The following is a 57,526-nucleotide window of genomic DNA, read 5'->3' as shown; positions in this document are numbered from 1 at the left end:
AGCCGTTGCGGCCCGAAGCGTAGAGGACGGGGAAGTCGAGCTGTTCGTCGGACGCATCGAGCGACACGAACAGGTCGAACACTTCGTCCAGCACCTCCTGAATGCGCTCGTCGGGACGGTCGACCTTGTTGACCACGACGATCGGACGCAGCCCGAGAGCCAGCGCCTTGCCGGTTACGAACTTGGTCTGCGGCATTGCGCCTTCCGACGAATCGACCAGCAGCACGACGCCATCGACCATCGATAGGATGCGCTCGACTTCGCCGCCGAAATCGGCGTGGCCGGGCGTATCGACGATATTGATCCGGGTGCCTTCCCAATCGATCGAGGTCGGCTTGGCGAGAATGGTAATCCCGCGTTCCTTTTCGAGGTCGTTCGAGTCCATCGCACGCTCTTCGACGCGCTGATTGTCGCGGAACGTGCCTGACTGGCGGAAAAGCTGATCGACGAGCGTGGTCTTGCCGTGGTCGACGTGGGCGATGATCGCCACGTTGCGAAGGTTCATAACTGTTCCTGGATGGCGCTGAAATGCGGTTCGGGCGCGCCCATAGCGGAAATTGTGCGGCGCGGGAAGGGCTTCAGTCCTTTGGACGCGCGCGCCGCTTCTCGACGATGTCGACGCGCACGTCCGTCAAGATCAGCTTCCGGTCCCTGATAGCGAAGTCCAGCAGCGCGTCGCCGCCGCTGGGGCAGCAGTTCGCGTCGCTCTCGCGCCACAGCTTGCTGGCCGCGCCCAGCCCCTCGAAATCATAGTCGACGCCTTTCCAGATGCCGAACCCCTTGGGCAGCTTCGAGCCCAGGCTGTCGCGCCAGCTTTCAAGTTCGATGTCCTGCCAGCTCTTGCTGGCCTCGTCCCATTCAAACAAGAGGTCGGCATTGCCGTTTCCCGTCCCCATCACCCGGCCGGGGACCCAGATCATGCCGTCCTGAGTGAGACGCGGCGGTTCGAAGAATACGCCGTCGAACGACCATCCGATCAGTTTTGCGGTGCCAAAGCCGCTGCCCGCCCAAAGGACGATCCCCGCGCCGACGCCGTCCTCCGACGAGGCGCCGTCCATCATTTGCCAATAGATCGACTGGCCGGTCTTGCTCCACAGGATGCCGGAGGAGGTGACGCGACACCTCTGATCGAGCCATGTCGCCATACAGGTCTCGCCGCGTGCTGAGGGCGTCTTCACCATTTCGCGGACGGACTGGGTCTGGGCGAGCGCCTTGTCGAGATCGGCGATCTGATCGCGGAACCGCTGTGCCAGTTCGACGTCCGACAGCGGCTTGCCCTCATAGTCGCGCGCCTGTGCAATCTCGCGCAGCGCCGCCTTTCGCCGTGCTTCCCAGGTTGCGGTGCGGTTACCCGCCATCAGCACGGCGGCGAATTTATGTGCCAGCTCGGCACGCAGCGGGGCGAGGGAAGCGGTATCGCACACCCGCGCGGAATAGGTGTCGAGGCACCGTGCGGGCCCTCGAATAGCTTGCGGCGCGGACTGGACGGCCGATGCCGGGGGAAGCGCAAGAGCGACCAGCATGGCAGTCGCGAAGAATTTAGCGCGCATGTACCTCCGTCGGGGAGGGCGCGTCGCCCGCAGGCTGGACCTTCAGGCGATAGACCTTGCCCATGTCGACCAGAATCGGGCTTGCCTCGGCAGCCGAAGCCACCGGCACCCAGACCGCGATCGAACCGGCAATCATCATCCTGAGCCTGCGTTCCATGACTCCTCCATAGCGCCGAAATACTAACAGGCTGCTAGCCCCCAACCACTGACATTCGCAGTCAGTTGCACGATAGTGGAAGTGTATTATATTTGCGACACACTTGAAGGCGACGCGGTTCCCGTTCATCTAGGGTGGAACCGCTGGAGGATGCGATGGCGACCGAGACTGCGACTGCCGAAAAGACCGACGATCTGGTGCTGACTGCGCCCGAGCCGCTGAAGGAGCGACCGGCCGAGAAAATGGCGGGACTTGTCCCCGTCGACGAGGGCAAAAAGGGTGAGCTCATCACCCGGGTCGAAACCTTCATCGACGATCTGGTGGCGCAGGACGTCAACTCTCCGGAGTTCGGCAAGCGAGTCGATGCGATCACCGCGATGGGATCGAAAGAGATTCGCGATGCGGCGGGCCAGTCCAACCGTTTCCTCGACCGTCCGGTGCGGGCGATGGACAAGGATGCGGGCGTCGGCAAGGATCTGGCCGAACTGCGCCGCGTGGTCGAGGATCTCGACCCCGGCAAGCGCGGCGACCTGACCCAGCGCAAGAAGCTGTTCGGGATCATCCCGTTCGGCAACAAGCTGCGCAACTATTTCGACAGCTACAAGTCGAGTCAGGGCCATATCGCCGCCATCCTGAAGAGCCTGCAGTCCGGCAAGGACGAGCTGCTGATGGACAATGCCGCGATCGATGTGGAGCGGCAGAATCTGTGGGCGGCGATGGGGCGGCTGGAACAGATGATCTATATCTCCAAGGAGATGGATCAGCGTCTGGAAGACAAGGCCAACGAACTGGATCACAGCGATCCGGCCAAGGCCAAGGCGATCCGCGAGACCGCGCTCTTTTACACCCGCCAGCGCACCCAGGACCTGCTGACCCAGATGGCGGTCACGGTGCAGGGCTATCTCGCCCTCGATCTGGTGAAGAAGAACAATGTCGAGCTGGTGAAGGGCGTCGATCGCGCCAGCACCACGACCGTCGGCGCGCTGCGCACAGCGGTGACCGTGGCGCAGGCATTGACCGCGCAGCGGCTGGTGCTCGACCAGATCACCGCGCTCAACACCACCACCGCGAACATCATCGATTCGACCGGTAAGCTGCTCAAGGACAATACCGCCCGCATTCACGAACAGGCGGCGTCTGCGACGATTCCGATCGAAACGCTGCAGCGCGCCTTCCAGAATATCTATGACACGATGGACGCGATCGACACGTTCAAGGTGAAGGCGCTCGACAATATGAAGACCACGGTCAACGTGCTGTCGAACGAGGTCGAAAAGTCCAAGGGCTATATCGCCCGGGCGGAGGGCGCGTCGCAGAACCAGATTTCCGGAAACAACGAGACGTTCAAGCTGGAGGCGCTGTAAGTACCCGTCATGCCGACCGAGATCGACCGTCAGATTGACCGCGCCAGCGAAGTGCTCAACCGTTCGCGGGAGCGCTATACGAACCTGACCGCGCGCGCCAAACGCCGCCGCGACGCCGAGATTCTGGGCCGGGTGGGCCGGATCGGGGCGGCGGCGGGGGCGATCGTCATCGGCGCGATGGTGCTGGGCTGGTTCATTCCGCTGGGCATGGGCGGGGCGTTGCTGGTGATGGCGGCACTGATCGCTACGACGTTGTTCTTCGGGTTGATGCCCACCAGCCGCGAGGTGACGCCGGAGAAGTTCGGCGCGGTGTCGCTGGCGACGCTGCCGCTGCAGACCGAGGAATGGCTCGACCGCCAGCGGCCGAGCCTGCCCGGAGCGGCGATGCCGCTGGTGGATACGATCGGGGTGAAGCTCGAGACGCTGGCAGGGCAATTGCGGACGCTGGATGAGAGCGAGCCTGCGGCAGCCGAAGTCCGCAAGCTGGTCGGCGAGCAATTGCCGGAGCTTATCAAGGGCTATCAGCGCGTGCCCGACAATCTGCGCGGGGTCGACCGGTTCGGCCAGTCGCCCGACAAGCAGCTGGTCGAGGGGCTGGCGCTGATCGACCAGGAGATCGCCCAGATGTCGGCCCAACTGGCGCAGGGCGATCTGGACGCGCTGGCGACGCGGGGTCGCTATCTCCAGATCCGCTATCGCGGCGACGACGCGATCGAATAGCCCGGCGTCAGGGCTTGCCGAGCGCTTCCACTGCCCTTGGCCGCAGGCGGTCGGCGGCGGCGGCGTGGATGCCGGGGGCAGTCGCCAGCAGGCCGAAGCTCTCGCCGCGCGGGGTGTTGAAGCGCAGTTTCTTTCCCAGTGCGTCGGTCACCGTGGCGCCAGCTTCCCGCGCGATCAGCACGGCGGCGGCGATGTCCCAGTCGGCACCCCAGCGGAAGGTGGCGAGCAGATCGGCCTCGCCCGCCGCGACCATCGCCATGCGCAGCGCGATTGAATTGGGTCTTGGGACCATGACCAGGTCCTGATCGACCGCTGGAAGATCGTCTGCGGGAACGCGAGCGCCGGGCAGGTCGGCGCGTCCGGATGCCGCGATCTGGTCGCCGCCGCGAGTGGCGCCCGCGTCGCGCACTCCGATCCAATGCTCGCCGCGCGCCGGGGCGTCGAGCACGCCGATCACCGGCTGCCCGTCCTCGACCAAGGCGATCGACACGGCCCAGCCCGGGCGACCGCGCAGATAGTCGCGCGTGCCGTCGATCGGATCGACCACCCAGACGCGGCGGTGGGAGAGGCGGGCGAGATCGTCGGCGGTCTCCTCCGAAAGCCAGCCAGCATCGGGGAGCAGTGCGGAAAGCCGCGCGCGGAGCAGCTCGTCGACCGCGAGATCGACCTCGCAGACGAAATTGTTGGGAGACTTCTCCCATTTGCGAACGTCGGTGCCGAACCGGGCGTGCGCCAGCCGTCCCGCCTCGGCGGCGACCGCGCTGACCGCCCGGGCGAGGCCGTCAGCCACTGGCCACCGTCATTCCGTCGATCCGCAGCGTCGGCACATTGATGCCGTAGCGCAGTTCGAGATCGTTGGCGGGAACGAGCGCGCGGAACATCGCCTGAAGCGTTCCGGCGATGGTGAACTCGCTGATCGGCCGGGTGATCTCGCCGCCCTCGATCAGGAAGCCGGCCGCGCCGCGGCTATAGTCGCCGGTGACGAGGTTGACGCCCTGACCCGATAGTTCGGTGACGTACACCCCATAGTCGATATCGGCGATCAGCGTTTCGACCGGCAGCTTGCCGTTCTGCATCGTGAGGTTGCTTGGGCCGACCGAGGGGGCGCCGCCGATGCCGCGCACCGCATGGCCGGTTGGTTCAAGGCCGAGCTGACGCGCCGATGCACTGTCGAGCAGCCAGGTTTGGAGCACCCCGTCCTCGACCAGTGCGACCGGCGACACGGGCAGGCCCTCTCCATCGAACGGGCGCGAGCGCAGGCCGTGGGGTCGATGCGGATCGTCCACGACTGATATGTCCGGGGCGAAGATCGGGCTTCCCATCGCGTCGAGCAGGAAGCTGGTCTTTCGGGTGATCGCGCTGCCGGAGATCGCGCTGCTCAGATGGCCGAGCAGGCCGTTGCCGACGCGCGGGTCGAACACGACCGGCATCGCGCCGCTGCGCACCCGGCCCGCGCCAAGCCGGGCGACCGCGCGTTCGCCCGCGCGGCGGCCGATCGCTTCTGCGGACTCCAGATGCCGGGCGTGGCGGGCGCTGTGATAGGCGTAATCGCGCTCCATCGCGCCGGTTTCGCCCGCGAGTACGCTCGCCGAGATGCTGTGGTTGGACGCGGCATAGGCGCCGGTAAAGCCATGGCTGGTGGCGAGCGCCCAGATGCTGCGGCTGGCGCTGGCGCTGCCGCCTTCGCTGTTGGTGACCCCGGGAACGGCGCGGGCGGCGTCCTCGGCGGCAAGCGCGGTGGCGCGAAGGGTCACGGGGTCGGCGAGCGCGCCATCGTCGAGGTCGAGTTGCGGCACGTCGCCCTGGAGCAGGCGTCCGGCGGGAGCGAGACCCGCCCATTCGTCCTCGGGTGCCTCGCGCGCCATCGCCACCGCGCGCTCGGCCAGCGTATCGAGCGCGGCGGGGCTGAAATCGGTGGTCGAAATGCTGGCGGACCGGGTGCCGCAAAACACGCGCAAGCCAAGTTCCGCGTGCTCCGCCCGGTCGACATCTTCCAGCGCCCCGAGCCGGACCGATACCGAGAGCGATTCTCCCGCGGACAGCATGGCATCGGCGGCGTCGGCGCCTGCACGGGTGGCGCGGGCAATGGCGTCGTGGACGCGGGTCTGGGCTTCGTCGGGGGTCAGCATCGCGGCGATCTAGGTATTCGGGGGGCGAAGGTCAAAAGGCTGTCGTCCCCACGACGAAGCAGGCGGCGAACATCAGCAACCCGGCATTGCGATTCGAGCGGAAGCGCTGGAGCGCATTGGCGCCATCCGCAGGAGCAAGCGTCGCGACCTGCCAGGCGAGATGCAGCGCCATCGGCGCGAGTGCGGCGAGGACGAGCGGGTCGGGGCGAACCTGCCACAGCGCCGTCGCCCAAAGTGCAACGGCGAGTGTGTAGAACAGGGCCACGCCCGCTTTTACCCGGCTGCCGAGGCGCCGGGCGGACGAACGGACGCCGACCAACGCGTCGTCCTCGACATCCTGAAGCGCGTAAATTGTGTCGTATCCGATCACCCAGGCGATGCACCCCGCATAGAGCAGCAGGGCAGGGGCGGGCAGCTCGCGCGTGATCGCCGCCCAGCCGACGAGCGCGGCCCAGGAGAAAACGAGACCCAGCCACGCCTGTGGCCACCAAGTGATCCGCTTCATGAAGGGGTAGGCGGCGACCAGGATGAGGCTGGCGAGCGCGATCGCGGCGGCGAAAGGGTTGAGCTGGACCAGGACGATCAACCCGATCAGGCAGAGCGACATCAGCCAGATCCACGCGGCCTTGAGGCTCACTGCGCCGCTCGCCAGCGGGCGGCTGCGGGTGCGGGCGACCTGACGGTCGAGATCGCGGTCGACGATATCGTTATAGACGCAGCCCGCGCCGCGCATCGCGATGGCGCCAAGCAGGAACCACGCGATCATGTCCCAGCGCTCCACCGCGCCGCCGGACAGGGCGATCGCCCAGGCGCCGGGCCAGAAGAGCAGCCACCAGCCGATCGGCCGGTCGAACCGGGCGAGCAGCGCATAGGGGCGGGCGGCGGCCGGGAGCAGTCTCATCAGACCGCGATGCTGGGTGTCGGGAACGGTCTGTGCCGGATCAGTCATGGACGAAGCTGACACAGGCCAGACGAAACTGACAAAAAACGCGCTGTTGTACGCGAGGGTGTAAGGTCGGAGAGAAGGCCGGGATCATCGTGGCGTGCTGCCACAGGCCGGGGTGTGTAGGACAGTCTTTTCTCGGGAGTTTGCATGGTTCGCGTCGGGATTGTCGGGTTCGGGTTCGCGGCGCGGACCTTTCATGCGCCGCTGATCGGTGTGGTGGAGGGGATGGAGGTCGTTGCAGTCGCGTCAAGCGACGCAGCGAAGGTTCATGCCGATCTGCCGGGCGTTGCGGTTGAGTGCGGTCCCGCGGCGCTGATCGCACGGGACGATCTCGACCTGATCGTGATCGCTTCGCCCAATGATACCCATGCGCCGATTGCGGCGGCGGCGCTGGCGGCGGGCAAGCATGTGGTGGTGGACAAGCCCTTCACCGTCACGCTGGACGAAGCGCGCGGGTTGATCGCGCAAGCGGAGACCGCCGGGCGGGTGCTGAGCGTGTTCCACAATCGGCGCTGGGACAGCGATTTCCTGTCGGTGGCGAAGGCGATCCGCGCGGGACAAGTGGGCGAGGTTGCGCAGTTCGAATCGCATTTCGACCGGTTCCGGCCCGAAGTCCGCGACCGCTGGCGAGAGCGGGCGGTACCGGGCGGGGGCATCTGGTTCGACCTTGGGCCGCATCTGGTGGATCAGGCGCTGTGCCTGTTCGGCCTGCCCGACTGGGTGCAGGGCGATATTGCGATTCAGCGGGTGGGCGGACAGGCGGACGATTGGGCGCATGTCGTGCTGGGCTATGGCGCGATGCGGGTGGTGCTGCACGCGTCGGTGCTGGTTGCAGGCGGAACGGCACGATTCACGGTGCATGGGCAACGCGGGTCGCTGGTCAAGGCGCGGATCGACCAGCAGGAGGCGCAGTTGCTGGCCGGTGTCGTGCCGGGCAGCGAAGGTTGGGGCGTGGACGACGATGCGCTGACGGTGTTCGATGGGGCGGGCGAGCGGCGGGTTGCAGCCGAGCGCGGGGACCAGCGGCGCTATTACGCGGCGATCCGTGACGCCATTCGCGGCGATGCGGCCAATCCCGTGCCGGGGATCGAGGCGCTGGCGGTGATGGCGGTGATCGACGCGGCGCAGCGTTCGTCGGAGCGCGGCGCGCGGGCCGAACTAGCGCTGAGCGACGCCGAGCGGCTTGCCTATGGGGTTTCGCGCAGCTCTGTATACCCCACACGGTAGATCATCCGGCACACCACGGGTCCAGGAATGGCGTCGCAGCGTTCAGCCGGAAACGCGGTATGTCGCCAGTCTGCGATTCGCCCGGATTAGTGTTTATTATGCCACGAAAATGCGTGATCGGCCCTCCGTTTAGCGCAAACAGGTTCGTATCGTCGACGGCACCGGATTCGACATCGCGGAGGAATTTTCGCGCGTTGCGGTCACAGCTGCGCAGGATTTGCTGGGTGATCGAGCTCCCGCTGTCGCTCGTCGCGTAGCCGAGCGTCAGCCGCTCTGCGAGCATAGCATCCTCGAACAGCGGTTCGTCGCGTGCATTGATCGCTGCATGGCAATTTTGAGCGTGATCGGTGACGATGAGATAGCGCGCGGCGCCGTCGAAATCGGGACTGCCGACGATCGCGTCCTGGAGTAACAGCCAGGCGAGCCGCTCCTGTTCGCTGGCCAGACCGCGAAACTCGTAGCCGATCGGATGCACGATGCTTAGCAGGGTCTCACCATTCGCCTCGATCCCGGTGCGGATCGAGCAAACCGCGACGCTGGCGAACGAAACGGGGGTCCCCGCAATCAATCGGGTGTTGGTATCAACGACGAAGATGAAACGATATTGGGCAAGGGCCTGGGCTTCACGCATCATTGCCGGGGGACCGGTCAGCGGGATGCTGAAGAGGCTCTTCTCGCGCTTTTCGCCTCGTGGCCGGTGCTGGCCGGCCCGGACATGGCGCGGCGACAAGGCCCTGCCGCCGCTCATCATCTCGACGATGCCGTTCGGACCGATGCGCACTTGGTCCACCGCCACAGGCACGTCGAATTCGAAGGTCAGTGTATCCGAGACAGGGTGACGGCTCATTTTGCCGATCTAGTTGTTTTGGATAGCATTGCCATGGCGAGCGTGACGAGGCGCGACGCGCTGACTAGGAAGGGCGCATGATCGCCACCCCCGCCTGGCCCCCGCAATCGACCCCGCGCCTGTTCGTCGAGCAGGAATTGACTGAGGGCGAGCATCGCCGGATCGATGGACAACAAGGTCACTATCTGGCCAGCGTGATGCGGCTGAAGGCGGGTGATCCGGTCAAGCTGTTCGACGACAAGACCGGCGAATGGCTGGGCGTGGCGACCGAAGTGCGCAAGCGCGACGTGACGCTGGAGGTGCGCGAGCGGCTTCGCGAGCGCGAGCCGGTGCCCGACCTGTGGCTGTGCGCCGCGCCAATCAAGAAGGGGCGCATCGACTGGGTAGTCGAAAAGGCATGTGAGCTGGGCGTGGCGCGCGTGGCCCCGGTACTGACGCGGCGGGCGGTGGTCGACAAGCTCAACCTCGACCGGCTGCGCGCGCATATGGTCGAGGCGGCGGAGCAATGCGGACGCACCGCGCTGCCGCAACTCGTGGAGCCGGTGAAGCTGGCGGCGCTGCTGCGCGACTGGCCGACGGGGCGGGCGCTATTCTTTGCCGATGAGACCGGCGGGGCACCTGCGCTGGAGGCGATGCAGGCGCATCCCGGCCCGGCGGCGATCCTGGTCGGTCCCGAAGGCGGCTTCGACGCCGAGGAGCGCGAGGCGATCCGGGTGGTTTCGCAGGGGGTGGGGATTTCGCTGGGGCCACGGATTTTGCGCGCGGAGACTGCGGCTGCGGCGGCGGTGAGCCTTTGGATGGCGGCGGCGGGGGATTGGTAGTCATAAAATCCTCCCCGTGCCGGGGAGGACTTGATATTTCCCATCCCGATTTGGGTATTTCATTCCCTCTTTCGCTGACGCGCGCGCATCCCTAAATGGCCGCAATGAGCACAAAGACGGTTTCAAACAGCAACGCGCCTGTCATCGAGAGCCGTCAGATGCTCCTCGATTATTTTGCCGGGGGCGAGAAGCCCGCCGCGCGGTGGCGGATCGGCACCGAGCATGAGAAGTTCGTCTATGCCGTCGGCGACAATCACGCGCCCTCCTATGACGAGCCGGGCGGGATCCGCGACCTGCTTGCTGAGCTGACCCAGTTCGGCTGGTCGCCGGTCGAGGAGGGGGGCAAGGTGATCGCGCTGGCCGGGCCCGACGGCAATGTCAGCCTCGAGCCTGCGGGGCAGCTGGAACTGTCGGGCGCGCCGCTCGACAATCTGCATCAGACCTGCGCGGAGACCGGTCGCCATCTCGAACAGGTCAAGGCGGTGGGCGAGAAGCTGGGCCTTGGTTTCCTGGGCCTTGGCATGTGGCCGGACAAGAGCCGCGCCGAGCTGCCGATCATGCCGAAGGGCCGGTATGGCATCATGCTCAACCATATGCCGCGTGTCGGGTCGCTCGGCCTCGACATGATGCTGCGTACCTGCACCATCCAGGTGAACCTCGATTATGCTAGCGAGGCCGACATGGCGCAGAAGTTCCGCGTCGGCCTTGCGCTCCAGCCGCTGGCGACCGCGCTGTTCGCCAATTCGCCCTTTACCGATGGCAAGCCCAACGGGTTTCTGTCCTATCGCTCGCATATCTGGTCGGACACCGATCCCGCGCGCACCGGAATGCTGCCCTTCGTGTTCGAGGATGGGTTCGGCTATGAACGCTATGCCGACTATGCGCTCGATGTGCCGATGTACTTCGTCTATCGCGACGGGCGCTATATCGATGCGGCGGGGCTGAGCTTCCGCGACTTTCTGAAGGGCGAATTGTCGGTGCTTCCCGGCGAGAAGCCGACGATGGACGATTGGGCGGATCATCTCTCTACCGCGTTCCCTGAAGTGCGGCTCAAGACCTTCCTCGAAATGCGCGGCGCCGACGGCGGACCGTGGGGCCGGATCTGCGCGCTGCCGGCTTTGTGGGTCGGGCTGCTCTACGACAACCAGGCGCTCGACGCGGTATGGGACCTGGTCAGGGACTGGGACATGGCCGGACGGCAGGCGTTGCGCGATTCGGTGCCCAGGCTGGGCCTCGATGCGCCGTTGCCGGGTGGCGGCAAGCTGCGCGACATTGCCGGGCTGGTGATCGAGATCGCCGGGGCGGGGCTGACCGCGCGCGCGCGCTTCAATTCGGCGGGCGACAGCGAAAACGGCTTTCTCGACCCGCTGCGCGAGATCGTACGGAGCGGCAAGGTGCCCGCGCAGGCGTTGCTGGATCGCTATCACGGCGAATGGCAGGGCGACGTCACGCGCATCTATGACGAGACGCGGTTCTAGGGTTTCTGCTGCGCCGCCGTTTCCCACGCGGCGCGGACCTGAAGCGCGAAGATGCCGCTGAAGTCGCGCATCTCCCGCTGAGCCTTTGTCCCGAAGTCGCGATAGGCCGCGGCACGTTCGAGACCGGCGCGGGTGACGATGCGCACCTGAGCGAGCGCGGCAGCGGCGTCGCGGCGCCCGTAAAGCAGCATCGCGGCATAGGCGAGTTCGGCCTGGACGCGTTCATAATGCGTTGCGGCGCGCGTCTCACGGACGATCTCGACCGCCTCCCGCATCATGCCGAACGGGTCCCCCTTGCCCTCGCGCGTCAGTACCATCGCTTCGAACATCATCGCGCGGCCGACGAGCGGATGCCGCTTTCCGAACGCCTCCTGCAACGCCTTGCGCGCGGTGCCGAACGCCGCTTGGGCAGCGGGGATATCGCGCACGCCGAGCAGCGTGGAACCCCAGTCGAGATAGGCGGTTGCGGTTTCCGGGTGGGTCAGCCGCAGATGACGCTCCAGAACGGGGATCGCTTCGCGCCACAGCGTATCGGCTTCCCCGAAGCGCTGATAGCCGTCGAGCAGGCGGGCATAGGCGACCTTGGCGCGCGCGGTCTGCACATGCTGGTCGCCGAATTGCTTGCGCCGCAGGTCGAGCGCGGCGCTGGTCAGCGCAAGCCCTTCGCCGGGATCGACAAGCGGCGTGAGATCGAGATAGGCGCGGACAAGACGGTCCGGGTCGCCCCCGCCGTCGAGCAGATCGGTGATGACCGCGCGGTGCAGTTTCTCTGCGGCTTCGGTCCGGTCCATTGCGGCGAGGAAGCGGGCCTTGCGCGCTCGGGCATCGAGCAGGACGTCGGGCGGCTGCGTTGCGAGCCCTTTGAGCGCGCGGTCGTACAGCGGTTCGGCCTCGGCTGTCTGCCCCATACCGGTGAGCACGTCGGCGAGCGAGAGCACGATCCGCGCTGTCGCCGGATCGTCGGGGCCATAGGCGCGGGTGACGTCGATCAGCGCCTGTCGCGCCAGGGGAAGCCCCTCGGCGATGCCGGGCGAGTCGATATAGGAATCGATCAGCTTGGCGGCGGCGCGGAACTGGGCGCGCATATGGGCAGGCGTTGTGCCGTCGTTGCGCCAGATCGAGACCGCGGTGCCATAGCGCGCAGCCGACATGCGATAAAAAGCGGTGCCGCCGCGGACTCCGGCATCGCCTTCGATCTCGGCGATATCGGCCATTTCGAGCCAGAGCGGCGCGTTCAACGCACCAACCCGGTCGATCTCCGCCTGTTCGGCGGGGGTGATGGTTCCGGCTTCCGCCTTTTCGTGCAGCGGCCGCAGCGGTGCGGTACGGGCTTCCATCGCCGCGTTCACATCGCGACGCGCCTGATCGGCGATCCTTGCCGCGCGATCGGGGTCGGTCGGGATCAGCGCGCGGGCTAGCGCGAGCTGAAGGTCGAGGCAGCGGTCTCCCTTGGGCGCCGTCGCCTTGCAGCGATCATGCGCCACCTCAAGCTGCGTCAGCGTCGCACGGGGTGGCACGGGCGCGCGCTGGGCGGCAACCGCCGGCGTGGCGAGGACGAGCAAGGGCAGCAGCGCGCGCATCCCCGTCAGACTAGCAGCAGGACTGTCGTCTACCAGTGACAATCACTGATGGCCCGGAGGTGCCCGGGAATGGCTTCAGCCGACGCGCAGACCCATCGCCCGCTGTACGTCGCGCAGCAACGGCGCGGCGAGACTGGCGGCACGTTCGGCGCCCTTGCGCAGCTCCGCGTCGACGGACCCCTTGTCGGCGATCAGGCGGACCATCTCGTCGCGGATCGGGCCGAGCTTGGCGACCGCGAGGTCGGCGAGCGCGGGCTTGAAGCTGCCGAAACCCTGTCCGGCATATTCCGCTACCACATCGTCGGGCGTGCGGTCGGCGAGCGCGGCGAAGATGGTGACGAGGTTCTTTGCCTCGGGCCGGTCCTTGAGCGACTCCCAGCTCGCACCCATCGGTTCAGGATCGGTCTTGGCCTTGCGGAATTTCTGGGCGATCGCGTCGTCGTCGTCGACCAGGTTGATCCGCGCCGCGTCGGAGGGGTTCGATTTCGACATCTTCTGCGTCGCATCGCGCAGCGACATGATCCGCGGCGCGGCCTTGCTGATCAGCGGTTCGGGTTCGAGCAGCAGGTCGGTCTTGTAGTCGAGGTTGAACTTGGTCGCGATGTCGCGCGCCAGCTCCAAATGCTGTTTCTGATCCTCGCCGACGGGCACGTGCGTCGCGCGATAGAGCAGTACGTCGGCGGCCATCAGCACCGGATAGTCGTACAGCCCGACGCTTGCGCCCTCGCGGTTCTTGCCCGCCTTGTCCTTGAACTGGGTCATGCGGTTGAGCCAGCCGACGCGCGCGACATTGTTGAGCAGCCAGGCGAGTTCGCTATGCGCGGGGACGCGCGCCTGGTTGAACAGGATCGAGCGGGTGGGGTCGATGCCGCTGGCAATCATCGCCGCGCTCACCTCGAACGTGCTGTCGGTGATTGCGGCCGGCTCGCTCCACTCGGTCAGCGCGTGGAGGTCGGCGATGAAATACATCGATTCGCCGCCCGCCGCCTCGACATCGGCCTGCATCCCGACCCATTGTTTGATCGCGCCGAGATAGTTGCCGAGGTGAAGGTTGCCCGTGGGCTTGATGCCGGAAACGACGCGCATGGTTGCTCTCTAACGATGGTTCAGGCGGAGCGGCGGCGCAGGAACCGGAGATCCTCGCGCCGGAACGCGCCGGTTGCGAAACAGGCGACCGCGTAAACGATCCCGCCCACCGCGACCAGTAGCATCATCGACAGCGCGCGCGCGGTCCAGCTTCCCTGAAGGTCCGGCGTGAACAGATCGGTGAGGAAATACATTACCCCCCCCATCGCCAGCGCCGCCGCGACCAGCCGCCAGATGCGGCGTGACAATTGCGCATCGACCGTGAAATGCCCGCGCTTGGCGAGGCCGTGAAACAACAGCCCGGCATTCACCCAGGCGGCGATCGCGGTGGCGAGCGGCGGGCCGATATGCTGAAGCGGCACGATCAGCGCGAGATTCCCAATCAGGTTGATACCGATCGCGATCGTTGCGAAGCGCACCGGAGTTCGGGTGTCCGACCGCGCATAGAAGCCCGGCGTCAACACCTTGACCAGGATATAGGCGGGCAGACCCAGCGAGAAGGCGGCGAGCGCCTGCGCGGTCCTGCGCGTATCCTCCGCATCGAACGCGCCATGCTGGAACAGCGTCGAGACGATGGGTGCGCCGCAAATCACCAGCGCGACGGCGGCGGGCAGGGTGAGGAACAGCGCCAGTTCGGTGCCGCGATTCTGGGTGTGCATCGCCGCGCCGTCATTGCCTGCGCCCAGCTGGCGGGCGATGGTGGGGAGCAGCACGGTGCCAAGCCCGATGCCGATCAGGCCCAGCGGAAGCTGGTTCAGCCGATCGGCATAATAGATGTACGAGACCGATCCTTCGGCGAGTAGCGACGCGGCGAGCGCGGTGGAGATGACGAGGTTGATCTGCGTCGCGCCCGCACCTGCGGCGGCAGGGCCGATCAGCCGGAGCAACCGTTTGACCTCAGGGCTGAGGCGGGGACGGCGCAGCTTCAGAACAATGCCGTTCAACCGGCAGGCGATGATGAGCCAGAGCAGTTGCGCCGCGCCCGACACCATCACCGCAATCGCCTGACGCCAGGCGGTGACCATCGGATCGGGATCGTTGAAGACCAACAAGGTGGAGATGACGAAGATGTTGAGCAGGATCGGCGCGGCGGCATTCGCCCAGAATTTGTGGAGCGAATTGAGGATACCGCCGAGCAGCGACATCAGGCTGATGAAGAAGAGATAGGGAAAGGTGATCCGCGACAGCGCGACCGCATAGGCGAACTGGTCGGGCGTCACGTCGTTGAACCCGCCCGACAGCATCCAGACGACCGGGAAGGCCGCGATCTCCATCGCGATGGTGAAGACCAGCAGGACCGGGAACAGCACGGACAGCGCCTCTTCGGCGAAGCGCAATGCGGGCTTCATATCGCCCTCCGCCTCGCCCAGCTTGCGGCTGAAGAGCGGGACGAAGGCGGCGCTGAACGCCCCCTCCGCCATCAGCGAGCGGAAGAGATTGGGCAGGCGGAAGGCGATCAGGAAGGCGTCGGAGGCGAAGCCCGCGCCGACATAGCGCGCGAACAGCGAATCGCGCACCAGCCCGAGCACCCGGCTGACCAGGGTCAGCCCGCCGATCGAGCCGAGCGCGCGGAACAGGTTCATGGATTGGGTCCCGCGCGCGCCGGGATCACGCCTGTCCGGCTTCCCCGCCTGCCTGAAGCTGGCTGTCGTGCTGCGCGCGCTGCTGTTCGTACAGACCGTTGAAATCGATCGGCTCCAGCATCAGCGGCGGGAAGCCGCCGTCGCGGACCGCGTCGGCCAGCACGCGGCGCGCGAACGGAAAGAGCAGGCGCGGCGCTTCGCCCAAAAGAAAGGGCTGAAGATGCTCTTCGGGAATGTTGCGGATCGCGAACAGGCCCGAATAGGAAAGATCGACGATGAACGCGACCTGGTCTTCCATCTGCGCGCGCACATCGATCTTCAGCGTTACTTCGTGCACGTCCTGAGCGACTTCGGCGGCGCCGATGTTGAACTGGACGTCGAAAGCGGGCTGGCCCTGAATCTGGTAGATGGCGGGCGAATTGGGATTCTCGAACGAGAAATCCTTCACATATTGCGAGATAACGCCCACCGAAGGCGCGGTGTCGGCGCCGTTCGCCAGCGGATCGCCATGGGGCGCTGCGTTTTCTGGCGTATCCATGATCTCAAAGGTCCTTTACAGTCTGGGAATTAGGTCGCGGTGATCCGCGCTCGAATGACCGCCGCGCCTAGCAGGGGCGGATAGCGGATTCAACGGGCGAGCGTCGTCCCTGCGACCGGATTTGAATACTGACGTTATCCTGCCTATGTGAGAGGCAGAAAGAGGTGCCAAACGTGTATCTAGTGATCCTGTTCGCGGCCATCGCGGCCTTCCTGGCGCTCCGCCTCTACTCCGTGCTGGGCAAACGCACGGGGCATGAACAGCCCCTGCCGCGTCCCGCGGAGGAGCGTGTCGGCGCGCCGCAGATGCCGCGTACCATCGATATGCCGGCCGAGGTCCGCGAAACCGGCCCGCGCGCTGTCGATACCGGCGCCGAGGGCGGCCTGCGCGCCCTGATCGCCGCCGACCCGGCGTTCGACGTCAACCAGTTCGTGGAGGGTGCGAAATCCGCCTATCGCATGATCCTGGAAGCATTTTGGAAGGGCGACCGCGAGACGCTGGACTGGCTGGTCGAGGCCGAGGTGCGCGAGAGCTTCGTCGCTGCGATCGACGCGCGCGAGGCAGCGGGCGAGACGCTGGACAATCGCCTGATTTCGATCGAGCGCGCCGCCATCTCCGAAATCTCGGTCGAGGGTCGCGTGGCGCGGATCACGGTGCGCTTCGACGCCGATATCGCCGCGATCACCCGCGACAAGGACGGCAACGTCATCGCCGGATCGCTGAGCGACGCGGTCGAGACGCACGACGTGTGGACATTCAGCCGCGATCTTGCCAGCGGCGATCCGAACTGGAAGCTGAGCGACACCGACGAAGCCTGAACCGCGATGCGGCAATAACGGAGTGACCATGCGCGTTTGGGGGGTAGCGGCGCTCGCCGCGCTGTTGGGGGCCTGCTCGTCCGGAGTCGTGCCCGCCTCGCGGCCAGCGACCGGCGCGCCGCCGCCGTCGCGTCCATCGACCTCGATTCCAGTGCGCCAGCCGGTCGCCGCGACGCCGCTGGCACCCGCACCGGCGCCTGCCGCTCCCGCCACTGCTACCACCGCCGCGATGGCGGGATTGACCGCCGGACCGCGGGTCGACGATCTGCCGATCACCATGGCGGCCGCCGCACGCGCGCTGGGCGCGTTCAAGATCAGCTGCGCGACGCTGATGCGCCGTACCGACGCCACCGGGCTGACCCGGGGCGAGGATTGGCGCCCCGCGTGCGACGCCGCGCGCACGATGCAGGACCGCGATGCCGCGACCTTTTTCGCGCGCTATTTCGAAACGGTGCAGATTGCCGACGGCAAGGCGTTCGCGACCGGCTATTACGAGCCTGAAATCGCGGGATCGCGGACCCGACGACCCGGCTATGAGGTTCCGGTCTATGGCCGTCCCGCCGATCTGATCGACGTCGATCTCGGCACCTTTTCCGACGCGCTGAAGGGCAAGTCGATCCGGGGCCGGGTGGATGGCACCCGGTTCGTCCCCTATCATGACCGCACCGCGATCGAGCAGGGTGCGCTGGCGAATCGCGGTCTCGAAATCGCCTGGGCCGCCGACCCTGTGGAGCTGTTTTTCCTCCAGATCCAGGGATCGGGCCGCCTGCGCCAGCCCGACGGATCGGTGATGCGGATCGGCTATGCCAGCCAGAACGGGCGCGACTATACCGGCATCGGCAAGCTGATGCTGGATCGCGGGCTGCTCGAACGCGGACAGGCGTCGATGCAGGGCATCATGGCGTATCTGCGCGCGAACCCCGAACAGGGGCGGGCGATCATGCGTGAGAACAAGAGCTATGTGTTCTTTCGCGAGCTGACCGGGCCGGGCCCGCTGGGCGCGCTGGGCGTGCCGGTCACGGGACTTGCCAGCGTCGCCGCCGATCCCAAATTCGTGCCGCTGGGCGCGCCGGTCTTCCTGTCGATGGATCGACAGGACGCCAACGGTCTGTGGGTGGCGCAGGATACGGGCGGCGCGATCAAGGGCGCCAACCGCTTCGACACCTTCTGGGGGGCAGGCGACGATGCGCGCGCGATCGCGGGCGGCATGTCCGCGCGCGGCACCGCCTGGCTGTTGCTGCCCAAGGGGACGCTGGCCCGCCTGACCGGCAATTGAGCCGTGACCCGGCCGCCGCGCACGATCACGCCGGAGGAGCGGGCGCTGTGGCAGCGGGTGGTCGCAAGCGTGAAGCCGATTGCGAAACGCCCTGCTGGCCCCGCCTCTTCAGGGGAGGGGCTTGGGGTGGCGCGTCCGCGTCTTACCGAGACCGAAGTCCGTGTGGAAAGGCCCCAACCCAACCCCTCCCCTAAAGGAGAGGGACTTAAGAAGGCGCCCTTGCCGCCGCCGCCGCGCGACACGCTGGACGGCGGGTGGGACAAGCGGCTGTCGCGCGGGCTGGTCGTGCCCGACGCCACGCTGGACCTGCATGGGCATACGCTCGCGAGCGCCCATGCGTTGCTCGACCGCGGCCTTGATCGCGCCATCGTGCGGGGCGATCGGCTGCTGCTGCTCATCACCGGCAAGCCGCCGCGTGAAGAGTCGGACCGGCCCCATGCGCGCGGGGCGATCCGGGCGGCAGTGCGCGACTGGCTCGCGGCATCGCGCCATGCCGATCGGATCGCCGCCGTGCGCGGCGCGCATCCCCGGCACGGGGGGCAGGGCGCGCTCTATATCGTGTTTCGACGCGACCGGTCGCCAGCGCGAAAATTTTAACTCTTTGCGTCCACTATCCGCCGATCGTCGGGATGGTCCGGCTTGGGTGGGGGTCGCAAAGCCGAGATGGAAGGATTCTCGCTCAAGAGTCGTGCGATCGCGTTCGCGATCTGCGCCGGAGCGTTCGTTTTCATCCTGGCGCTCGCCGCGACCTCGCGGGGGGCGTTTGATGTCGCCAGCACCAGCCGCGCGCTGATCGCCGCGATCATCTGTGCCGCGATGTGCTGGGCTTATGCCGAACGGACCATCGCCTCCACCGCCGAAGCGATCGACGCTGCGATCCTGCGCCTGACGCGCGCCGCCAATGGCGATCTGGAAAGCGAAATCCCGCGCGAGGTGGAGCTGTGCGTCCCCCCGCTCGCCAAGGCGATGGACGGGCTGTTCCGCCAGCTGCACAGCAATCTGGAAAGCGTTCAGCGGCTTGCGCTGTACGATCCCGTTACCGGCCTTCCCAACCGCACCCATTTTCGCCGCAGCTGCGAGCGGATGCTGACCGAACTGCCTCCCGATGCGATGGCGGCCCTGTTCTTCATCGATCTCGATCGGTTCAAGGCGGTCAACGACACGCTGGGCCATGCGGTGGGCGATCAGCTGCTGGGCATGGTAGCGAACCGGTTGCGTGCCGTGGCCGACCGGTTCGCGATCGACGGCGATTCGCGCCAGCCGCTGATCGGTCGCCTGTCGGGCGACGAATTCACCATCTATTTTCCCGAACTGGGCCATCTCCGCGACGCCGACCGGGTCGCGCGCGGCATCCTGTTCGCGCTGTCCGAGCCATTCGACCTGGCCGATCAGGAAGTGTCGATCGGCGCGTCGGTCGGCATTGCGATGCGGCCCGAACATGGCACGTCGCTGACCGATCTGATGCGCGCCGCCGACGCCGCCATGTATCACGCCAAGGCGCAGGGGCGCGGTCGGGCGGAGCATTTCACCGACCAGCTTGCCGCCGAAATCGCCGAGCGCGCGGTGCTGGAGAGCGATTTGCGCGCGGCGGTGGAACAGGACCAGTTCACTCTGGTCTATCAGCCGCAGGTGAGCGCGAGCGACGGCCGGATCGTCGCCGCCGAGGCGCTGCTGCGCTGGCAGCACCCGACGCGCGGCCTGTGCCTGCCCGGCAGTTTCATCCACCGCGCCGAGGAGACCGGCCTGATCGTCGAGATCGGCGAATGGGTGGTCAAGCATGTCGCGTCGACCATCGCCCGTTGGGGCGAGATCGGGATCGAGCAGCGGCTGGCGGTGAATATCAGCCCACGCCAGCTGGATCACGCCGCTTTCTTCCGCCGGTTGCGGGAGGCGATGCAGGCGGCGGGGGCACCCGCGCGGCTGCTGGAACTGGAAATCACCGAGACGCTGGCGATGCATTGTTCGAGCGAGGTGATCGAGGCAATCACCGCGCTGCGTGCCGACGGGGCGAGCGTTGCGGTGGATGATTTCGGCACCGGCTATTCGAATCTCGCCCGGCTGCGCGACCTTCCGCTCGACCGGGTGAAGCTCGATCGAAGCCTGGTCGAGAATGTCGCGACCAATGTCGAGGCCCGGACGATCGCCCAGGCGGTGATCGGCCTGATCCACGGCATCGGTTGCGAGGTCGTGGCGGAGGGGATCGAGACTGAAGCACAGCTTGAAGTGCTGCGGGTCATCGGCTGCGACGTGCTTCAGGGCTATGTCATCGGGCGGCCGATGCCCGAAGCCGCGTTCCTGGGCTGGGCGCAGGCCGAACCGCGCCGCGCGCTGCGGGCTTAGGGTCCTACCTCCGTTTGTGCTGAGCTTGTCGAAGCACCGAAGCGCGGGCTAGCGGCCCTTCGACAAGCTCAGGGCAAACGGGGGTAAGGCGGTGTTCGGCGCGAAAACCCGCGCCAGCACGCCCGCATAAATCCGCGTCAGCGCGTGTAGATCCTCCAGCGCCACCGCTTCGTCCAGCTTGTGCATCGTCGCGTTGAGCAGGCCGAACTCGACCACCGGACAGATGCGGGAGAGGAAGCGGGCGTCCGACGTACCGCCGCTGGTCGACAATTCCGCCTCGACCCCGGTCTCCGCGCGGATCGCTTCGCTTACCAGCGTCGAGAGCGCGCCCGGTTCCGTCAGGAACGCCTCGCCATAGACGCGGCCCTGAACGATCCCCGCCGGGGCGTGGGTGTGGACGATGCGCTCGATCCGCTCGATCAGGTCGTGACCCCGGTGCAGATCGTTGAAGCGGATGCTGATCCGCGCCGCCGCCTTGCCGGGGATGACGTTGGTCGCCGGATTGCCGACGGCCAGGTCGATCACTTCGATATTCGAGGGCTGGAACCAGTCGGTCCCTTCGTCGAGCGTGATCGCATCGATCTCCGCCAGCGCGCGCACGAGGCGGGGGACCGGATTGTCGGCGAGATGGGGGTAGGCGACATGGCCCTGCCGCCCCGGTACCGCGATATCGATCACGGTCGACCCGCGCCGCCCGATCTTGATTGTGTCGCCGAGGCGATGCGCGGAGGTCGGCTCGCCGACCAGGCACAAATCGGGGGTCAGGCCGCGCTGTGCCATGCGGTCCATCAGTGCCAGCGTGCCATAGGTGGCGGGGCCTTCCTCGTCGCCGGTGATGATGAGGCTGACCGTGCCGCTGGCGGGGAGTGTAGCGAGCGCGGCAGCGAAGGCGGCGATCGCGCCCTTCATGTCCACCGCGCCGCGTCCGTAGAGCAAGTCGCCGCGAATCGCCGGCTCGAACGCGTCCGAGGCCCAGCCCTCGCCGGGCGGAACGACGTCGAGATGCCCGGCAAAGGCGAAATGCGGTCCCGGCTCGGCGGTGCGGACGGCCAGCAGGTTCTCGACCGGTCCGTCGGGCGCCTCACCCACCACGAATCGTTCGACAGCGAATCCGAGCGGGAGCAGCGCCGCCTCCAGCACATCGAACACCGTACCGCGCGCGGGGGTGATGCTGGGCGCGGCGATCAGCGCCTTGGTCAGTGCGACGACATCGGGCAAGATAGGCTCCTTCTACGGAGGCTCCATTGCCCAAGCTCGATCTCGACACAATCCCGCAGACCAACGCGACCGGCTATCCGCCCGAACATGCAGGCGTGGTGGAGGGCCGCTGGTATCGTCGCCTCGCCCTCGCGTCGGGGCTCACCGATTTCGGCGCGAGCCATGTGACGCTGAAGCCCGGCGCCTGGTCCGCCCAGCGCCATTGGCATGAGGGCGAGGATGAACTGGTGGTGATGATCGCGGGAGAGGCGGTGCTGGTCGATGATGCGGGCGAGCATGTGATGCGGCCCGGCGACGTCGCCGCCTTTCCCAAGGGCGATCCCAACGGCCATGTGCTGCAGAACCGCAGCGACGCCGATTGCGTATTCGTCGCGATCGGTCGCTCGGCGGCAAGCGACTGCCATTATCCTGATATCGACATGCACCTGTTCAATGGACAGGGGTTTCGGCGCAAGGACGGGAGCGGGTTTTAAAGCCCCTCCCCTTCAGGGGAGGGGGGTGGGGCCTATCCTCTAGGCGCGTCGGTCTCGGTGAGACTGAGACGCCCCACCCCCCACCCCTCCCCTGAAGGGGAGGGGCTTAAGGTGTCTCAAGCCGGTTCCTGCTCGAACTGCTCGATGACCCATTCCTCTTCCTGCGCCCCGGCGATCCAGTCCTGCATCCAGGGGTGTTGCAGCACGGCGTTCATGTACGCGGGAGCAAAGCGCGCGACGGGGAGCGAGTAGGTGACGAAGCGCGTGACGACCGGCGCGAACATCAGGTCCACCGCGCCGAACTCGCCGAACAGAAACTCGCCGTCGCCGCCGTAACGGGCGCGGGCCTGCGCCCAGAGTTCCATGATCCGCTGGATGTCGTGCATCACATCTTCGTCCGGCGTTTTCGGCGGATAGACCTGGCGAATGTTCATGCTGTGCTTGCGGCGCAGCGCGGCGAAGCCCGAATGCATCTCCGCCGCCATCGACCGCGCCATGGCCCGCGCGGCATTGTCGGTGGGCCAGAAGCGGTCGCCGCCCGATTTTTCGTTCAGATATTCGACGATGGCGAGGCTGTCCCATACCACGGCGTCGCCGTCCCACAGGATCGGCACCTTGCCCGATGACGGCGCGAATTCGTCGCCCTCGCGCCGCTGGTCCCAGTCCTGATCGTAGAGCGGCACCACCACTTCCTCGAACGGCAGGCCCGAGAGCTTGCAGGCGAGCCAGCCGCGCAGCGACCAGGAGGAATAGGCTTTGTTGCCGATGAAGAGCTTGAGCATGGCGCGGGGATAGCGGCGGGGCGGGGCAGGGGCAACAGCGCGTCGAATCGCTTGCGCAAGCGTGCGTCTGCCGACAGGTTGGGAGGCGCCGGAGGGGCGGGCGGGGGAAATGAAAATGTCACATCTGTTCATGGCGATACTCGCCGGATTTGCGACGGTCGGGGCGTCGCTTCCCTCCCAGGATCCGGCGCCTGCCGCGCCCAAGCGCGCGCCGCTGCCCGTCGAGGCGTTTGCCGACATGCCGCAGCTGGAGGACCCGAAACTGTCGCCCGACGGCAAGCGCCTTGCCGCCAAGATCGCGATCGGCGGCACCCAATATTTCGCGGTGCTGACGTTCGGCAAGGAGGGGCCGCCACAGCTGCTCGGTGCGGGCAAGGCGGACGTCAACTGGTGGCGCTGGGTCAATGACGACTGGCTGGTCATCGGCATCGGCCAGAGCGTGCCGGTCGAGGGCGACGAATGGTATGTGACGCGCGCGATTGCCTATCAGCCCACGACGAACAAGGTAACCCAGCTCGCCCCGCGCGACGTTGCGCAAAAGGGCGACGACATCATCTGGATGGCGCGCGACGGCAGCGCGCGGGTGATGCTGGCCTATCAGACCTCAATCTATGTCAACCGCGATGGATTCTGGCCCAAGGTCGAGGAAATCGACCTCGACACCGGCAAGCGCCGGACGATCCTGACCGGGCGGACCGGGGTGATGGACTGGTATGCCGATGGCGCGGGCGTTGTGCGCATGGGGATCGGCTTCAGCGAGGACGGACGGTCGCGGCGGCTGCTCTATCGCGACAGCAACACTGCGATGTTCCGCACGATCGACAAGGCGCGACGGGGCGAGGACCGGCTGACCGTCCCGGCCTTGTTCCTGGAAGACAAGACCAAGGCGCTGGTGATCGACGACGACGAAGCGGGCTATTCGGCACTGTATGAGCTGGACCTGGCGACGCTGGAGCGCGGCAAGCAGCTGTTCGCCAGCAAGGGATATGACATTTCGGGCCTGATCACCGATGCCAATGGATCGGGCTTTCTGGGGGTCGCGGTCGAGGAGGATGCGCCTGACGTGCGCTGGGTCGATCCCGATATGCAGGCGATGCAGGAGACCGCATCGTCGCTGGTGAAAGGTGCGAAGGTCAGGATCGTTTCGACGAGCAGCGACCGCAGCCGGGCGATCGTCGCGATCGGCGGGGCGGATGCGCCGGGCGGCTATTACGACTTTGGCCGGGCCGAAAAATCGATGAATCCGCTGGGGTTCAACAATCCCAGCATCCGGATGAAGCGGATGCACCCGGTGCGGACAATCCGCTACAAGGCGCGCGACGGCCTGGAGATCGCCGCGATCCTGACGACGCCGAAGGGGCGATCGGGCAAGCTGCCGTTGATCGTGATGCCGCATGGCGGCCCGTTCGCGCGCGACAGCGAAAGCTGGGACTGGTGGACGCAATTCCTGGCCGATCGCGGCTATGCGGTGATCCAGCCCAATTATCGCGGGTCATCGGGCTATGGCACCGCCTTTGCGCGCCGGGGCGAGGGTCAATGGGGCCTGGCGATGCAGGACGACCTCAACGACGCAGTCACCGAACTGGCCAGGCTGGGCATCGCCGATCCCAAGCGGGTCTGCATGGTCGGCGCCTCCTATGGCGGCTATGCGGCGGTGCGCGCGGCGCAGCGCGACGGTGCGCGCTATCGCTGCGCGGTTTCCTATGCCGGGGTGTCGGACCTCAACCGGATGATGAAGCATACGCGCAACTATCTGCACAGCGGCGCGCGGAGCGACTGGCTGCGCGAGCAGGCGCCGGACCTCAAAGGGGTATCGCCGCTCAACTTCCCTGAGGAATTCACCATCCCCGTGCTGCTGGTGCATGGCGAGAAGGACGCGGTGGTGCCGCCGGTCCATTCGCGGCTGCTCGCTGATCGGCTGAAAAAAGCGGGGAAGGACGTGACCTATATCCGCCAGCCCGAGGCCGACCATCATTTCAGCCGTGGCGAGGACAGGCTGGAATTCCTGAAGGCGATGGAAGCGTTTCTGGCGAAGCATAACCCCGCCTGAGGGGGCTGCTCGACCGGCGAGTGTATAATCTGGATTGCGCTACAGCCGTTTGCCCTGAGCTTGTCGAAGGGCGGTACCCCCTCGTCACTGAGCGCAGGAGCGGTGCTTCGACAAGCTCGGCACAAACGGAAGAATGGGTCGGATTTAACGCCCGATGCTGGCAATTCCTCCCCTGAGCCTGCTCAGGGGAGGGGGACCGCCGCGAAGCGGGGGTGGAGGGGCGGCGGACGCAGACCGCCGGGAACAGCTCGGCAAAATTCCGCCCTCTACGGGGCGGCCCCTCCGTCAGCGCTTTGCGCTGCCACCTCCCCTGCGGGGCAGGGGAGGATTTCGGGTTAGATCGCCGTCAGACGCTCACCGCCTCGACCACCGCAGCGCGCAGCTCGGCGATGCCGTCGCTCTTTTCGCTCGACGTGGCGAGGATGTCGGGGTGCGCGGCGGGGCGTTTGCGTGCCTCGTCGATGGTGCGCCGAGTGACCTCAGCCAGCTCGGCCGGCTTGATCTTGTCGCCCTTGGTCAGGACGATGCGATAGCTGACCGCCGCTGCATCGAGCATGTCGAGGATGTCGCGATCGACCTCCTTGATGCCGTGGCGGCTGTCGATCAGCACCAGCACGCGCTTGAGCACGTCGCGCCCGCGCAGATAGTCGTTCACCAGGAAGCGCCATTTCTTGACGACATCCTTGGGCGCCTTGGCGAAGCCGTATCCGGGCATGTCGACCAGCCGGAACTTCACCGGATCGCCGACATCGAAGAAGTTGAGCTCCTGCGTCCGCCCCGGCGTGTTCGACGTGCGCGCGAGGCCGTTGCGGTTGGTCAGCGCGTTGAGCAGCGAGGATTTCCCGACATTCGACCGGCCCGCAAACGCCACTTCCGGCACCGTCGGTTCGGGCAGGAAGTGGAGCGCGGGCGCGGATTTGAGGAACGCGACGGGCCCTGCAAAGGTCTTGCGCGCGCTCTCGATCAGCTCGGGGTCGAAGTCGGTCACCAAATCCTCCCCGGAACGGGGAGGGGGACCATCCGAAGGATGGTGGAGGGGGCCCACGGCAAGGGAGTCCGATGCCTCGGGCCCCCTCCACCACGCCCTTCGGGCGCGGTCCCCCTCCCCGTCCCGGGGAGGATTGTCACGACTTCTTCCCCTTGGTGGGCTTGGCGTCGATCACGGCACCGGACGCGGGCACCGGTTCCCTCAGCGCCGGATGGCGGCTGTAGAGGAACTTCTGCTGCGCGATGGTGAGCAGGTTCGACGTGATCCAGTAGATCTGAAGACCTGCGGCAAAGGGCGCCATCACGAACATCAGCACCCAGGGCATGATCGCGAACATCTGTTTCTGCACCTCGTCCATCGGTGCCGGGTTCAGCTTGAACTGCGCCCACATCGAGATGCCGAGCAGGATCGGCAGCACGCCGATTGCCAGGAAGGCGGGCGGGGTGAAGTCGATCAGGCCGAAGCCGTTCAGGATGTGCAGCGGATCGGGCGCCGACAGATCCTTGATCCACAGGATGAACGGCTGGTGCCGCATCTCGATCGACAGCATCAGCACCTTGTACAGCGCGTAGAGGATCGGAATCTGGAGCAGGGTCGGGAGGCAGCCCGCGAGCGGGTTCACCTTCTCGTCCTTGTACAGCTTCATGATCTCCTGCTGCTGGCGCGGCTTGTCGTCCTTGTAGCGTTCCTGCAGCGCCTTCATCTTGGGCTGGAGTGCGCGCATCGACGCCATCGACGCGAACTGGCGCTGCGCGATCGGGAACAGCAACAGACGGACGGTCAGCGTCAGCGCGATGATCGCGACGCCGAAATTGCCGATCATCCGGAACAGCCAGTGGAGATAGTGGAAGATCGGCTTTTCGAAGATTTCGAACCAGCCCCAGTCGATCGCCCGGCTAAAAGCGCGGATGCCGTCCTGCTCCTCATAGTCATCGAGCAGGTTGATATCTTTCGCTCCCGCGAAGAATCGCGACGTCTGGGTCACAACCTGTCCAGGACCAACTTGCCGGGCAGAATCAGGTTCAAACTGCGCCTGCGATGCCAAGCCCCCACGCGGACGGAACTGCATGTCCACTGCCATTCCCTGATCCGGAATGAGTGCGGTCAGCCAGTAGATATCGGTATAGCCGATCCAGCCGCCCTTCGCAGTGAAGCGCGTTTCAGCACCGGGTTCGGCAACTTCGTCATAGTTGGTGCTGTAATTAACGGTGCCATCGGTCGAGACCACAGGCCCGGCATGAATCGTCATGCTGTCGTGGTCCTTGCCCGGGCCATAGCGGTAGAGATAGCCATAGCCCGCGGCGCTGATCGCCTGCTGACCCAGGTTCGCGACCTTCTGGCGCACCGTGAACATATAGCCGTCGTCGACCGACAGCTCGATCGCGAAACGCTGCGCGCCGACCGTCGTGGTGAGGGTGACCGGGGTGGTCGGGGTCAGCTTGCTGCCGCTCGCCTGCCACACCGTGTCCGGCCCCGGCGCGTTCAGGCCCTGTCCCGACCAGCCGAAGCCGGCGAAATAGGCGTCGCGCGTGCCGCTGGGCGAGAGCAGGCGGATCGGAGCGCTGTCCTTGGCGATCGTTTCCTTGTGCTTGATCAGCACCAGATCGTCGATCCGCGCGCCCTTGAGGTTGAGCGATCCGCGCACCGTGGGGGTTTCGATCGCGATGCGCGGCGTTTCCGCCAGAACCTGCTTGCGATCGCGAATCGCCTTTGGCGTATCGGCCGCCGGGTCGGCGCCCGGATTGGGAACGACCTTGGTCTCGCCGCCCTTCACTTGCGTCGCGGGCGGATTTGCCGTCGGGAAAAACCAGCCGGTGATCGCGGGCCACGCGAACAGCAGCAGCGCGGCAATCACCGCGAACAGCAGGAAATTCTTCTGGTCGTCTTTCACGTCATTCCCCGGTTCAGGAAATCAGGGCACGGGGTCATAGCCATGCCCACCCCATGGATGGCAGCGAAGGATGCGCCGCAGCGCGAGCCATCCGCCCTTGAGCGCCCCATAGCGGGAGAGCGCCTCGATTGCATAGGCCGAACAGCTTGGCGCGAACCGGCAGCTGGGCGGCAGGATCCGCGACGGGCCGATCTGCCAGCCGCGCGCGATGAGGATGAGGATGCGGGCGATCATCGATTCGGCGCCTTATCGTCACCCCCGCGAAGGCGGGGGCCCATCACCTGACTGCCAAGCAAGCCGCGCGGTGAGGAGATGGGTCCCCGCTTTCGCGGGGATGACGGGATGAGGCAAATCACCTTTTCACCTTCGCCAATGCCTTGGCCAGCTCGGCCTTCAGCGCCGCATAGTCCCGCTCGATTCCGCTCGCGCGGCCGATCAGGACATGGTCGGCGCCCGGGACGCCCTCCACCGGCAACAACGCGCGCGCAAGTTCGCGAAAGCGCCGCTTCATGCGGTTGCGCACCACGGCGTTGCCGACCTTCTTGGACACGGTGATGCCGATTCGCATCGTCGGGTCATCGTCGCCGCGGGGGCGGACCAGCAGGACGAAGCCCGGCATCGGCGCGCGCTTCCCGGCATTGGCGGCGAGATAGTCCTTGCGCAGCGTCATCCGTGAAAGCGGGGCGGGACAACGCAAACAGCCCGCCTCCTCGCCTGAGGAAACGGGCTGGTCCGGCACCAGCGATGCTGGCGTCAGGCTTACGCGCTCAGCTTGTTGCGGCCGCGGGCGCGGCGGGCGCGAATCACATTGCGGCCGCCGGGGGTCGCCATGCGCGCGCGGAAGCCGTGCCGGCGCGCTCGCACCAGGTTGCTCGGCTGAAAGGTCCGCTTCATCGCTCATTCCCTGTGTTCTGGAAACTAAAAGGGCCGCCGCAGGGGCGACCATGTGAAGGGGGCCGTTAGCCAAAGCGGGCGAAGTTGTCAATTCGCCGCGACCTGTTTCGCGCGTTCCCGGCGTCGCTTCGGGCTGCCGCGCACCAGGATGCGGTCGATGAAGGCGCCGACGCGCGGCCAGCGCGCCTTCAGCCGCACGAACCGGTGCCGCGCCCAGCGCGAATTGCGCAGGATCAGCACGATGCCCAGCGCGGCGATAACGGTCCCGCCCGGCCCGGGAAGCGGGGAGGCGAGCGGCGCTACCACCAGAAACAGCAGGATTCCTGTCACGAGCAGCGTGATTCGCACAATGGGATGCCGTTTAGGGCGCATGGCATCGAAATGGGGCCGTGTGTTGTCGATGCAAGACGCAGGCGCGACGAACCGTTCCCTGCCGCCGAAAAGCCGTTACAACAGCCGGATAAATCGGGGGGAATCATGGTCGCCAGTGTTTCCACGGTCGCGTATCTCGGTCTGGAAGCGCGCGCTGTCGAGGTGCAGTGCAACCTCGTCCCCGGCCTTCCCAAATTCCTGATCGTCGGCCTGCCGGACAAGGCGGTGGCGGAAAGTCGCGAGCGGGTCCGCGCGGCGATGGCGGCGATCGGCCTCGCCATGCCGCCCAAGCATATCGTCCTCAATCTCTCGCCCGCCGACCTTCCCAAGGAGGGGTCGCATTTCGACCTGCCGATCGCGCTGGCGCTGCTCGCGGCGATGGGCGTCGTCGATGCCGAGGCACTGGCGGACTATGTGGTGGTGGGCGAACTGGCGCTCGACGGGCGGATCGCTCCCTCACCCGGGGTGCTGCTCGCGGCGCTGCACGCGGCGGGGGAAGGGAAGGCGCTGATCTGTCCTGCCGCGCAGGGGGCCGAGGCGGCCTGGGGCGGAACCGGCGCCGTGCTCGCCGCGCCCGACCTGATCGCGCTGCTCAACCACCTGAAGGGTCAGCAATTGCTGGGCGCGCCCGAACCGGGGGAGGCGGACCCGCCGGGCTTTGGCCCTGACCTCAAACAGGTGAAGGGACAGGAAACCGCCAAGCGCGCGCTGGAGATCGCGGCGGCGGGGGGGCATAACATGCTGATGGTCGGCCCGCCGGGCGCGGGCAAATCGCTGATGGCGAGCTGTCTTCCGGGCATTTTGCCGCCGCTCGACGCTGCCGAGGCGCTGGAAGTGTCGATGGTGGCGAGCGTCGCGGGAACGCTGGAGGGCGGGCGGCTGACGCGCACGCGCCCGTTTCGCAGCCCGCATCATTCGGCGTCGATGGCGGCGCTGACCGGCGGGGGTCTGAAGGTCAAACCCGGCGAGGTCAGCATGGCGCATCTGGGCGTATTGTTCCTCGACGAACTCCCCGAATTCCAGCGCGCGGTGCTCGATTCGCTGCGCCAGCCGCTGGAGGCGGGGGTGGTCAGCGTCGCGCGGGCGAATGCGCATGTCACCTTCCCGGCGCGGGTTCAACTGGTTGCGGCGATGAACCCGTGCCGCTGCGGGCATCTGGGCGACCCGGCGCTGGCCTGCGCGCGCGCGCCGCGCTGTGCGGCGGATTATCAGGCGAAGGTGTCGGGGCCGCTGCTCGACCGCATCGACCTGCATGTCGAGGTGCAGCCGGTGACCGCCGCCGATCTGGTCCTGCCGCCACCCGCCGAAGGATCGGCGGAGGTGGCGGCGCGGGTTGCGGCGGCGCGATCGGTGCAGCGCACCCGCTATGGCGCCGACGGCCCGCGCACCAATGCCGAGGCGGATGGCCCGGCGCTCGATGCGGCGGCAACCCCAGACGACCCGGGTCGCAAGCTGCTGGCGCAGGCGGCCGAAGCGATGCGGATGAGCGCGCGCGGCTATACCCGCGTGCTGCGGGTGGCGCGGACGATTGCCGACCTTGCGGGCGCGGACGGCGTTGGCCGCATCCATATCGCCGAAGCGCTGAGCTACCGGCGACAGGCACCGCGGAGCTAGGTGATCGCCAGCGGGCGGGCAGGGCGGGTGCGCGGCCGGGGTCGTTTGAACCAGAAGGTCCACACCGCCAAACTGCCCAGCATCGCCAGCACCAGTCCGGTCGATGCGACCGCCAGCTTCCACAGCCACCCGCCGACCTTGGCGGCGTGGAGCGGATAGACGGCGTTATAGGCGCGGATGCCGGTCGGCATCGCCTGTGCGTCGCGTGTGTCGATCATTGCGCCATTTTCGGGCCGGAACCAGACGAGCGTGCGGCCATTGGGCAGCCATTCAGCGGGCTGGCGCAGCCGCATCTGGATGAGGTCGCCAGGCTTGCGCGGCAGCGCGACGATGCGGATTTCAGCGCCGGGATAGCGTGTCCGCGCTGCGGTGAACATCGCCGTCCAGTCGAGATCGACGGCGAGCGCGCCGCCCTCGACGTCCGGCGGGGCGAAGGGGGCCTGGAGCGCGCCAACATTCTGGCCCGGAGCGAAGACCGCGGTGCTGACAGGCTTGAGCACCATCAGCATCCCCGTCGCCATCGACAGGAACAGCAAAGGCGCGAACACCACGCCGATGTCACGATGATGGGTGACGATCGCCGGGCGGCTCATTCGCTTGGGCAACAGGCGGAATTTGAACGTCTTGCGCAGCCGCCACCACAGAATGACGCCGGTGATGACGAAGATCAGCCCGATCAGCCCCGCAATCCCCGCCGCCGTCGCTCCGAGATCGTCGAGGAAGAGATGGTGGTGGAGGTCGAACAGCCAGAGTTCGACCCGGTCCCATTTGCTGGTCCATTGTGCGACGACCTGTCCGGACTGATCGGCATAAGCGCCCGCGCCCTCGGCATAGCTGCGGCGCGCCAGCCCGAAATCGGCATAGGGGAACAGCACCGACCGCGGTGCCGCGCCGGATGCGGTCAGCGCCGCGTCCATCTGCGCGGCCAACGCGGCGACATCCTGCCGCTGCGCATCGCCCGCGCCCGGGAGCCAGCCCAGCCATTGATGCTTGAACACGAGAATCGCGCCCGACAGGCCGAGCGTCGCGAGCACCAGCCCGACGACCCCGCCCGCCCAGCGATGAAGCAGGTCGATCCAGCGCATCGTTTAGAACTTGAAGTCCCAGCCGAGCGTGAACACCCGCCCGCGGCCCGAGAAGAAGCGGAGATCGTTGGTCACCGAAATCGTGTCGCTGTTGTAGGTGATATAGTCCGCGTCGAACAGGTTCGACACCGCCAGCGTCACTCCGCCAAAACCCGTTTCGTAGCGCACCACCGCGTCGGTCAGGTTATAGCCCTCGAACGCGGTCGCCGGATCGTAAGCGGTGGGATTGGTCGAAAGCATGAAGGTACGGGCGAGGTAGAAGCCTGTCTGAACCCGCGCCGACAATGGCCCACGCGTATAGTCGAGCGCCAGGTTGAGGCGATCGGGCGAGATGTTCGCGCCGTCCAGGTCGACATCGACCACGCCGTCCTGATCGCTGTCGGTTCGCCCGGCCAGATGCGCATAGCCGATGCTCGCGCGCAGACCATTTACCGGCAGGCGCACGCCGAGATTGACTTCCAGCCCCTCGATCTCGATCCGCTGGCGCTGCACGTCATAGACCCCTGCCGGGTTGAGCACGAGCAACCCGCCAAGCTTGGACGAGGACCAGAAATAGGTGGCGCTGGCATCGAGCGGGCCGCGCTTCACCTCGACCCCGATCTCGCGGTTGTTCGAGACGACGGGGCTGATGTCCAGGAAGGTGTCGATATCGACGTCCGGCTGGTTGATTGCGCGCAGGATACGGCCGACATCGGCGATGGTATAGCCTTCGGCATAGCTGGCATAGGCGCGGATGCCCTTTACCGGCTCAAGGATCACGCCGCCATTGAGCAGTGCGTCGCGAAAGCTGGGATTGCCGCCGCCCACCGCGCGCGACCCGTAGGAGGCGAGGGTGGTGAAATCGTCGACCTTGAGCTTCACATCCTCATAGCGCACGCCGCCCGCGAGCCGCAGCCGATCGTCGAACAGGCCAAGGTTGAGCTGCGCGAACGGCGCAAGGCTGCGGAACGTCGTCGGCGGCACCCAGTCTCGACCGGTCCAAAGCAGTGACTGCGCGGTCCTGTCCCACAGGCTGTCGAACCCGACCGTCGCGGTCAGAAGGTCTGCGACCTCACGCTCATAGCTGAAGCGTGCGCCCAGCTTGCGCGACTTGTTGGCCGACTGGTCGAACAGCGTGCCGATCGGCGCGATGCTGACATCCTGGAAGGTCGAGGCGGTCGATCCGCCGAAAATGTCGCGGGTGCGGTTGAAAAAGGCTTGCAGGACGAGCTTGCCGCCAGCCAGGTCGCTGTCGGTCAGCGTCAGGTTGACCGTTTCGACGCGGTTCGACACCGGCTCGCCGTCGGGCGACCCGCGCACGCTGGTCGATGGGGTGTTGGTCGCACGGCTGCCCGCGACCTGGACATAGTCATGATCGCCCTTCAGCTCGAAACGATTGGCGAACAGTTCCAGCCGCGCCGTGTCATTGAGCTGCCAGCCCAGCCGCGCAAAGGCCGACCAGCTCTTGCTGGCCATCGTATCGCCCTGTGCTCCATCGACGCCGATGATGCGGCCCGCGCCATCGTAAAAGACGCCGCGTTTTTCATAGGCGCCGCCGACCGTCACATCGAACGCGCCGCCGCGCCATGCGACCAGCGCCGCAGCCTTGCCGCCCAGTCCATTGTCGTCGAGCCCGCTGCCCGCGCTGCCCTGAAGCAGTGCGCGGCCCGAAAAACCGTCTGTCGCGGGCGCCTTTGCCACTAGCTGGTTCACCACGCCGCCGGTGGCGCCAATGCCCTGAAGCGCGTTGGAGCCATAGATCAGCTCGACCCGGTCGAGGAAGAATGGGTCGATCGTATAGCCGTCGCGCGATCCGTCGCGCACCGGCGTCGATTGCGGGATGCCGTTGATTGCATAGAGCGGCGAGCGGCCACGCAGCGTCTCGCCCGCGCCCGACAGTTTCTGGCGGGTGGGAGAGAAAGAGGGCGACAGATTGGCGACCGCATCGACCACCGATCCGGCAATCGACACCTGCTGGTCGAGTTCCTCCTTCTCGATCACATCGACGGTGAGGGGCAGGGCGCTGGCGGGCAGTTCGGTTCGTGCGGCGGTGATAACCACCTGTTCGGTCTCGTCCGCTTCCGCCGGAACGGCAGGCACGGAGTCCGCCAGTGCGGCAGTGGGCGCCATCAGCGCGAGCGCGATCAGGGGCAGTGCAAACTCGGAACGAACGGACATGAAAACCCTCCCTTTGCGCGCCAGCTATCAGGGCGGTTTCGATAATGCAAACGACTCGCATTACTTTTATTGGGCCGTTGCATATTTTCAGCTTGGACCTCCGATCAAGTCGATTGACGGGTCACCGAGGAGCTCATAATTCTGCTATGGGGAGAGGGGCTTATGGGCGTGTCATTGGCTGTAGGCCTAATGGTGCTGGGTCAGGCTGAAATGCCGACGATTCCCGATGATAGCTCCTCAATCGCTTCACAACAGGACGTGAACATCGCAGCTGGAACCTCGGTCGAGGTTGAACTGGCTGAACCGCTGAGTTCCAAGACGGCGAGGCAGGGGCAGCGCTTTTCAATCAGACTTGCTGCACCGCTCCTAGATACCAATGGACGGGTCATTATCCCGCCGGGCGCATCTGGTGAGGGCGAGGTCATTCATGCGCGCAAGGCCGGCTTTGCCGGAAAGGCGGGCGAGATGATCGTCGCCGCCCGGTTCATCCGATGCGGCCCAATCGAAGTGCCGCTTGGCAGGTTCAAATTTGGCGGGGCAGGCGAAAGTCGCAGCGGTTCGGCTGGTGCGGTCAATTCCGTCGCTGCGGGGGCTTCCGTCGTTGCGCCCGTCGCTGCGGTGGGAAGCGTGATCGCCTTCATGATCAAGGGCGGGCAGATCGAAATCGGGTCGGGCGTGCGCGGTGTCGCCAAGCTGAAAGAGGATTTGAATACCACCGACGAAGCTGTCGCCGCATGTGGCGCAGCGGTCGGTTCTGTGGGGGAATGAAATGAAGTTGAAGCATATTGCGCTGGGCCTGGCGCTTGGTTTGTCGGCGCCAGTCGTCGCATGGGCGGGGCAGGGCGAAGAGGCTCCGCTGGTGACCAAGTCCGGCACGATTGGCGCACCGGCATCCGGCAAGGGACAGGTCGTGTTCTTTCGTCCGGGATCGATCATGGGCGCGGCACTGGGCTGCACCGTGCATGAGGGGGACAAACAGGTCGCACGGCTGGGTTCCGGCAAATATTATGTCGTAGAAGCCGAGCCGGGCGTCCACCTGTACAACACCCGCGGTGAAGCGAAGGACGAGATCACGCTCGAGGTGGAGGAAGGTGAAACCTACTTCGTTCGCTGTAACATCGGCATGGGCGTGATGTCGGGCCGGGCCAATCTTTCTCCATCGGACCGGGCGACATTTGCGCAGCGCGGCAAGAAGCTGAAGATGTGGGAGCCAAAGAACGAAACGGCCGAAGCGAAGTAGCGCTTTACGGCTGACGGCCACACCAATCCCATAATCATTCGCACCAAAAAAGCCGCCGCCCGGTGTCCCGGACGGCGGCTTGTTTTTTGCGCCAGCGCGGTGCTGGCGGGGATTAGTCCTTGTTCAGATAATCGCCCGCCGCTTCGTCGCTGCCGTCGCCCGAGGTCTCGACCTTCTCCAGCGCGTCGCTGGTGACCATCGCGTCGATCGGGTTCTGCGCCAGTTCGGCCGCACGTTCCTCGGCCGCCGAGTTCGGCGCGATCAGCGCTTCCTGCAGCTTGCGCTGCTGGACACGGAGCGCGGCGTCGCGGCTGGTGGCCGCGATCCGCATCCGGTTCATGCCCGCGCCGGTACCGGCGGGGATGAGACGACCGACGATGACATTCTCCTTGAGGCCGATCAGCGTGTCCTGCTTGCCCTGGACCGCCGCCTCGGTGAGGACGCGGGTGGTCTCCTGGAACGACGCCGCCGAGATGAAGCTACGGGTCTGCAGCGACGCCTTGGTGATGCCGAGCAGGATCGGCTTGCCGACCGCCGGGCTCTGGTTCTTCTCCAGCTTGGCGTTGTGCTCGTCCATCTCGTCGCGATCGACCTGCTCGCCGGCCAGCAGCGTGGTGTCGCCGCCGTCGGTGATCTCGACCTTCTGCAGCATCTGGCGAACGATCACCTCGATGTGCTTGTCGTTGATCTTCACGCCCTGGAGTCGATAGACTTCCTGGATTTCCGCGACGAGATATTCTGCCAGCGGCTCGATGCCGAGCACTTCGAGAATGTCGTGCGGATCGGGGCTGCCGCCGATCAGGTTGTCGCCACGCTTGACATAGTCGCCTTCCTGGACGTCGATCACCTTCGACTTGGGCACCAGATACTCGACGACCTCGCCGCCATCCTCGGGCTGGATGCCGATCTTGCGCTTCGCCTTATAGTCCTTGCCGAACACCACGCGGCCCGAGACCTTGGCGATGATCGCATTTTCCTTGGGCTTGCGCGCTTCGAACAGCTCGGCAACACGCGGGAGACCGCCGGTGATGTCGCGGGTCTTGGCGGACTCGCGGCTCACACGGGCAAGGACGTCGCCGCCCTGAACCGTCGCGCCATCCTCGACCGAGATGACTGCGCCGGCCGCCAGCATGTAGCGTGCCGCCTCGCCCTCGCCCTCGCCCGTCAGGGTGAGGCGGGGACGAAGATCCTCCTTCTTGGCCGCGGAGCCGCGATTTTCGATCACGACGCGCTGGGCGATGCCCGTCGCTTCGTCGACCTGTTCGGTCAGCGTCTTGCCGTCGATCAGGTCCTGATACTTCACGACGCCGCCGGTTTCCGTGATCACCGGCATGGTGAACGGATCCCACTCCGCCATGCGGTCGCCCTTGCTGACGATATGGCCATCGTCGAACATGACGTACGCGCCGTACGGGATGCGGTGGACCGCCAGCTCGCGACCATCGTCGTCCAGGATCGCGATCTCGCCCGAACGGGCGAGCACCACGCGGCGACCGCGCTGGTCGGTGATCAGGCGCAGGTCGCGGAACTCGACCGTGCCGTCCACAGGGGCTTCGAGGTTCGACTGCTCGTTGAGCTGGGCCGCACCGCCGATGTGGAAGGTACGCATGGTCAGCTGCGTGCCCGGCTCGCCGATCGACTGCGCCGCGATGACGCCGACCGCTTCGCCGATATTCACCGGGGTACCGCGGGCGAGGTCACGACCGTAGCACTTGGCGCACACGCCGATCTTGGCTTCGCACACCAGTGGGCTGCGGATCTTCATGCCCTGGATGCCCAGCGCCTCGATCTGTGCGATCATCGGCTCGTCGAGCAGCGTGCCGGTCGGGATCGCCACGTCGCCGCTCTTGGGATCGACCACGTCCTCGGCCGTGGTGCGGCCCAGGATGCGCTCGCCCAGCGATGCGATGACGCTGCCGCCCTGCACGATCGCCTTCATCTCCAGCGCGCGCTCGGTCCCGCAATCCTGCTCCATGACGACGCAGTCCTGCGACACGTCGACCAGGCGGCGGGTGAGGTAGCCCGAGTTCGCGGTCTTCAACGCCGTATCCGCCAGGCCCTTGCGCGCGCCGTGGGTGGAGTTGAAATATTCAAGGACGGTCAGACCTTCCTTGAAGTTCGAGATGATCGGCGTTTCGATGATCTCGCCCGACGGCTTGGCCATCAGGCCGCGCATACCGGCAAGCTGCTTGATCTGCGCCGCCGAACCACGCGCACCGGAGTGCGCCATCATGTAGATCGCGTTGGCGGGCTTTTCGCGGCCAGTCGCCTCATCGGTCTTCACCGACTTGATCTCGTCCATCATGGCCGCCGCCACCACGTCGCCGCAACGGCTCCAGGCGTCGATCACCTTGTTGTACTTCTCCTGCTGCGTGATCAGGCCGTCCTGATATTGCTGCTCGAAGTCCTTCACGAGGGTGCGGGTCTCGTCGACCGTCGCTTCCTTCGATGCCGGGATGATCATATCATCCTTGCCGAACGAGATGCCCGCCTTGAACGCGTGGCGGAAGCCGAGCGCCATGATCGCGTCGGCGAACAGGACGGTCTCCTTCTGGCCGGTGTGGCGATAGACCTCGTCGATCACGTCGCCCACGTCCTTCTTGGTCAGCAGACGGTTGACGACGTCGAACGGCACCTTGTGCGACTTCGGCAGACACTCGCCGAGCAACATGCGGCCCGGGGTGGTCTCGAACCGCTTCATGTACGTGTTGCCGTCCTCGTCCGTCTGCGGGACGCGGCTGGTGATCTTGGTATGTAGCGTCACCGCACCCGCGAACAGCGCCTGGTGCACTTCGGCCATGTCGCCCAGCACCATGCCCTGGCCCGGCTCGCCTTCCTTCTCCATCGAGAGATAGTAGAGGCCCAGCACCATGTCCTGCGACGGCACGATGATCGGCTTGCCGTTCGCGGGGGACAGGATGTTGTTGGTCGACATCATCAGGACGCGCGCTTCCAGCTGTGCCTCGAGGCTCAGCGGGACGTGCACGGCCATCTGGTCACCGTCGAAGTCGGCGTTGAACGCCGAACAGACCAGCGGGTGAAGCTGGATCGCCTTGCCCTCGATCAGCACCGGCTCGAACGCCTGGATGCCGAGGCGGTGGAGCGTCGGTGCGCGGTTGAGGAGGACAGGGTGCTCGCGAATGACTTCGTCGAGGATATCCCAGACTTCCTTGCGCTCCTTCTCGACCCACTTCTTCGCCTGCTTGAGGGTCATCGACAGACCCTTGGCGTCGAGGCGGGCGTAGATGAACGGCTTGAACAGCTCGAGCGCCATCTTCTTGGGCAGGCCGCACTGGTGCAGCTTCAGCTCCGGCCCGGTCACGATGACCGAGCGGCCCGAATAGTCGACGCGCTTGCCGAGCAGGTTCTGGCGGAAACGGCCCTGCTTGCCCTTGAGCATGTCGGACAGCGACTTGAGCGGACGCTTGTTCGCACCGGTGATGGTGCGACCGCGGCGGCCGTTATCGAACAGCGCGTCGACGGCTTCCTGCAACATGCGCTTTTCGTTGCGGACGATGATGTCCGGCGCGCGCAGTTCCATCAGGCGCTTGAGGCGGTTGTTGCGGTTGATGACGCGGCGATACAGATCGTTGAGATCCGACGTCGCGAAGCGACCGCCGTCCAGCGGCACCAGCGGGCGCAGCTCGGGCGGAATGACCGGAACGACGTCCAGGATCATCCATTCCGGGCGGTTACCCGAATCGATGAAGCTTTCGACGACCTTGAGCCGCTTGATGATCTTCTTGGGCTTCAGCTCGGACTTGGTCGTTGCCAGCTCTTCCAGCAGCTCCTTGCGCTCGCCTTCCAGGTCGAGATCCATGAGCATGATCTTGACCGCTTCCGCGCCGATGCCGGCCGAGAAGGCGTCCTCGCCATATTCATCCTGCGCGTCGAGCAGCTCGTCCTCGGTGAGGAGCTGGAACTTCTCCAGCGGCGTCAGGCCCGGCTCGGTGACGATGTAGCTCTCGAAATACAGCACGCGCTCGAGCTGCTTGAGCTGCATGTCGAGCAGCAGGCCGATGCGCGACGGCAGAGACTTGAGGAACCAGATATGCGCGACCGGAGCGGCCAGTTCGATATGGCCCATCCGCTCGCGGCGGACCTTCGAAACGGTGACCTCGACGCCGCACTTCTCGCAGACGATGCCCTTGTACTTCATGCGCTTGTACTTGCCGCACAGGCATTCGTAGTCCTTGATCGGACCGAAGATGCGCGCGCAGAACAGGCCGTCACGCTCGGGCTTGAACGTGCGATAGTTGATCGTCTCGGGCTTCTTGATCTCGCCGAACGACCAGGAGCGGATGCGGTCCGGGGACGCGATGCCGATCTGGATCTGGTCGAAGGTCTCCGGCTTGGCCACCGGGTTCGCGAAATTGGTCAGTTCGTTCATTTTCTGTTTCCTCAAACTCCCTCTCTCCATTCGGGGAGAGGGCAGGGGAGAGGGGAAGTCCGACCCTCTCCCCGCAAGCGGGGAGAGGGAGACTTGATCGCTTACTCGGCAGGCTCGACGATCGGCTCGCCATCGGAGTCGAGCTCGTGGCTCTTGAGTTCGACGTTGAGGCCCAGCGAGCGCATTTCCTTGACGAGCACGTTGAAGCTCTCGGGGATGCCGGCCTCGAACGTGTCGTCACCCTTGACGATCGCCTCATAGACCTTGGTGCGGCCGACCACGTCGTCGGACTTCACCGTCAGCATTTCCTGCAGCGTATAGGCAGCGCCGTACGCCTGCAGGGCCCAGACCTCCATCTCACCGAAGCGCTGGCCGCCGAACTGCGCCTTGCCGCCCAGCGGCTGCTGGGTGACGAGGCTGTACGGGCCGATCGAACGCGCGTGGATCTTGTCGTCGACCAGGTGGTGCAGTTTGAGCACATATTTGTAGCCCACGGTGACCTTGCGATCGAACATGTCCCCGGTGCGCCCGTCGAACAGATCGACCTGGCCGCTCTCGTCCAGCCCGGCGAGCCGCAGCATCGCCGTCACGTCCGCCTCGACCGCGCCGTCGAACACCGGGGTGCCCATCGGAACGCCTGCGCGGACATTCTGCGCCAGCTCGACGATCGACGCGGTGTCGCGGCGTTCGATATCGTCGGAATAGTTGTCGCCATAGACGGTCTTGAGCAGGTCCTTCACCGCCTCGGGCGGCTGGCCGGCCTCGGGGTTCGGGTTCGCCTCGCGCCATGCGTCGAGCGCATCGCCGATCTTGGCGCCCAGGCCGCGCGCGGCCCAGCCCAGATGCGTCTCGAAGATCTGCCCGACGTTCATGCGCGACGGCACGCCCAGCGGGTTAAGCACGAAGTCGACCGGAGTCCCGTCCTCGAGGAACGGCATGTCCTCCTGTGGCAGGATGCGGCTGATGATGCCCTTGTTGCCGTGACGGCCGGCCATCTTGTCGCCCGGCTGCAGCTTGCGCTTCACCGCGACGAACACCTTGACCATCTTCAGCACGCCCGGGGGCAGCTCGTCGCCGCGCTCCAGCTTCTCGCGGCGATCCTCGAACTTGTCCTTGATGCGCTTGACCGCCTCGTCATACTGACCCTTGACGGTCTCGAGATCGCCCTGGACCTTGTCGTCGGCAACAGCGAACTTCCACCATTCGTGGCGGTCGACGCTGTCGAGCAGATCCTCGTCGATCACCGACCCCTTCTTCAGGCCCTTCGGCACGCCGGTCGCGGTCTGGCCGAGCAGCATCTCCTTGAGGCGCGACCAGGTAGCACGGTTGAGGATGTTGCGCTCGTCGTCCGAGTCCTTCTTCAGGCGCTCGATCTCCTCGCGCTCGATCGCCATCGCGCGCTCGTCCTTGTCGATGCCGTGGCGGTTGAAGACGCGCACGTCGACGACGGTCCCGGTGACGCCCGGCGGCAGGCGGAGCGAGGTGTCGCGCACGTCGCTGGCCTTTTCACCGAAGATCGCGCGGAGCAGCTTCTCTTCCGGCGTCATCGGGCTTTCGCCCTTCGGCGTGATCTTGCCGACCAGGATGTCGCCCGGCTCGACCTCGGCGCCGATGTACACGATGCCCGCCTCGTCGAGGTTGCGCAGCGCTTCCTCGCCGACGTTGGGGATGTCGCGGGTGATGTCCTCCGGCCCCAGCTTGGTGTCGCGGGCCATCACCTCGAACTCGTCGATATGGATCGACGTGAACACGTCGTCCTTCACGATCCGCTCGCTGATCAGGATCGAGTCCTCATAGTTGTAGCCGTTCCACGGCATGAACGCGACGAGCACGTTGCGGCCCAGCGCCAGCTCGCCGAACTCGGTCGACGGGCCATCGGCGATGATGTCGCCCGCGCTGACCATTTCGCCCACCTTCACCAGCGGACGCTGGTTGATGCAGGTCGACTGGTTCGAACGCTCGAACTTCATCAGCGTATAGATGTCGACGCCGCTCTCTTCCGCCGAGACCTCGCCGGTTGCGCGGATGACGATGCGCGACGCATCGACCTGATCGACGATGCCGGCGCGCTTGGCCGCGATCGCCGCGCCCGAATCGCGCGCGACGGTCTCTTCCATGCCGGTGCCGACGAAGGGCGCCTCGGCCTTGACCAGCGGCACCGCCTGGCGCTGCATGTTCGAACCCATGAGCGCGCGGTTGGCGTCGTCATTTTCAAGGAACGGGATCAGCGAGGCCGCGACCGACACCAGCTGCTTGGGGCTGACGTCCATCAGCGTCACCGTTTCGGGCAGCGCCATCAGGAATTCGCCCGCCTGACGCGCCGAGATCAGGTCCTCGGTGAAGCGGCCTTCGCCATCCACCTCGGCCGACGCCTGGGCGATGGTGTGCTTCGCTTCTTCCATCGCCGACAGATAGACGACGTCCTTGGTCACCTTGCCGTCTACCACCTTGCGGTAGGGCGTCTCGATGAAGCCATATTTGTTGACGCGGCTGAAGGTCGCAAGGCTGTTGATCAGACCGATGTTCGGGCCTTCCGGCGTCTCAATCGGACAGATACGGCCATAGTGCGTCGGGTGAACGTCGCGAACCTCGAAGCCCGCGCGCTCACGCGTCAGACCGCCCGGGCCAAGCGCCGAAACGCGACGCTTGTGCGTCACTTCGGAGAGCGGGTTGGTCTGGTCCATGAACTGCGACAGCTGCGACGAACCGAAGAATTCGCGCACCGCGGCGACCGCGGGCTTGGCGTTGATCAGGTCGTTCGGCATGACCGTCGACACGTCGACCGACGACATGCGCTCCTTGACCGCACGCTCCATGCGCAGCAGGCCGACGCGATACTGGTTCTCGAGCAGCTCGCCCACCGAACGCACGCGACGGTTGCCGAGATTGTCGATGTCGTCGACTTCGCCCTTGCCGTCCTTGAGGTCGACCAGCGTCTTGACGACCGCCAGAATGTCCTCGGTGCGCAGGGTGGTGACCGTGTCCTCGGCATCGAGGTCGAGGCGCATGTTCAGCTTCACGCGGCCCACGGCCGACAGGTCGTAGCGCTCGGGATCGAAGAACAGGCCGCCGAACAGCGACTCTGCGGTCTCCAGCGTCGGCGGCTCGCCGGGGCGCATGACGCGATAGATGTCGGACAGCGCCTGCTCGCGCTCCTCGGCCTTGTCGGCCTTGAGTGTGTTGCGGATCCACGGACCGGTCGAGATATGGTCGATATCGAGCAGCTCGATGCGCTCGATCCCGGCCTTGTCCAGCAGCTCGAGATTCTCGGCCGACACTTCGTCGCCCGCCTCGATATAGATTTCGCCGGTCGACTCGTTGATCAGGTCGAACGCGCTGTAGCGGCCGAAGATTTCCTCGGTCGGGATCAGCAGCGTCTCGAGGCCGTCCTTGCCCGCCTTGTTGGCGGCGCGCGGGCTGATCTTCTGGCCCGCGGGGAAGATCACTTCGCCCGACTTGGCGTCGACGATGTCGAACATCGGCTTGGCGCCGCGCCAGTTCTCGGGTGCGAACGGGATCTGCCAGCCACCCGGACCGCGCACATAGGTCACGGTGTTGTAGAAGTGGTTGAGGATGTCCTCGCTGTTCAGGCCCAGCGCGTACAGCAGCGTCGTGACCGGCAGCTTGCGCTTGCGGTCGATACGGACGTTGACGATGTCCTTGGCGTCGAACTCGAAGTCGAGCCACGAGCCGCGATACGGGATCACGCGCGCGGCGAAGAGATACTTGCCCGATGCATGGGTCTTGCCGCGGTCATGGTCGAACAGCACGCCCGGCGAGCGGTGCATCTGCGAGACGATCACGCGCTCGGTACCGTTGATGAAGAAGGTGCCGTTGCCCGTCATCAGGGGCATGTCGCCCATATAGACGTCCTGCTCCTTGATATCGAGGACCGAGCGGGCATCGGTATCGGGATCGACCTCGAACACGATGAGGCGCAGCGTGACGCGCATCGGCGCGGCATAGGTGATGCCGCGCTGACGGCATTCCTCGACGTCGAACTTGGGCGGTTCGAGTTCGTAGGTGACGAAGTCGAGCTCGGCAGTGCCGGCGAAGTCACGGATCGGGAACACGCTGCGCAGCGTCTTTTCCAACCCGGAGACATAGCCGATCGAGGGGTCGCTCCGCAGGAACTGTTCGTAGGATTCGCGCTGAACCTCGATCAGGTTCGGCATCTGCACCACTTCGTGAATGTCGCCGAACACCTTGCGGATGCGGCGCTTCGCAGTGCCGCTCTCGATTGCCTTTGTCGCCATGATGCTTTTTTGCCTCGTCAGCCTGAAATCCGTCCCGGTATCCGCCGGGGCAGGCACGCACAGAGACGCCGAAAGGGCCGAGCGATTCCCTTCGTCGAAACGGGGAAAAACTCAGCCTCTCAAGCGTCTATGGTTCCCGTCCGGTCCATTCGTTCGGCACGCTGCGCGACGGCATGCCATTTCCCGACCGGTCGGGCAGAGCCGCGATATAGGAGAGCGACCCCGCAGTGTCAAACACCGGCAGCTGGTGCAGGCGGTTCCCGCTTGCGGTCGCGCGGCCCTTCGTCTAGCCACGCTCGCTCGCTGCCCCTGTGGCGAAATGGTAGACGCAGTCGACTCAAAATCGACCGCCGAAAGGCATGCTGGTTCGAGTCCGGCCAGGGGCACCATTCTCTCTTCGTTCGAACCGTGCCCCTGTCTTTGAGGGTTCGGACTTCGTTCGATTGAGGGGCACCATTTCTCTGCTGACGGCAGACCTGCCTCAGGCGGCGGCCAAGGCCGTCTGCCCGTTTTTCCGGTCCTCGCGGATCGTCCGCAACAGGGTTTCCATCGGTACGGGACGTCCGAGCAGATAGCCTTGGGCGTAGCGGCAGCCGAGTAGGGATACCTCCATCAGCTGCGCCTCATTCTCGATCCCCTCGATCACACAATCGAGCGAGAGCGACTGGGCGAGGCTGCGGATCGCCGCGATCATCGCGCGTCCCGATGGCGTGGTCATGCCCGCGGCGAAGCTGCGGTCCACCTTGATCAGGTCGAGCGGGATCTGGTGGAGCATCCCGAGGCTGGAATAGCCGGTCCCGAAATCATCCATCGCGATACGGGCGCCAAGATAGCGCAGCCGCCCGAGTACGGCGCGCGCGGCCGCGCAATCGGAGATCACGGCGGTCTCGGTAATCTCGAAGGTCAATCGTTGCGGCGCGATCCGGCTCGCCGCGATCATGCGGATCAGTTCCTGCACCGTCTCGGGCGACGCGATGTCGTGGACCGAGAGGTTGAAGTTCATGCCGATTTCGCGTGGCAGCCGCGCCATTTCGGTCAGCGCCTTTGCAAAGAGGATCAGCGTGACCTGATTGATCATCCCCAGCCGCTCGGCCATGGCGACCAGCCGGTCGGGCGTCACCTGACCCAGGATCGGCGATTGCCAGCGCGCCAGCGCCTCGACGCCGGTCAGGACGATACCGCGCGCTTCGTAGATGGGCTGGAAGACAAGGCTCAGTTCGGCATCGAGATCGGCGTGGCGCAGCGCGGCCTCGAGCTGATGCTCGTCGCGGATCAACGCTTCATGCTCCCGAGAGAAGATGACGCAATGACCGCGTTCATGCGACTTGGCATGATAGAGCGCATAGTCCGACCGGTCGAACAGGGCGTGGGCGGTGCGGCCGGCATCGGGATAGGAGGCAAGGCCGACCGAGCAGCCGACCCGCAACACTGCATCCTGGATCGTCATCGGCGCGCAGACCGCGTCGTACAATGCCTGCACCCGGCGGCGGGCGATTGCGCCATCGCCGTCGATCAGCACGCCGAACTCGTCGCCGCCCAGCCGTGCGATCAGCAGGTCGTCGGCGGCATGGACAGAGAGGCGGCGGCCGATCTCGCCCAGCAGCCGGTCCCCCATCGCATGGCCGAACGTGTCATTGACGGGTTTGAACCGATCGAGATCGAGCACCCCGACGCAGAACGGCGCCTGGCCATTCGCCTCGCGCCGTTTGAGGCAGGCGTCAAGCCGGGCGAAGAAATGGCGGCGATTGGGAAGGCCGGTCAGCGAATCGGTATGGGCGAGCAACTGGTTTTCGTCGCTCAGACGGCTGGCCTGGCGCCGCTCCTCGCTGAGCGCCTGTTGCGACTGAATGAGATCGACGAACATCCGATGCGAGCCGCCAAGAACCCTGACGATTACTCCCGCGACCAGCGCGATATTCGCCGCGACGACGATCGCGGAGAGGCTGCCGAGCGTCAGGCAGTAGATGAAGAAGGGGACGACCACGCTCACCGCGACCATGCCCGCCACTTTGGGTACATGCATGAGGCAGAGCAGGCAGCTCAACATCGTCGCAGCGACCGCGACGGCGACATGGTCGCGACCGATGCCGTTCGACGACCAGTCGAGCGCAATGGTCCAGCCGATAAAGGCGCTCGCCATCAGAAAGGCCAGGATCTGCGTCTGGGCGATGCGCCGTTCGGCCTGACGCTCCGACAGTGTCGCTGCGCGCGGCGCACGCAGCCACATCACCAGCCGCAGAAATGCGGCTGCGATCAGAACGCCGGGCAGCCATCGCGTCAGCAGGATCGAAGTGGAGTGATGATGGGTGATCGCGAGCGAGATGCCGTTGGCGATCAGCAATCCGTAAAGCCAGGGGATCTGCCGACGTAGCTGTTCATATTGCGCGAGCGGCAACGGCCGGGCGTCTGTATCGAACAGTGACAGCAATGAATTCGACATCAGGGGTTCCAGTGATTTGCGGATACCCATGGCGGTGTTAACGAACTCTCAAGATCGCCCATTGTTGGATCGCGACGCACCATGCCAGCAGGGGGAAGGCACGCCGCAGTCGCGACCCGGATTCACTATAGAAGGCAGGGTGGGGGCCCGGTCCCGCCGGGACCGATTATTCCGTGGCAAGGCCGACGAGCATGTTCGACCCATAGGTCACGCCGTTGACCATGAAGGCCATGCCGGAGGCGTCCTGGGTAACTTCGCGCACCATGCCCCGCGCGAATATACCGACCGGAACGCCGCCGCCTGCCGCATCGGTCGCGGTGATCGACAGCTTGTAGATGCCCGGTGGCGCGGTGCTGCCATCGGCCACCTTGCCGTCCCAGCTGATGTCACCGGTCGCATCGGTCCGATCGATCGTGTGAACGGCCTTGCCACTGGAATCGAGGATGGTCGCGGTAACCTTGCCCGTCGAACGTTCGGCGACATAAGACCATTGGGCGGGCGAGTCCGCGGTCAGCCCGGCATCGGCGCTGGCGAAGGTCGCGACCTTGCCGACCGAAGGGGCAGCGCTGAGCAGCCCGTCCGAGGACAGCGCCGACAGGATCGATTTCAACGTCGTGTTCTGTTGAATCGACTGTTCGACCTGCGAGAATTGGACCAGCTGCGCGGTATATTCCGACGTGTCCATCGGATCGAGCGGGTCCTGGTTCTGCATCTGCGTGGTCAGCAGTTTGAGAAACATGGTCGAGTCGGTGGCGAGCTTCGACAGCGCGTTGGACTGGGTGGTGGGGGCATTATTGGTGCCGGTGACGGTATCGACGGCCATGAGCGGCTCCTTCAGGCGAACAGGTCGATGCGGCCCGCGCTGCGGACCTGCGGGGAATAGGCGGATGCGGATTGCGGGGCGGGATCGTCCTCGCCCAGATAGGCGCGGTGGACGGTGCGGCGCTCCTGCTGGCCAAAGCCCTGTTCGCCGCCCTGGCCGGTGCCGCGCCCGTCGAAGCGCAGGCTCTGCCCCTCGGTACGGAAGCCCGCATCATTGAGCGCGCGGCTGAGGCTGTCCGAATCGCGGCGAAGCAGGTCGAGCGTGGCGGGCTGGTCCGCGGTCAGTTCGGCGGACAGGCGCTGACCCTCCTCGACCTTCAGCCGCACCTCGATTCGTCCCAGATCGCCTGGATCGAGCCGGATGATGAGCGTGTCGTCGGCGCCGCTCTCGGCATGGCGGACGATCGCGACGGCGACATCCTCGCCGATCGCGGCGGCACGCGCGCGCGGCGCGTCGAACTGGTCGGGGGCGGTGGCATCGATCTCCGCGACAAGCCGGCCGAATGCGACGGGCGCGCTTTGGGCGGCGGCGACCGGCGCAGGGGCGACGGCGGTCGCCACAGCCGCCTGGCGCCCGCTTTCGCCGCTATCGGCAGTGGTGCTGCCTGCGCTCTCAACGGGTGCGCGCTGTACGGGCTGCGGGTCGGCGACGCGGAGCGCGGCGGATTCGGGATGGCCTGGCGTGTCGCCCAATGCCGCGACATCCTGTGGCGCGGCGGTGGCGGTGGCGGCGGCGGCTGCGGTGGCGACCGGCGGATCGCCCTCGCGGGGCGCCGGGGCGGAGGGTAGATCACGGGGAATGCTGGCTGTCATCGCATCGTCCGGCACAGGCGGCGCGTCGATAACGGCCTGATCCGGCAGAGCGGTCCTCGCCGGCGTAGCCACCGGGTCGCCCGGGGGGGCGGCCTCGCGTTCGACCGCGACCGCCTTTTCATCGACCGTGAAGACAGGTTCGACCGAGGGTGCCGCAGCAGGAGCGGGTTCGATCGATTGCGCGTCGGTGAAACGCAATGCGTGGCCGGCACCGGGCGCGATTTCAGATGGCTGTGCGTCCGGTCGTGCCGGTGCGGTGGCGATGGGCACTGCCTTCGGGGCGACGGTATATGGGCGTCCCGGCGCGTCCATCTCCGTGTCGATGGGTGGCTGTTGCGGCGGAGTCTTGCCGTTCGGAGCGGACCGTGCCGGTCGTGCAGGCATGTCCAAATCCGTGTCGATGGGTGGCTGTTGCGGCGGAGTCTTGCCGTTCGGAGCGGGCCGTGCCGGTCGTGCAGGCATGTCCAAATCCGTGTCGACGGGCGGCTGCTGCGGCGAAGGCTTGTCGGCCGGGGCAGGGTGTACCGGTCGTGCGGGGACGTCCGAGATTGGCGCATCGGTCGGCCCGGCGTCCCAAGGGGCAGGGCGCGCACTTTCGGGCGACGAGACGGGAGCGGGGACCAGCGGATCGCGCAGCGCGACCGCCGTATCCAGCTCGGACTCAGCATCGGACGCGCGGGGTTCGGCGGTCGGTTCGTCGGCAGTCTCTTCGGCAGTCTCTTCGGCAGTCTCTTCGGCAGTCTCTACGGTGGCCGTCGCACGGTCCGGCGTGACCGGTTCAGGCGATAGGACGCCTGTATCCTGGGTGACTGGAGCCGGGCTGGCGGGCGCAGCATCGACGACCGGGGGCTTGGGTGCACCGCGCTGAACGGGTGCAGCCGAGGGCGGCGCGACATCGGGCGTCGCCGCTGCGACGGCTGCCTCTCCCGGAGGGGGGGCGGGCACTGGCGCGGACACTGTCGGAGCGGGAGCCTCCGGCTCGACTGCGACGGTCAAGGGTGCTGGGTCGATCGGCGGCGCCGCGTCCTCATTGGCTGCGACCAGCAGCGCGGGGGCAAGGCCCGGCGACACCGGCTGGGCATCGGGCAGCGCTTCGGGCGTTCCGACCGGCAGGATCGGCGCGGCGCTGCCCAGCAATGTCGCAAATCCGGGCAGCCCCGATATCGGCTGCTGGCGTCCCGAAGGGAACTGGCCCGTACCGGCGAAACCCGGCGCGGGAGTTGGCGGGAGGAACGGCACCATGATCGCTTCATAGGTGCCCGATGGAGACTCCGGTCGCATCGACTAGCCAATCGTTCCCAGCGCCCGCACCCGCGATCGCGCATGGATCTCGTTCTGCGACAGCACCACCGTTGCCGGGCGTACCCGCTCGATCACGCTGCGCACGAACGGGCGGATCGTCGGGTTGGTGAGCAGGCACGGGATTTCGCCGTTGTTCGCCAGCTGGTCATAGGTTTCGCGGACGGCAGCGATGAAGCCCTGAAGCATTGAGGGCGGCATGGCGAGGTGGCGGTCTTCGCCCTGGCCCAGAATATTCTCCGCAAATGCCGTGTCCCAATGCGGCGAGAGGGTGACGATCGGGATCGCCCCGTCGCGGCCCTGCACCGCCGAGATCTGCCGCGCGAGCCTGGCGCGGACATGTTCGGTGATCTGGGTGAGGTTGCCGGTGATCGGCGCGGCCTCGGCGATCCCCTCGAGGATCGTCGGGATGTCGCGGATCGACACGCCTTCGCCGAGCAGGTTCTGAAGGATGCGCTGGACGCCCGAGATGGAGATGCGCGCCGGGATGATCTCCGCCACCAGCTTCGCCGAGTCCGTATGCACCTCGTTGAGCAGCTTCTGCACCTCGGTATAGCTCAGCATGTCGGCGATATTGTCCTTGACCAGTTCGGTCAGGTGCGTGGTGATGATCGTGCCGGCATCGACCACGGTGAGCCCGCGGAAGCCCGCTTCCTCGCGCAGCTCGCGGTCGATCCACAGGGCGGGCAGGTTGAACACCGGCTCGCGTGTCGGCTCGCCCGGAATACCGGCCGGGCCATCGCCGGGGTTGATCACCAGCAGGCGATCGAGCCGGATGTCGCCACGCGCCGCCTCGGTCTCCTTGATGTAGATGACATATTGGTTCGCCTGCAGTCCCATATTGTCGATGATGCGGACGGAGGGGAGGACGAAACCGTATTCGGTTGCCATCTGGCGGCGCAGTGCGCGGACCTGATCGTCGAGGCGCGGCTCTCGCGCGGCGTCGTTGATGATGGGGAGCAGGCCATAGCCGATCTCGATCCGAACCGCGTCGATGGCCAGCGTGCGCGAGATCGGCTCCTCGGCGACCGCGGCAGCATGGGCTTCCTCGACCTCGGCGTCGCGCGCGGCAATGCGGGCGGTTTCCTTCGCCTTTTTCGATAGATACCAGGCCGCGTACCCCGAGCCGGCGGCAAAGGCGAAGAACGGGATGAAGGGCAGGCCGGGCATCAGCGCCAACAGGCCCATCAGCACCGCGACCATGCCGAACGCCTGCGGATAGCGGCCCAGCTGCTGACCCAGCGCCTCGCCGGTCTTGCCCGCCTGGCTGCCCTTTGACACCAGCAGGCCCGCTGCGGTCGAGACGATCAGCGCCGGGATCTGGCTGACCAGCCCGTCGCCGACGGTGAGCAGCGTATAGGTTTCGAACGCGGTGCCGAACGGCACACCATAGATGGCGACGCCGATGATCAGGCCGACGACGACGTTGATCGCGGTGATCAGCAGTCCGGCGATCGCGTCGCCCTTCACGAATTTGGACGCACCGTCCATCGATCCAAAAAAGCCGCTTTCCGCTTCGACTTCGGTGCGGCGCGCGCGTGCCTGTTCCTCGGAGATCATGCCCGCCGACAGGTCCGCGTCGATCGCCATCTGCTTGCCGGGCATGGCGTCGAGGCTGAAGCGCGCGGCGACCTCGGCGATGCGACCGGCGCCCTTGGTGATGACGACGAAATTGATGACCACCAGGATCGCGAAGATGGTGAGACCGATCACCATCTGGCCACCGATCAGGAAATCGCCGAACGCCGCGATCACCCCGCCCGCTGCGTCCGGCCCCTCATGCCCATGGCCCAGGATCAGGCGCGTCGAGGCGAGGTTGAGGCCGAGCCGCAGCATCGTCGCGATCAGCAGGATCGTCGGAAAGGCGGAAAGCTGGAGCGGCTTTTCGATGAACAATGCCGTCATCAGGATCATCGCCGACAGCGTGATCGACAGCGCCAGCCCGAGGTCGAGCAGCCAGCCGGGCATCGGCAGGATGAGCATCCCGATGATCGCGATGACGCCGACCGCGAGCGCGATGTCGCGGCTGGCGCCGATGCGGGTGAGGAAGGCGTTGAGCGCGTCCATGATCGTTCAGTCTCCCTCAGGCCGCCGGGGCGACGGCGATGCCCGCCTCGACAAATGCCTTCAGCTTGTTGCGCATGGTGCGCACTGAAATACCCAGGATCTGCGAGGCGGAGGTGCGGTTGCCCTGGCACCGCTCGAGCGTCTCCAGAATCAGCGCGCGCTCGACCTCCTCGACTGTCTGGCCGACCAGCGAGGCGATGACCGGGCGGCCCGTAGCAGGGGCGGTAGCGGTGATGCGCGACCCGTCGGCCAGCACGATCGCTTCCGGGCCGATATAGCCGTCAGGCGCCAACAGCACGGCACGGTGCATCGCATCCTGAAGCTCGGCGATGTTGCCGGGCCAGTCATAATGCGCGAGCAGTCGTTCGGCGGCCGGGTCGATCAACGGCGAGGGTTGTCCCTGCATCGCGGCGAAGCGGATGGCAAAGGACGCGGCGAGCAGGCGGATGTCGCCGCCGCGGTTGCGCAGCGGCGGCAGCGCGACCGTCGCCAGTGCAAAACGGGCGAGCAGGTCGCTGCGAAACGCGCCGGCCTCGACGAACAGGGTGAGATCGCGGGTGGTGCTGGCGATGACATTCGGCGCGTCGGCTTCGGCCATCGCTTCGAGCACACGCAACTGGAGCGGGGCGGGCAGGCGATCGATGTCGCGCAGGAACAAGGTGCCGCCGCGCGCGGTGACGAAGGCGCCCCGCCGCGTGGCGCGCGCGCCGTCGAACGCGCCAACCTCATGCCCGAACAATTCGGACTCCAGCACATTGGGCGCAACGCCGGCGCACTCCACGGTGATGAAACCGTGGCGGCCTGACGCTGCATGGGTCGCATGGGCCACCCGCTCCTTGCCGCTGCCGCGCTCGCCGGTGATCAGGATCGGGGCATGGGCCGGGGCCATCGCACGGGCAAAGTCGAGCGCGCGCAGGAATGCCGGATCATCGCCGATCAGCGAGCCCGTGTCGATCTGTGCGAGTTGCGCAATCGCGGCTGCGATCAGGTCGCGATCGGGGGGCAGGGGGATATAGTCCTTCGCCCCTGCGCGCACCGCTGCGACTGCGCGGTCGGCGGGTGCGTCGATACCGCACGCCAGCACCGGCACGGCGAAGCGCTCGGCCTGAAGGTCCTTCATAAAGGCAGCTACGTCGCTTTCGACGTCGATCATGACAAGGCCCGCTCCGGTTTCGCGCAACTGTTCGAGTGCCGCCACGGGGGTGTGGGCGAGCATCACTTCGGCGCCCAGGTCGCGGGCCATCTGCGCGGCTTCGCCAAAGGCGCCGCCGCTGCTGCCGACGATCATCAGGCGGATCTGCATGTCAGCTGTCCTGCCGGACGATCTCGGTCAGCGTCACGCCGAGCGCGTGATCGACCAGCATCACCTCTCCACGCGCCACCAGCCGGTTGTTGACATAGACGTCTACCGGTTCGCCGACACGGCGATCGAGTTCGAGCACCATGCCCGACTTCATCCGGATCAGCTCGCCCACGGGAACACGGGCGCGGCCCAGCACTGCCTGAACCCGCACCGGCACCTCGTTCACTGCGGTCAGCGGCGCGGCACGCACCGGATCGGCGCTGGGCGCGTCAAGGCCGAACTCCTCGAACGCGGGCGACGTATCGCTTTCGACCATCGCCGACACTTCCTGAGAGGGAACGGGGTCGGGGCTTTCGGACATCGGGGTCTCCATCATGCGTTCATCCACTGGCGGATCACGGCGGTCGCTTCGGGCGCGTTGCTGGCGACGAGGTCGCCGACCTTGCGCAGATGCGACGCCTTCACCTGGCCATCGACATTGTTGAGCGTGACTTCATGGTCGAGCAGCGGGACATCGGGCTGCGTCCCCTGAATCGCCTCCAGCTGTGCAAGCGCCTCGGGGTCGCCATCGGCGGCTTGCTGCGCGATGGCGAGCATCTGCGCGTTGCGGTCGGTCGGCAGCATCGGCGCGGTATCGGCGGGGGCGGCGAGAGCCTCCTTGTTCGCGCGCGTCCGCAGCATCCGCAGCACCACCAGCCCGACGATCGCGACCAGCACCAGCTTGAGCAGTCCGACCACCTGGTCGGAGGTAAAGATCGACCACCAGGCAGGCTGGGTATCGGCCAGATCGGCGGGTGCGGCGAAGGCCATGCTTTCGACCACCACGCTGTCGCCACGCTCGGCATCGATGCCCACGGCATTCTCGACCAGTCGGGTCAGCTGCTGCTTGCGCGCCTCGGCCAGCCCCTTCGCGCCGCCATCGACGGTGACCGCGACGGTCAGGCGGGTGACTTTGCCCGGTTCGCGCGAGACGATGCTGCGGGTCGAGCTGTTGGCGTAGGTCGTATCTTCCGACGTTTCCTTGCGCGATTGCTGGCGGGTGTCGCCTCCGGCGGCGCCGACCGGCGCTTCCTGGGCATCGGGCAGCTGATTGCCGACGGTGACCGCCTGGTCCTCGCTCTCCTCGCGCGACTGGTCGTCGCTCTCGACGGTAACCTGGCGCGCGATCACCTGCTTGTCGGGATCGAAGACGTTGGATTCCTCGCGCGTCGCATCGCGATCGATCTGCGCGGCCACCTCGGCGCGGACCTTGCCCTGGCCGACGATGGGTTCGAGCAGCGCGATAATCTCCTCGCGCATCTTGCTCTCGATCTGGGTCTGCCGCTCGTCGATGCTCCCACCGCCCGCCGCACCCTGTTCGCCGGCGCGGGCGAGCAACGCACCCGACTGGTCGACGATCGACACGGATTCGGGCGAAAGTTCGGGAACGGCGGAGGAGACGAGATAGCGGATTGCCTGGATCGTCTCGCCGGGCAGGCGGCCCTTGGTCTTGACTGTGATCGACGCGGTGGCCGGGCGTGCTTCGGCGGCGAACATCGCGCGTTCGGGCATCACGATATGGACGCGCGCACTGCTGACCGAGTCGAGGCTCTGGATCGAGCGAACGAGCTCGCCCTCGATCGCGCGTGTTTCGTTCAGCTTGGCGCGGCTCGCCGAGACGCCGAAGGGCTGTTCCTGATCGAGCACGTCATAGCCGATCTTGCCGCCCAGTTTCTCGCCCGCCATCGCCATGCGCAGCTCGGCGAGCTTGTCGACCGGGGCCATCACCGCAGTGCCGTCGGCGGAGAGCTCGAACGGCACGTTCTGCGCCTTCAATTTCTCGGTGATCGCTGCGGCGCCGGCAGGGTCGAGATCGGTGTAGAGAAACCCCATGGTCGAGGTTTCGCCGCGCAGCGCGACCATCGCCAGCGCCGCCATGATGAGCGCCGCGACGCCGCCCATGATGGCGAGCCGCTTCGTCCCCAGCTGCGCGATCAGCCCTTTAACCTGCTCCAAGACGCACCCTATCAGCGATCCGGGGCGAACTGCCCCATGACTGAATTATAGATGCCGTGCGGGCGGCAGGTTTTGCCGGTAGGAAAAAATTGCCGCACCCTCCCTGTTGGCGGTGCGGCGGGGATCAGGCAGCTTCCGCAACCTGCGGGGCCGGGAACAAATTGCCCAGTTCGCGCAGCACCGCGGCCTCGCGCGCCGCGCGGTCGAGGGTCAACCCGCCTTCGTCCCATTCGATCCGCGCGTCCCCGGGGGCGAGCGTGGCGTCATGAGCGATGTGCAGGTTCAGGCGGCGGCGATCATTCGCCTGGCGTTGTGCGATCCGCTCCTCGATCTGCGCGGCCATGTCCGGGTTCACGCGAACGGTCATTTCCGTCCCGCGCGCGACCTGCGACAGGGCCCGACCGATCGCATCGTCGATCGCCTGGGCGGGGGAGGAAAGCAGCGGATGCCCCGCGAGATGCTCAGCCACCGCCATGACCAGCTCCGCGGCCTCGCGCGCGGTATCGGCCTGGAAGCCTGCGCGCTCCTCGGTGATCCCCTCGACCCCGGCCTGAAGCGCGTCGAGCGCGGCGAGCAGCGCGGTTTCGCGGTCGTTGCGGGCCGCGTCCATTCCCGCCTGGAACCCATCGGCACGGGCGCGGGCGAGCTCCTCATTTTGCGTCCGGCGCAGATGGGCGATCTCGTCCTCCAGCGCCTCGATCCGGATCGTCTGCGAAAGGGAGTCATGCTCGACAGTACGGGCCGCCTCGCGCGCGGTGAACACGCGGTCGAATCCGAACGGCCTGGTGCTGAACGAAAGATCCATGTGCCGCTCCGTCAAATGATCATCGTGTCGTCGCTCTTGGGATCGACCAGCACGATCTCCCCCATATCGGCGAGGTTCTTGGCAAGGCGGACGAGGGCGGACTGGGCCTCTTCGCAATCGCGGGCGCGGACGGGACCCATGGACGCCATGTCCTCGCGCAGCAGCTTTGCCGAGCGTTCGGTCATGGTCGAGAAGAACAGCTGCTTGATCTCGTCGTTCGCGCCCTTGAGTGCCAGCGCCATCTGGCGCTTGTCCGCCTGACGCACGATGACCGCGATCGATGCAGGGAGCAGACCGCCCAGATCTTCGAAGGTGAACATGAGCGAGCGGATGCGGTCGGCGGCGTCGGGCGAGCGCGCGTCGAGCGCCTGGAGCATATTCTCCTCCGTCGCGCGGTCCATGGCGTTGAAGATCTCGGCCATCGCCTCATGCGGGTCGCGGCGTTGCGCGCGGGCAAAATTCGCCATGAATTCGGTCTTCAATGTGGCTTCGACCTGCGCCAGAACTTCCTTCTGCACCGTCTCCATCCGCAGCATCCGCTGAACGACATCGACCGCGATTTCGCGGGGAAGCGCGCCGAGCACGCGCGCGGCGTGATCGGACTTCAGCTTCGAGAGGATCACCGCGATCGTCTGGGGATATTCGTTGCGCAGATAGCCGGCGAGCACGGCTTCGCTGACATTGGACAATTTGTCCCACATCGTCCGGCCGGAGGGGCCGCGGATATCCTCCATGATCTCCTTGACCCGGTCGGCATCGAGCACGCCGTTGAGCAGCCGCTCGGTCGTCTCGAACGAGCCGTGGCACGACGACATCGACGACATTTCCGCCTGGAACTGATTGAGCAGATGCTCGACGATGTTCGACGGGATGCGGCCGAGCTGGGCCATGCTGGCGGACAGCTCCTTCACCTCGTCGATCGACAGCTGTTCCCAGATCGGCCCGCCATGTTCCTGACCGAGCGCAAGCATCAGTGCGGCGGCGCGCTGGCGCTGGTTGAGCCGCTTAAATTCTGGCGGTTCGACGACCGGAGTCATCATCATCGTCTAGGTCCCCTGCATTATTCGTGGTCACCGCGTCGGTAAGGTGCGCGCACCCTCTATTATGGACGCAGAAGGGGGTTGTCGGTCGCGTGGAGAAAAACTGATGGACATCGCTTCCGGCCTGGCCGGGCTCAGCCTGCTGGGCGGCGACACGAGCCTGTTTACGGCGTCAGGCGGTGGTCTGGCGATCGAAAGTCGTGCCGTGCGCGAGGCCAAGGCCCAGTTCACGTTGCCCGAAACCACGCCGCCCTGGCGTCAGGCGGCGCCGACTTCGTCCATCTATACTCAGGTCACCGAGATCCGCCGTCTTTCGACACTGATCGACAAGCCGCTGACCGGCCCGCGCGCGCTGCCCACCGACGTTCAGACCGCCTTCACCACCTGGAAAGCGCTCGACCGACTCAACCTCCTCGCCGAAAACGCCGCCAAGCCCGGCCTTACCGCGACCGAGCGTGCCCAGCTTGCGACGACGTTCACCAAGGGGCTGAGCGACCTGCAGACCTTCATGGGCAGCGCCCCGTCGGACAAACTCGACCTGTCCTTCGGACAGCCGGTCCGACGCGCCGAAAGCGTCGCGGTGTCGCCCGGCACCGGCAGCCTTGCGGTCAGCGTCACGGGCAACGGCGTCGTCGCCAAGCGTGACGAGATCCTCTCCCAGCTGTCTGGAACCGAACGCTTCCGCGTCACGCTGGAGCGTGGCAGTTCGGTGGACACCGTCGTGATCGATCTCGGCTCGCTTCCCGAGCCGCCCACGCTCGATAGCGTCGCCAACCTCATCAACCAGGCGATCGCCGACATTCCGATGCGCGATCTCAATGGCGATGTCGTATATGATTCCGGCGGGACGGCCGTTCCCAAGTGGAAGGTCGCGTTCGAACCCGAAAAGACCGTCGATGGCTGGGCGATGGGGATGACTCGCCAGGGGTTGGAATCGGTGTCGATAGATCAGGTCGATGCTCCCGATGCGCTAATGGTCGCGACCGGTCGCACCGGCCTCGAAACGCCCACCGCCGCGCGGGTGCTGCGCATCGACGATCCGCAAGCGGCGATGACCAACAAGACGCTGGCG

Annotated in this window: 47 protein-coding genes and 1 tRNA gene (2 of these 48 cut by a window edge); 16 read left to right on the top strand and 32 right to left on the bottom strand. The window is 66.1% G+C overall.

Features of this window, described 5'->3' with window-relative positions; all coding sequences use genetic code 11:
- The 3 genes from typA to FPZ54_RS19770 form a co-directional block, all read right to left on the bottom strand.
- On the bottom strand, nt 1-505 hold the 5' end (the start) of the coding sequence (typA, locus tag FPZ54_RS07260; RefSeq protein ID WP_145846075.1) for a translational GTPase TypA. The gene continues 1,310 nt to the left of window position 1, outside the view; 505 of the gene's 1,815 nt are visible here — the first part of the coding sequence; it begins with the start codon at nt 503-505; the stop codon falls past the left edge of the window.
- A gap of 73 nt (nt 506-578) precedes the next feature.
- On the bottom strand, nt 579-1,550 hold the full coding sequence (locus tag FPZ54_RS07255) for a hypothetical protein (protein ID WP_145846073.1): 972 nt from the start codon (nt 1,548-1,550) through the stop codon (nt 579-581).
- Nucleotides 1,540-1,707, bottom strand: coding sequence for a hypothetical protein (locus FPZ54_RS19770; RefSeq protein ID WP_186456943.1), 168 nt, complete (start codon nt 1,705-1,707; stop codon nt 1,540-1,542). The genes FPZ54_RS07255 and FPZ54_RS19770 overlap by 11 nt, the downstream gene beginning before the upstream one ends.
- A 155-nt stretch (nt 1,708-1,862) precedes the next feature.
- On the opposite strand from FPZ54_RS19770, the gene FPZ54_RS07250 reads away from it, so the two are divergent.
- Both FPZ54_RS07250 and FPZ54_RS07245 read left to right on the top strand, forming a co-directional pair.
- Nucleotides 1,863-3,071 (top strand): toxic anion resistance protein, encoded by a 1,209-nt coding sequence (locus FPZ54_RS07250; RefSeq protein ID WP_145846072.1) that lies wholly within the window; start codon nt 1,863-1,865, stop codon nt 3,069-3,071.
- Nucleotides 3,072-3,080: 9 nt separating this feature from the next.
- On the top strand, nt 3,081-3,791 hold the full coding sequence (locus tag FPZ54_RS07245; protein WP_145846071.1) for a hypothetical protein: 711 nt from the start codon (nt 3,081-3,083) through the stop codon (nt 3,789-3,791).
- 7 nt (nt 3,792-3,798) lie between these two features.
- On the opposite strand, the gene FPZ54_RS07240 is transcribed toward FPZ54_RS07245, so the two are convergent.
- The 3 genes from FPZ54_RS07240 to ubiA are packed head-to-tail and all read right to left on the bottom strand — an operon-like array spanning nt 3,799 to nt 6,869.
- The gene (locus FPZ54_RS07240; protein ID WP_145846070.1) at nt 3,799-4,581 is read right to left on the bottom strand and encodes an inositol monophosphatase family protein; all 783 of its coding nucleotides are present in this window, start codon (nt 4,579-4,581) and stop codon (nt 3,799-3,801) included.
- Nucleotides 4,574-5,920 (bottom strand): TldD/PmbA family protein, encoded by a 1,347-nt coding sequence (locus FPZ54_RS07235; RefSeq protein ID WP_145846069.1) that lies wholly within the window; start codon nt 5,918-5,920, stop codon nt 4,574-4,576. Before FPZ54_RS07235 ends, FPZ54_RS07240 begins: the two co-directional genes overlap by 8 nt.
- Nucleotides 5,921-5,951: 31 nt before the next feature.
- Nucleotides 5,952-6,869 (bottom strand): 4-hydroxybenzoate octaprenyltransferase, encoded by a 918-nt coding sequence (ubiA, locus tag FPZ54_RS07230; RefSeq protein ID WP_145846067.1) that lies wholly within the window; start codon nt 6,867-6,869, stop codon nt 5,952-5,954.
- Nucleotides 6,870-7,013: 144 nt separating this feature from the next.
- Between ubiA and FPZ54_RS07225 the strand changes: the two genes are divergently transcribed.
- A complete protein-coding gene (locus tag FPZ54_RS07225) occupies nt 7,014-8,093 on the top strand; it encodes an oxidoreductase (RefSeq protein ID WP_145846066.1) in 1,080 nt (359 codons plus the stop codon).
- A gap of 1 nt (nt 8,094) precedes the next feature.
- Here FPZ54_RS07225 and FPZ54_RS07220 read toward each other — a convergent pair whose 3' ends face one another.
- The gene (locus FPZ54_RS07220; RefSeq protein WP_186456942.1) at nt 8,095-8,874 is read right to left on the bottom strand and encodes a hypothetical protein; all 780 of its coding nucleotides are present in this window, start codon (nt 8,872-8,874) and stop codon (nt 8,095-8,097) included.
- A 143-nt stretch (nt 8,875-9,017) separates the two neighbouring features.
- Between FPZ54_RS07220 and FPZ54_RS07215 the strand changes: the two genes are divergently transcribed.
- Both FPZ54_RS07215 and FPZ54_RS07210 read left to right on the top strand, forming a co-directional pair.
- Nucleotides 9,018-9,761 carry a 16S rRNA (uracil(1498)-N(3))-methyltransferase gene (locus FPZ54_RS07215; protein WP_145846063.1) on the top strand — a complete coding sequence of 248 codons (744 nt, stop codon included), beginning with the start codon at nt 9,018-9,020 and terminating at the stop codon, nt 9,759-9,761.
- A 104-nt stretch (nt 9,762-9,865) separates the two neighbouring features.
- Nucleotides 9,866-11,239 (top strand): glutamate--cysteine ligase, encoded by a 1,374-nt coding sequence (locus FPZ54_RS07210; protein ID WP_145846062.1) that lies wholly within the window; start codon nt 9,866-9,868, stop codon nt 11,237-11,239.
- Here FPZ54_RS07210 and FPZ54_RS07205 read toward each other — a convergent pair.
- The 4 genes from FPZ54_RS07205 to secB form a co-directional block, all read right to left on the bottom strand.
- Nucleotides 11,236-12,819: a tetratricopeptide repeat protein gene (locus FPZ54_RS07205; RefSeq protein ID WP_145846061.1), complete on the bottom strand. Its 1,584-nt coding sequence runs from the start codon at nt 12,817-12,819 to the stop codon at nt 11,236-11,238. The two genes, FPZ54_RS07210 and FPZ54_RS07205, sit on opposite strands and share 4 nt — an antisense overlap.
- A gap of 75 nt (nt 12,820-12,894) precedes the next feature.
- Nucleotides 12,895-13,905, bottom strand: coding sequence for a tryptophan--tRNA ligase (gene trpS, locus FPZ54_RS07200; protein WP_145846060.1), 1,011 nt, complete (start codon nt 13,903-13,905; stop codon nt 12,895-12,897).
- A gap of 20 nt (nt 13,906-13,925) precedes the next feature.
- Nucleotides 13,926-15,488: a murein biosynthesis integral membrane protein MurJ gene (gene murJ / locus FPZ54_RS07195; RefSeq protein WP_145846057.1), complete on the bottom strand. Its 1,563-nt coding sequence runs from the start codon at nt 15,486-15,488 to the stop codon at nt 13,926-13,928.
- A gap of 25 nt (nt 15,489-15,513) precedes the next feature.
- Nucleotides 15,514-16,026: a protein-export chaperone SecB gene (gene secB / locus FPZ54_RS07190; RefSeq protein ID WP_145846056.1), complete on the bottom strand. Its 513-nt coding sequence runs from the start codon at nt 16,024-16,026 to the stop codon at nt 15,514-15,516.
- Between the two features lie 173 nt (nt 16,027-16,199).
- Between secB and FPZ54_RS07185 the strand changes: the two genes are divergently transcribed.
- From FPZ54_RS07185 to FPZ54_RS07170, 4 genes are all read left to right on the top strand, one after another.
- Nucleotides 16,200-16,844, top strand: a complete 645-nt coding sequence (locus FPZ54_RS07185; protein ID WP_145846055.1) for a Tim44/TimA family putative adaptor protein — start codon at nt 16,200-16,202, stop codon at nt 16,842-16,844.
- 28 nt (nt 16,845-16,872) lie between these two features.
- Nucleotides 16,873-18,120, top strand: a complete 1,248-nt coding sequence (gene mltA / locus FPZ54_RS07180) for a murein transglycosylase A (RefSeq protein WP_186456941.1) — start codon at nt 16,873-16,875, stop codon at nt 18,118-18,120.
- Nucleotides 18,121-18,123: 3 nt separating this feature from the next.
- The gene (locus tag FPZ54_RS07175) at nt 18,124-18,717 is read left to right on the top strand and encodes a Smr/MutS family protein (RefSeq protein WP_239019748.1); all 594 of its coding nucleotides are present in this window, start codon (nt 18,124-18,126) and stop codon (nt 18,715-18,717) included.
- Nucleotides 18,718-18,783: 66 nt separating this feature from the next.
- Nucleotides 18,784-20,460 (top strand): putative bifunctional diguanylate cyclase/phosphodiesterase, encoded by a 1,677-nt coding sequence (locus tag FPZ54_RS07170; RefSeq protein ID WP_145846052.1) that lies wholly within the window; start codon nt 18,784-18,786, stop codon nt 20,458-20,460.
- A 48-nt stretch (nt 20,461-20,508) separates the two neighbouring features.
- Here FPZ54_RS07170 and dapE read toward each other — a convergent pair whose 3' ends face one another.
- A complete protein-coding gene (dapE, locus tag FPZ54_RS07165) occupies nt 20,509-21,678 on the bottom strand; it encodes a succinyl-diaminopimelate desuccinylase (protein WP_145846051.1) in 1,170 nt (389 codons plus the stop codon).
- A 26-nt stretch (nt 21,679-21,704) separates the two neighbouring features.
- On the opposite strand from dapE, the gene FPZ54_RS07160 reads away from it, so the two are divergent.
- Entirely contained in the window at nt 21,705-22,151 is a 447-nt protein-coding gene (locus FPZ54_RS07160) for a cupin domain-containing protein (protein WP_145846049.1), read from the top strand.
- A 116-nt stretch (nt 22,152-22,267) separates the two neighbouring features.
- Here the strand turns inward: FPZ54_RS07160 and FPZ54_RS07155 are convergent, their stop codons facing one another.
- Nucleotides 22,268-22,933 carry a glutathione S-transferase family protein gene (locus FPZ54_RS07155; protein WP_145846048.1) on the bottom strand — a complete coding sequence of 222 codons (666 nt, stop codon included), beginning with the start codon at nt 22,931-22,933 and terminating at the stop codon, nt 22,268-22,270.
- A gap of 115 nt (nt 22,934-23,048) precedes the next feature.
- Here FPZ54_RS07155 and FPZ54_RS07150 point away from each other — a divergent pair, with 115 nt between their 5' ends.
- Nucleotides 23,049-24,983: an alpha/beta hydrolase family protein gene (locus FPZ54_RS07150; protein ID WP_239019747.1), complete on the top strand. Its 1,935-nt coding sequence runs from the start codon at nt 23,049-23,051 to the stop codon at nt 24,981-24,983.
- Between the two features lie 346 nt (nt 24,984-25,329).
- Here FPZ54_RS07150 and yihA read toward each other — a convergent pair whose 3' ends face one another.
- From yihA to FPZ54_RS07120, 6 genes are all read right to left on the bottom strand, one after another.
- Complete coding sequence (gene yihA / locus FPZ54_RS07145) at nt 25,330-25,971, bottom strand: ribosome biogenesis GTP-binding protein YihA/YsxC (RefSeq protein WP_145846046.1); 642 nt, start codon at nt 25,969-25,971, stop codon at nt 25,330-25,332.
- Between the two features lie 136 nt (nt 25,972-26,107).
- A complete protein-coding gene (yidC, locus tag FPZ54_RS07140) occupies nt 26,108-27,862 on the bottom strand; it encodes a membrane protein insertase YidC (protein ID WP_145846045.1) in 1,755 nt (584 codons plus the stop codon).
- Between the two features lie 21 nt (nt 27,863-27,883).
- On the bottom strand, nt 27,884-28,096 hold the full coding sequence (gene yidD / locus FPZ54_RS07135; protein WP_145846044.1) for a membrane protein insertion efficiency factor YidD: 213 nt from the start codon (nt 28,094-28,096) through the stop codon (nt 27,884-27,886).
- A gap of 118 nt (nt 28,097-28,214) precedes the next feature.
- Nucleotides 28,215-28,559 (bottom strand): ribonuclease P protein component, encoded by a 345-nt coding sequence (gene rnpA, locus FPZ54_RS07130; RefSeq protein ID WP_239019746.1) that lies wholly within the window; start codon nt 28,557-28,559, stop codon nt 28,215-28,217.
- Between the two features lie 62 nt (nt 28,560-28,621).
- Nucleotides 28,622-28,756 carry a 50S ribosomal protein L34 gene (rpmH, locus tag FPZ54_RS07125; RefSeq protein WP_044332822.1) on the bottom strand — a complete coding sequence of 45 codons (135 nt, stop codon included), beginning with the start codon at nt 28,754-28,756 and terminating at the stop codon, nt 28,622-28,624.
- Between the two features lie 87 nt (nt 28,757-28,843).
- Entirely contained in the window at nt 28,844-29,104 is a 261-nt protein-coding gene (locus FPZ54_RS07120) for a hypothetical protein (RefSeq protein ID WP_239019745.1), read from the bottom strand.
- Nucleotides 29,105-29,233: 129 nt separating this feature from the next.
- On the opposite strand from FPZ54_RS07120, the gene FPZ54_RS07115 reads away from it, so the two are divergent.
- Nucleotides 29,234-30,742 (top strand): YifB family Mg chelatase-like AAA ATPase, encoded by a 1,509-nt coding sequence (locus FPZ54_RS07115; protein WP_145846040.1) that lies wholly within the window; start codon nt 29,234-29,236, stop codon nt 30,740-30,742.
- Here the strand turns inward: FPZ54_RS07115 and FPZ54_RS07110 are convergent.
- The gene (locus FPZ54_RS07110) at nt 30,739-31,827 is read right to left on the bottom strand and encodes a PepSY-associated TM helix domain-containing protein (RefSeq protein ID WP_145846038.1); all 1,089 of its coding nucleotides are present in this window, start codon (nt 31,825-31,827) and stop codon (nt 30,739-30,741) included. The genes FPZ54_RS07115 and FPZ54_RS07110 overlap by 4 nt on opposite strands.
- Before the next feature lie 3 nt (nt 31,828-31,830).
- Nucleotides 31,831-33,984, bottom strand: coding sequence for a TonB-dependent receptor (locus FPZ54_RS07105; protein ID WP_145846037.1), 2,154 nt, complete (start codon nt 33,982-33,984; stop codon nt 31,831-31,833).
- Between the two features lie 162 nt (nt 33,985-34,146).
- Here FPZ54_RS07105 and FPZ54_RS07100 point away from each other — a divergent pair, with 162 nt between their 5' ends.
- Nucleotides 34,147-34,752, top strand: a complete 606-nt coding sequence (locus FPZ54_RS07100; RefSeq protein ID WP_145846035.1) for a hypothetical protein — start codon at nt 34,147-34,149, stop codon at nt 34,750-34,752.
- A gap of 1 nt (nt 34,753) precedes the next feature.
- Nucleotides 34,754-35,224, top strand: a complete 471-nt coding sequence (locus FPZ54_RS07095) for a DUF2846 domain-containing protein (protein WP_145846034.1) — start codon at nt 34,754-34,756, stop codon at nt 35,222-35,224.
- A 112-nt stretch (nt 35,225-35,336) separates the two neighbouring features.
- Here the strand turns inward: FPZ54_RS07095 and rpoC are convergent, their stop codons facing one another.
- Together rpoC and rpoB are read right to left on the bottom strand one after the other, a co-directional pair.
- Nucleotides 35,337-39,614 carry a DNA-directed RNA polymerase subunit beta' gene (gene rpoC / locus FPZ54_RS07090; RefSeq protein WP_145846032.1) on the bottom strand — a complete coding sequence of 1,426 codons (4,278 nt, stop codon included), beginning with the start codon at nt 39,612-39,614 and terminating at the stop codon, nt 35,337-35,339.
- 101 nt (nt 39,615-39,715) lie between these two features.
- A complete protein-coding gene (rpoB, locus tag FPZ54_RS07085) occupies nt 39,716-43,870 on the bottom strand; it encodes a DNA-directed RNA polymerase subunit beta (RefSeq protein WP_145846030.1) in 4,155 nt (1,384 codons plus the stop codon).
- A 305-nt stretch (nt 43,871-44,175) separates the two neighbouring features.
- On the opposite strand from rpoB, the gene FPZ54_RS07080 reads away from it, so the two are divergent.
- Nucleotides 44,176-44,259, top strand: a tRNA-Leu gene (locus FPZ54_RS07080).
- Nucleotides 44,260-44,351: 92 nt separating this feature from the next.
- Here the strand turns inward: FPZ54_RS07080 and FPZ54_RS07075 are convergent.
- The 9 genes from FPZ54_RS07075 to fliG all read right to left on the bottom strand — a co-directional run bounded on the left by FPZ54_RS07075 (nt 44,352) and on the right by fliG (nt 56,457).
- Nucleotides 44,352-46,310 (bottom strand): putative bifunctional diguanylate cyclase/phosphodiesterase, encoded by a 1,959-nt coding sequence (locus tag FPZ54_RS07075; protein WP_145846028.1) that lies wholly within the window; start codon nt 46,308-46,310, stop codon nt 44,352-44,354.
- Between the two features lie 166 nt (nt 46,311-46,476).
- On the bottom strand, nt 46,477-47,133 hold the full coding sequence (locus tag FPZ54_RS07070) for a flagellar hook assembly protein FlgD (RefSeq protein ID WP_145846027.1): 657 nt from the start codon (nt 47,131-47,133) through the stop codon (nt 46,477-46,479).
- An 11-nt stretch (nt 47,134-47,144) separates the two neighbouring features.
- Entirely contained in the window at nt 47,145-49,226 is a 2,082-nt protein-coding gene (locus FPZ54_RS20320) for a flagellar hook-length control protein FliK (RefSeq protein ID WP_145846026.1), read from the bottom strand.
- Between the two features lie 3 nt (nt 49,227-49,229).
- A complete protein-coding gene (flhA, locus tag FPZ54_RS07060) occupies nt 49,230-51,311 on the bottom strand; it encodes a flagellar biosynthesis protein FlhA (RefSeq protein ID WP_145846024.1) in 2,082 nt (693 codons plus the stop codon).
- A gap of 16 nt (nt 51,312-51,327) precedes the next feature.
- On the bottom strand, nt 51,328-52,614 hold the full coding sequence (locus FPZ54_RS07055; RefSeq protein WP_145846022.1) for a sigma-54-dependent transcriptional regulator: 1,287 nt from the start codon (nt 52,612-52,614) through the stop codon (nt 51,328-51,330).
- Nucleotide 52,615: 1 nt separating this feature from the next.
- Nucleotides 52,616-52,975, bottom strand: a complete 360-nt coding sequence (gene fliN / locus FPZ54_RS07050; protein ID WP_145846021.1) for a flagellar motor switch protein FliN — start codon at nt 52,973-52,975, stop codon at nt 52,616-52,618.
- An 11-nt stretch (nt 52,976-52,986) separates the two neighbouring features.
- Nucleotides 52,987-54,609, bottom strand: a complete 1,623-nt coding sequence (fliF, locus tag FPZ54_RS07045) for a flagellar basal-body MS-ring/collar protein FliF (RefSeq protein WP_145846020.1) — start codon at nt 54,607-54,609, stop codon at nt 52,987-52,989.
- 124 nt (nt 54,610-54,733) lie between these two features.
- Nucleotides 54,734-55,414 (bottom strand): FliH/SctL family protein, encoded by a 681-nt coding sequence (locus tag FPZ54_RS07040; protein ID WP_145846018.1) that lies wholly within the window; start codon nt 55,412-55,414, stop codon nt 54,734-54,736.
- 11 nt (nt 55,415-55,425) lie between these two features.
- Nucleotides 55,426-56,457, bottom strand: a complete 1,032-nt coding sequence (fliG, locus tag FPZ54_RS07035; protein ID WP_145846017.1) for a flagellar motor switch protein FliG — start codon at nt 56,455-56,457, stop codon at nt 55,426-55,428.
- 103 nt (nt 56,458-56,560) lie between these two features.
- Between fliG and FPZ54_RS07030 the strand changes: the two genes are divergently transcribed.
- Nucleotides 56,561-57,526: the 5' portion of a hypothetical protein gene (locus FPZ54_RS07030; RefSeq protein ID WP_145846016.1), read on the top strand. The gene runs 1,698 nt beyond the window's last position; 966 of the gene's 2,664 nt are visible here — the first part of the coding sequence; the start codon lies at nt 56,561-56,563; its stop codon lies beyond the right edge, outside the window.

Source organism: Sphingomonas suaedae, from assembly GCF_007833215.1.
Taxonomy (GTDB): Bacteria; Pseudomonadota; Alphaproteobacteria; order Sphingomonadales; family Sphingomonadaceae; genus Sphingomonas; species Sphingomonas suaedae.
This window is presented reverse-complemented; position numbering and strand designations above follow the sequence as displayed.

What these genes read in the sequence shown, in the direction of transcription:
- flhA (WP_145846024.1), bottom strand. Translation starts at nt 51,311, where the DNA reads ATGGACGCGCTCAACGCCTTCCTCACCCGCATCGGCGCCAGCCGCGAC.
- FPZ54_RS07110 (WP_145846038.1), bottom strand. Translation starts at nt 31,827, where the DNA reads ATGCGCTGGATCGACCTGCTTCATCGCTGGGCGGGCGGGGTCGTCGGG.
- murJ (WP_145846057.1), bottom strand. Translation starts at nt 15,488, where the DNA reads ATGAACCTGTTCCGCGCGCTCGGCTCGATCGGCGGGCTGACCCTGGTC.
- FPZ54_RS07040 (WP_145846018.1), bottom strand. Translation starts at nt 55,414, where the DNA reads ATGGATCTTTCGTTCAGCACCAGGCCGTTCGGATTCGACCGCGTGTTC.
- trpS (WP_145846060.1), bottom strand. Translation starts at nt 13,905, where the DNA reads ATGCGCGTCGTTTCCGGCATCAAGCCCACGGGCAACCTTCACCTCGGC.
- rpmH (WP_044332822.1), bottom strand. Translation starts at nt 28,756, where the DNA reads ATGAAGCGGACCTTTCAGCCGAGCAACCTGGTGCGAGCGCGCCGGCAC.
- fliN (WP_145846021.1), bottom strand. Translation starts at nt 52,975, where the DNA reads ATGTCCGAAAGCCCCGACCCCGTTCCCTCTCAGGAAGTGTCGGCGATG.
- FPZ54_RS07235 (WP_145846069.1), bottom strand. Translation starts at nt 5,920, where the DNA reads ATGCTGACCCCCGACGAAGCCCAGACCCGCGTCCACGACGCCATTGCC.
- FPZ54_RS07255 (WP_145846073.1), bottom strand. Translation starts at nt 1,550, where the DNA reads ATGCGCGCTAAATTCTTCGCGACTGCCATGCTGGTCGCTCTTGCGCTT.
- FPZ54_RS07245 (WP_145846071.1), top strand. Translation starts at nt 3,081, where the DNA reads ATGCCGACCGAGATCGACCGTCAGATTGACCGCGCCAGCGAAGTGCTC.
- FPZ54_RS07155 (WP_145846048.1), bottom strand. Translation starts at nt 22,933, where the DNA reads ATGCTCAAGCTCTTCATCGGCAACAAAGCCTATTCCTCCTGGTCGCTG.
- FPZ54_RS07170 (WP_145846052.1), top strand. Translation starts at nt 18,784, where the DNA reads ATGGAAGGATTCTCGCTCAAGAGTCGTGCGATCGCGTTCGCGATCTGC.
- FPZ54_RS07100 (WP_145846035.1), top strand. Translation starts at nt 34,147, where the DNA reads ATGGGCGTGTCATTGGCTGTAGGCCTAATGGTGCTGGGTCAGGCTGAA.
- FPZ54_RS07095 (WP_145846034.1), top strand. Translation starts at nt 34,754, where the DNA reads ATGAAGTTGAAGCATATTGCGCTGGGCCTGGCGCTTGGTTTGTCGGCG.
- FPZ54_RS07075 (WP_145846028.1), bottom strand. Translation starts at nt 46,310, where the DNA reads ATGTCGAATTCATTGCTGTCACTGTTCGATACAGACGCCCGGCCGTTG.
- FPZ54_RS19770 (WP_186456943.1), bottom strand. Translation starts at nt 1,707, where the DNA reads ATGGAACGCAGGCTCAGGATGATGATTGCCGGTTCGATCGCGGTCTGG.
- FPZ54_RS07250 (WP_145846072.1), top strand. Translation starts at nt 1,863, where the DNA reads ATGGCGACCGAGACTGCGACTGCCGAAAAGACCGACGATCTGGTGCTG.
- FPZ54_RS07225 (WP_145846066.1), top strand. Translation starts at nt 7,014, where the DNA reads ATGGTTCGCGTCGGGATTGTCGGGTTCGGGTTCGCGGCGCGGACCTTT.
- FPZ54_RS07205 (WP_145846061.1), bottom strand. Translation starts at nt 12,819, where the DNA reads ATGCGCGCGCTGCTGCCCTTGCTCGTCCTCGCCACGCCGGCGGTTGCC.
- fliG (WP_145846017.1), bottom strand. Translation starts at nt 56,457, where the DNA reads ATGATGATGACTCCGGTCGTCGAACCGCCAGAATTTAAGCGGCTCAAC.
- FPZ54_RS07115 (WP_145846040.1), top strand. Translation starts at nt 29,234, where the DNA reads ATGGTCGCCAGTGTTTCCACGGTCGCGTATCTCGGTCTGGAAGCGCGC.
- FPZ54_RS07150 (WP_239019747.1), top strand. Translation starts at nt 23,049, where the DNA reads ATGTCACATCTGTTCATGGCGATACTCGCCGGATTTGCGACGGTCGGG.
- FPZ54_RS07210 (WP_145846062.1), top strand. Translation starts at nt 9,866, where the DNA reads ATGAGCACAAAGACGGTTTCAAACAGCAACGCGCCTGTCATCGAGAGC.
- ubiA (WP_145846067.1), bottom strand. Translation starts at nt 6,869, where the DNA reads ATGACTGATCCGGCACAGACCGTTCCCGACACCCAGCATCGCGGTCTG.
- FPZ54_RS07070 (WP_145846027.1), bottom strand. Translation starts at nt 47,133, where the DNA reads ATGGCCGTCGATACCGTCACCGGCACCAATAATGCCCCCACCACCCAG.
- FPZ54_RS07215 (WP_145846063.1), top strand. Translation starts at nt 9,018, where the DNA reads ATGATCGCCACCCCCGCCTGGCCCCCGCAATCGACCCCGCGCCTGTTC.
- FPZ54_RS20320 (WP_145846026.1), bottom strand. Translation starts at nt 49,226, where the DNA reads ATGCGACCGGAGTCTCCATCGGGCACCTATGAAGCGATCATGGTGCCG.
- mltA (WP_186456941.1), top strand. Translation starts at nt 16,873, where the DNA reads ATGCGCGTTTGGGGGGTAGCGGCGCTCGCCGCGCTGTTGGGGGCCTGC.
- secB (WP_145846056.1), bottom strand. Translation starts at nt 16,026, where the DNA reads ATGGATACGCCAGAAAACGCAGCGCCCCATGGCGATCCGCTGGCGAAC.
- yidD (WP_145846044.1), bottom strand. Translation starts at nt 28,096, where the DNA reads ATGATCGCCCGCATCCTCATCCTCATCGCGCGCGGCTGGCAGATCGGC.
- rpoC (WP_145846032.1), bottom strand. Translation starts at nt 39,614, where the DNA reads ATGAACGAACTGACCAATTTCGCGAACCCGGTGGCCAAGCCGGAGACC.
- FPZ54_RS07105 (WP_145846037.1), bottom strand. Translation starts at nt 33,984, where the DNA reads ATGTCCGTTCGTTCCGAGTTTGCACTGCCCCTGATCGCGCTCGCGCTG.
- rpoB (WP_145846030.1), bottom strand. Translation starts at nt 43,870, where the DNA reads ATGGCGACAAAGGCAATCGAGAGCGGCACTGCGAAGCGCCGCATCCGC.
- FPZ54_RS07055 (WP_145846022.1), bottom strand. Translation starts at nt 52,614, where the DNA reads ATGCAGATCCGCCTGATGATCGTCGGCAGCAGCGGCGGCGCCTTTGGC.